This window comes from Citrobacter freundii complex sp. CFNIH9, from assembly GCF_002903305.1.
In the GTDB taxonomy this organism is placed as follows: domain Bacteria; phylum Pseudomonadota; class Gammaproteobacteria; order Enterobacterales; family Enterobacteriaceae; genus Citrobacter; species Citrobacter portucalensis.
In genome coordinates, this window is record NZ_CP026238.1 from 2586631 (window position 1) to 2642529 (window position 55899).

Consider the following 55899-nt stretch of genomic DNA (forward strand, 5'->3'; position numbering starts at 1 on the left):
CCGATCCTGTTGGATTTCTGCCAGCAGGATACCGTCCGTCATCAGCTTGACCATGGTGTTATCACTGACATGATCGCTGAAACGAACCTTATAACCGATACAGCCGCCCGGCTCAGTCTGCAGCTCTTCCGCAATACGGTTCGCCACGGTGCGCGCCGCCAGACGGCGCGGCTGGGTATGGCCTATCAGCCCTTTTACCCCGCGCCCCAGTTCCATACATATTTTGGGTAACTGGGTGGTTTTCCCCGAACCGGTCTCACCGGCGACAATCACCACCTGATGGTCGCGAATAGCCTCCAGAATATCCTGTTTTTTCTGGCTGACGGGCAGGTTTTCCGGGTAGCTAATTTCCGGACGCGCCGCTTCACGCAGCACAACTTTACCGGCTGCCAGTTCAATCTCTTTTGCCATCTCCTGGTAAATGGCCTGTTGTGCATCAGGATTTTTAACCTTCTTCACACCGTGCAGGCGGCGGGCAAAACGCTGTCTGTCACGCAGCATCAGTGAGTCCAGCTGTTGCTGCAACATGTTGAAGGTTAATTTTTGTTGTTCTGTCATAGCGTTAAAAGGCAGTGCTCTGCCGGGTTAAATCTCTTTTAGATGATGGGTATAGAGTACCACATCGGCGCTTTTCATGTGTTGTTCAATAATTTCGAACATAGGATTCGATATATTGCGCTATCACTGCGACAGGATTGTGAATAAAGTGTCAACAAGCAACGGGGCACTACCCCTTCAAACACATAAAAGGAAACACCCATGAGCAAGGTATTAGTTCTTAAATCCAGTATTCTGGCAGGGTACTCTCAGTCTGGTCAGTTGTCTGATTATTTTGTTGAACAGTGGCGTGAAAAGCACTCTGCTGATGAAATCACTGTCCGCGACCTGGCTGCAAATCCTGTACCGGTACTGGATGGCGAACTGGTGGGTGCGATGCGCCCGAGCGATACACCGCTGACGCCGCGTCAGCAAGAAGCGCTGGCGCTGTCCGATGAGCTGATTGCTGAGCTGAAAGCGCATGATGTGATTGTTATCGCCGCGCCGATGTACAACTTCAACATCCCAACGCAGCTGAAAAACTACTTTGACCTGATTGCCCGTGCAGGTGTGACTTTCCGTTATACCGAGAAAGGCCCGGAAGGTCTGGTGACAGGTAAACGCGCGGTGGTGCTGACCAGCCGTGGTGGTATCCATAAAGACACACCAACCGACCTGATCACGCCGTACCTGAACGTATTCCTGGGCTTTATCGGCATCACCGACGTGAATGTCGTCTTTGCTGAAGGTATTGCTTACGGCCCGGAAGTAGCGTCTAAAGCACAGTCTGATGCGAAAGCCGCTATCGACAGCGTGGTAGCTGCCTGATAATTCCCCCTCTCACCATCCGGTGGGAGGGTTTCTCCGACACTTACTTCTTTCCCTGCATTTGTATCTGTTTGCCGTGAATGCGATTGATATCACGCCAGATGGTTGCATAATCCCTGCATTTCGCCAGATTCTCTTCCCAACAATGAAGCAAAAACTGTTCAGGCTCCGCGACATCCCGGCTTAACAGCTTGAATACCCAACGATTCCAGACATACCACTTGAGAAGCCACATGATTTCACCCTACGACGCGACCGGTGTTGGACTATATCAGCATCCATTTTATGCCGTGTGGCAACTATTGCGATGTCGATGAATAATCCAGATGAATGCTACACAAGCAGTACCAGCCAGACAGCCCACAGAATAGCTGCCAGGCAGAGCGTATGCCGACACTGTTGCAATGCGCCGGACTGGCGCTCGGCCAACGTTAGCGTTTTCAGACGCTCACGACGCCAGATAAAGCACAGCGCATCGCCTGCCTGCACATTGTTATGTGCAGTGATTAGCGAAAAATAGCGCTCATCGAGCCATAATCGCCAGCAGCCAAAACAGACAATGGCGCACAGCAGCGCGATAATGGCACGCAGGACGCCTGGCGGTGCGACAAAGAGCACCCACACCATCGGCGGGAGGGAAAAAAGCAGGATGAAGCGCCAGCTTGCCAGCGTGTTTCGCAACAAGTCATGCCGAAGCGCCTCACCATCTGTTACGTTGTCACTTTCCGTTGCCATTGTTGCAGCATCTCCAGATGTTTATCAGTCAGCACCACCTGTGGGCGGCACGCACGGATCTGTGCCACGGCCTGCTCTACCGTGGTTGCATGGCCATGGCGCAACAGCCACGCCGCAATCACCATCGCACTACGCGATAGTCCTAAAGCACAGTGCACCAACACCGTGCCCTGTGTCTCACGCAGGGTCTCCAGACTGCTCACCGCCTGCTGAAGTTCAGTTTCATTCGGGATCACTAAATCCAGCATTGGTACGCAGTGATACGTTCGCAAGGCCGTCGCCCGTCCACGAGGAAACTCAAAGGTCACGTCAAGTACCGCATGTTGTGCTGGCTCCTGGCGCGGAAAACTACCGAGATACACGCCAGGTGCCACCGAACTTACCGCAGGCAAACGGCGGGTAAACCAACGCATCGACAGCCACATTCCTGCTCGCCACGGCAATGACAGCCAGTAAACAGCGGGAGGGAGTCGGCCATGCGAATCTTTCGCCGTCGTTGCTGCACCGAATCCAGCGTAGCCGCACCCGGCGATCAACAACGCCAGCGCAGGCCATAACAACCATGGTGTCAGCAACACTGCTGAAATGAAGCATACTGCCGCCCCTGCCAGGTATCGCCGCATCAACCTCATGCGCGCTACATCCGGTTTACACCAGCGCCAGCGGCGTTGTTCCGGAACCATCCAGTCAATCAGCATTCCTGCTGCCAGTCCGGTAATAATATCTATAAAATGGTGTTGCCAGGTGGTAAGAACAGAGATAGCAATCAGCAAAAACCAGCTATCAAAGAGCCTGCGCCAACCGCCTGACAGATAGCGACTGAAATGCCGCCACAGCAGCCAGCAGAGAATAATATGCAGTGATGGCGACTGGTTATAAGGTAGATCGAACTGCTCCAGTTGCGCAAACAGCCAACCCGCCGCCCCCGCCACCTCGGGACGCGTAAAACTAAACTGCAACGGAAACAGTAAAAAACCACCGCAGGCAATCACCGATGCCAGTACCAGCCGGAGCACCAGTCGACGCTGTTCGAAACGCGTGGTGCAAACAAACAGAGATAATCCGTAAAACAGATCCAGGCTCCAGTAAGGAAGAATGGTCCACGGAATAAAAGGAATGGCCGACTCCCAGTCAAAAACGATACTTCCAACGTTCTGATATTGTGCGTCTTGCCAGGCGGTAAACTGATTTACCTTGCCATACGTAAGGAAAAAAAACGGTGCCAGCAGCAGTAACCAACCTGCTGCCTGAACCATGACTTTACGCTGCTCAGGAGGCACGACGCACCGCCATAGAAACGGTGAAGATACCCCATTCATCAATCAGCTGTGTACACTTCTCAAAGCCCGCGTCACGAACCAGCGCATCCATTTCCCCCTGCGTACGTACGCGCATCACCCACGCTTTACCATCTTTATGGCTGGTCAGCGACCAGGCGATCGTTTTTAGCTGTGGATGCCAGGGTTGCCCGGTATAGATCAACACGCCCCCCGGCGCTATCGCCTCTGCCAACCCGGCCAAAGAGTTTTTGACCAGCGTGTTGTCAGGAAAGAGTTCGTACAAACCGGAGACAATCCCTAATGTGGGACAAGGTTCCAGCGCTGCCAATTGTTCGCGGTTGAAGGCATCCCCTTGTTCAAAGTGCGCAATGTCAGTCATGCCTCTGCTGGCGATCATTTCGCGACCTTTATTCACGTTCAGCTCACTGTAATCGCGCAATAAAATTGAACTTACCGCCGGTTCGCCTTCCAGCGCATCGAGTACATAGCGTCCATGTCCGGCAGCAATATCCACCACATGCACCGGCGTGCCCTGCTCCGCCAACTGAGCGACTGCCTGGCTAATCAGCATCTGCAAATGAACCTTACGCTGGCGGATCCCCTGCCAGCCGACATTGTTCAGGTAGTTCTTGTCAATTAAACGCCCCAGCGCACTGCTACCCTGAGGCTGGTTGCGATAGACATAATCCAGCGTACTGCCGGAATCAAAACCGGTGTCAAACCCCAGACGTACACCCGTAGATTGCGTCCCCAGAAGCTTCATGCCATAGCGCAAACCGCGGTACGCAAGATCTTCAAGAGAATACGGCGCAGGTCCGCCATTGAGCATCCGCCAGGTATCCGCACCCGGGCTCCAGCGGTCTTCGTTACCGTAATCAAAACGCTGCACCGGCGTAGCATAGAGCGTCGTAATAAAATCGCGCATTTTATCGAATGCCAGGTACCGATCTTTTTCACCCAACGTGTCGTGGTAAAAACCCGGCAGCACGTGCAATTCTTTCAGGGGATTCCTCAGGCGCTGATAAAAATCAATCTGCGGCTGGCGATGCACAACAAAATCATCCCCGGACACCAGCAACTGCACAGGTAACGTAATAGCAGCGGCATCGCTGACAATTCGCTCTGCCGTTTTGTAGAGATCCAACAGGATGTTCACCGCAATGGCACGGGTGATCTGAGTATCAAGGTTAAAGCTGGCCACGCGATCAACATCGTGCGTCAGGTATTTGCCTTTAACATAAGAATTAACGAAAAACAGGCCACGTAGCCGGTGCAGTAACGTTAGCCCCTGGCGGGCAAACGGCACATACAATTTTACTTTGAAAGCCGGTGACGCCAGCACCAGTCCACGAATATCAGGCGCATAGTCATGTGCCCAGGTTGCAGCCAGTACCGCGCCTACGCTTTGGGCTACGACGACCACATCTTCCATTGCGGCCTGGCTGTCTGCTGCGGCGAAACGTACGAATTCTTCAACATCCTGCACCGAGCGCGCCAGCGAGGGGCTATAACCACGCTGACCCGGCGAGTGCCCGTGACCACGTGCATCCCAGGCATAAAATACGGTGTCTGGCATCGCCAGTTCATCCACAATATGCTGCAGCCGCCCGGAATGTTCGTGTCCACGATGGAACAGAACAATCACTTTGGGTGTCATGCCTGGCGCAGGCGCAGGCCAGTGACGATAAAACAGCACGGTGTTATCGCTGGTCAAAAAATGTCGCTCGTCTGGCACGCGTATATTATTCATGTGGCTGCATTCCTGTGGTTTGTTGCTGTAGCAGCAACAGCTGCTGCCTGAGTTCGTCCATGAAGCGGTGTTTATCATCATGAAAACGCAATGCTCTGCCAATATTGACGTCAATAAACAACGGCAGCGGTATACGATTCCCTTTAGCCATTACGTGTTCCGTCCCACGTAGCCAGACGGGAATAATCGGCACGTCCGGCACTCGCTGGCTCAGATGCCATAACCCGGATTTCAGCGGTGACAGTTTTCCCGGCTCACCGCGCGTCCCTTCAGGGAAGAGGATTAGGATCTTGCCGTCGCGTAATGCCTGTTCACACTGCGCCAACGGATTGGTTTCTCCGCCCTTACGCGAAATGGGAATAATGTTGAGAATATTCAGCGCAAACCAGGCCATCGCCTTATTACGCAGGAAATAATCAGCAGCAGCCACCGGATGAATGGACGCCTGGCGGCGCAGCGGAAAGAGCGAAAGGAGTGCAAACACGTCCATATGGCTGTTGTGATTAGCGACAATAATCGCGGGGCCTCGAATGGGCAGACGATCCCGATGCCTGATACGCAGCCCAAGCCACAGCCATATCACTGGCCAGACAATGCAAAGCGTAAACAGCGTTCGCAAAATTGAGCTCATCATAAGTTAGTAGCAAAAGTAGCGGATGAAGTGGAAAAAAACGGGGGCGGTGAAGATCAGAGAATCCAGTCGATCAAGAATACCGCCGTGGCCTGGCAACAGTGTTCCGCTGTCCTTCACGCCGATATCACGTTTTATTGCCGACATCACCACATCGCCACAAAAACCGCTGAGACCGATAATAAAACCCGCCAGCAGCGACAGCGGTAAGTTTAATGGCGTCATCACAGGCCCAAGCAGTGCCGCCATCAGCGTAGTCGTTGCCACGCCGCCGATCAATCCCGCCAGCGTCTTGTTAGGGCTAACCTTAGGCATAACCTTCATACGCCCAATCGATTTTCCCCACAGGTACTGCGCAATATCGTTGAATTCTGTTAAACCTACCAGGAAGAGCACCAGCAATGCGCCGGTTTGTTTGCCATCATCAGGCAGTACCAGCAAAAACGCGACATGGCTGAACGCAAATACGGTGGTCATCAGGCTCCAGTGATGCTGCGAGGCAAAACGTAAGAAGCCCTGCGTATCACCCGCAATCACCATACGAACAGGTAAGAATAAGAATGCATAGACCGGGATAAAAACGACAAACATGCCGTACCAGTTGATGCCAATCAGCCAGTAGTTAATCGGAATAGCGATGAACATCCACAACAGCGGCATGCGATCGGTTTGGCGCGACGGCGCCAGCGTCAAAAATTCCTTTAGCGCCATAAAACTCACCAGCGCAAAAAAGGTTAACGCTAGCCAGTGTGGACTTAAAATAGCCAGAGAAAACAAGACGATGATTACCCACCAGGTGCGAATGCGCAACGTCAGTTCCCGCCAGTCTTTGCCCGGTCGTCGCCACACCAGTAATCCATTCACCACCGTTGCAACCAACAGCAGCGCAAAAATGACCGCGAGAGACCTCTCTAAAAGCATCATTTCACGGCCTCTTCACGCAATGCACTTTTACAGCGATTAATCACCGTCCATAGCAGTAAGAGCGTAGCAATACCCCAGAGCACATTGTTCCACTGCGCAACCTGCGGCCACAGCGCCAGCGCCAAACCCCACGCGCCAAATACCAACGCTCTGTCGCTTTTACCCAGCGGTCCGGCATAGCTGCGGACGCCATTAATCGTTTGTGCCAGGACGCCGCAAAACTCCGTCATCACCGCACATAACAGCATCACCAAAACCAGTAATACGTTACTGTCGGGGAGCAGCATAAACGGCAGGTAAAGCGCAATGTCGGAAAGAATGTCTCCGATTTCATTAAGAATGGCCCCAAGTCGCGATTGTTGGTTGCATTCCCGGGCCAACATGCCGTCCAGTGCATTGAGCGCCATCCGTATGAACAACACGATGGGCAGGAGAACAAAAAATTCAGGTTGGGGGAAAATAACCAGCACTGCACCGGTCACAAAAGAAAGCACCATCGCGGCAAGAGTAACGTGATTCGCTGTGACGCCTTTTTTATGTAACCAGAACATGAGAGGCCGCAAAAGCGCCTGAAAGGCGGGCTTTATCTGATAAAGCGTCATCATCACTCCTTGATAATTTGTTGATTTAAATATAGTGGATTAATTAATCGTTGCCGCCTATTACTTTTTATGGGAGTAACTAAATAAATCGAGCATATAAAAATACTCTATTGTTTTTTCAGCCACTTACCATTTATACCCTGGACGTATTCACCCGGTTTAGCACGAGCAACCAGCTTTTGCCCGGCCATTTTTGCCACTTCATCTGGAGGAATATTATTGCTCTCAGCCAGTTGCTGATAGCTGGCGTTGCGCGCTTTATTAATCTCACTCACCAGCGCCTGCGTTTCGGCATCGGTTTTCAATGCAACCAGATAGCCATTGAGCGTTTCCCCTACTCGCCCCTGAGTTCTGGCTTCATTCAGGGTCAATGCCCACGTATTGCTGCTGAGTAAACTCAGGACGACCAGCGCCACTGCAAACTGTTTTCTCATCATGACCTCAGAACAAATCGCTGCGCGATTTCAATAAACTTTCGACGTCTTTATCAACTTTGATATGGATCTCATGCTCGATTTTGACGTTCATATTAATGGTGATGGGCTCTTTTGGCGCAGCCACTTCGATTCTGGGAGTACACCCTACCAGCAGAGATGAAGTCAGCAGACCCAGCATGGCAGCTATCGTTTTCATTGTTGTTCCTCACATTCCTTGCCTTCCGGGCAATGGGTTTCCGGCAGCGCTGCATTTTGTTCAAGCCATGCCTGTAAATTGTCGCCAAAACGCAAACTGCGCCATAGCGTAAAGACGTTTTCCTCGTGGGTATAATTCAAATTAACCGTACCTACTTTGCCATCTACCCGACTATTGCCAGTCACGGTTGACTGCATGGTTAAGACACCGAAGTTATCCAGATTTATTTTCGTCCACGAATGGCTTATTTCCATATAACGCAGCCAGTTAATGGCCGCCCCCGCCGCCATGTTATCTTTGACGACCGCATCCGCTGTGTCCTTATCAATACGCAACGTCATCGGTCCTGGATTAGTCAACCAGCCGTCTTTAATGATCCATTTTTCGTTATCCAGCCATAATGGCAACGCGCCACTGACCGGGCCAGACATGGCGAACTGTTTGGGGTTAACTGCACTGATAAGCTCGCTGGAAGAGATATTCTGCACCCGCAATAAGGCCGGGTCGTGCTGCGGCATCCGCAGTTGCTGCATGATGATTTTGCCACCCAGCAGGTCGGCACTGACATCGCTCAACAGTAACGGGTTGTTTTCACTCCAGGGGTACGCCCCCTGCAGATCGGCGGCGATATTCTTCACCGTCACCTGATTCACCACTTCCGCAATACGCAGTGAAATAGGTCCACGCGTACCCAGTTGCCATGCGCCTTCACTGAACCGGAAAGGCAATACAAAATCGACACCGTTGATTTGGTTATCGGGCATCCAGGCGCTACCGCCTTTTAACACCCCATGACCGCCTGCTTCAAAGCCCTGCTCCGGGGCTGCCGAAAACGCGACTTGCGCATACAGATCACCTTCACGTAGCTTCATTTTCCAGTCAGGTGGAACCAGAGGTTGGAATACGGTGAGCGATTGTTTTGGCCACCATGCCTGTCCGCGCAGACGGATACCGTCCCAACGACCATTCAGCTGTACGGGCCCAATCGCCCCCGCGTGAAGCTGGCCTTTGAACTGGAAAATTGTCGGATCGCTACCTTCCACGCTGAACTTCAGCGTCGATGGTGGTAACACGCTTCCCCCGGTGAAGGTGGTGTTTCCTGCGTCCAGCGACAGCGCGCCGCTAAATGTCGGTTTGGTTGCATCCCGCACCCAAACTATCGGTTCGTCCATCACCAGACGCGGATTTTCCACCTTCATCGTGCCGTATTGCAGATGATCAAATCCGGTAGAAAGATCAAATAGCTTCAGGGTGTTGTCATGCCATTCTCCCTTACCCGCTACGTCCCAACGGGCATGCATCGGCGTAAAGCTGCCTTCCCCCCAATATCGCCACTGCCAACGACCGGCATCAGGAAGAAAATCATTTGCCAGGCCATCCAGATGCAGTTCAAAGCCCCCCATCTGGTTTTCATGCGCACGTAAAATAGCCTGCAGACGCCCATCCACACCACGTTGCGTGACTTTTACGCCTGCCAGCGGCCAGCGAATCTCGTCAATATCCAGCGAATCAATCACCCTCCCACGTGAGCGCAGCAGCGCTCCTGGCTCAAAAGCCAATTGTGGATCGTTCAGACTTCCGCTAAGTCTGGCGGGCAATTTCGCGTAGAAGATCAGATCGCCCTGTTTCGCTTCACCGGTCAACTGTAGCGGCATCTCGCTACTATCCATGCCAAGCTTACCCGGCCCCAGCGTTAATACGGCATTTCCTTTACCGGCGTCGCCATGCGTCAGAACGTTCAGACGCCCGCTCACCACCGCGTTTTCCAGTCCGGCCTGCCAGTTTTCAACTTTTATGCCCAACCGCCCGCTTAAGGGGAATCCCTGATAAGGCCAGTTCCAGCGTCCGTCGCTGATGGTCAGTTGCTGGCGTGTTATTTCCCACGGAAGGTCAAGCAGCGGATCGGCATTATCACGCGCCATGACGATCAGTTGTCCGCTGTTTTCTTGCCACTCCAGTTCGGCGTCCACAAGCGTAGGCTCTTGCGGCAGACTTAACGTCGCAACCGCATGACCGCTTACCGGTAGTCCATCGGGCACCAGTGGCATAGTAAATTCACCGACCAGTCTTACCGGCGGCTGGCCTTCAAATGCCGCAACATCCAGCTCCGTTACCGTGAGGTTTTGCCCGTGCAAACGCCCCTGAAATTTAACTTTTTCACCCTGGTAACGCAGCTGTTGAGTAGCGGGAGTGAGCGAGAGTGACAGTTTTCCCTGCCATTCCTGCCATGGAGAAAGAATAAGTTTGTCGATGTTAATCCAGGTATTGGGCAGCATTGACTGCCATTCAGCCAGCGTTTTAGGCGCTGCTGGCGACGGCTCTGCCTGCGGCAATTTGGCCAGGCAAGCTGAATCCAACTCAATGGTCCCGACATTCAGCGACCAGCGGCTGGGGTGAGACAGATCCGCCTGAGTGATGCGTGCTAGTGGGCAATCTTCAACAAGATAGCGGAGTTCAGGTATATGCAACCCATGCCGTGTCAGCCGCGGGCTCTCATCCAGCGCGATGCGTGTTCCAACGGGTAACCAGATACCCACCAACGTAGGCACCCACAGGCCAAGCGTCATCACTAGCGTCAGCGGCACGAGAATCAATAATAAGAGGAGTGCCAGAACGGCTTTATATTTACCCTTCATGGGTAGTTAATATCCTGATTTAGCAAAAATTTAAGCCGGTTTAGGCCTGTATTGTGGCATGTTTAACTGGATATGCCCACATTAAGGATAGATAACCGATTTATAGGCACGCTGTTACACGTGCCGTCGGGGATATTAAGATTCAGACTCAATGAGGCCTCAGTTGTCCATCGCTATGTTTAGGTCCGATACGACCTGCTTCTATCAGAATTTCCTCAATGAGTTCTTCGAGGCACTCCCTACCATGATGATCGCAGACCAGATGTACCTGCCGGGAAATCTCATCAGGTTTCATACCATCGCATAATGCCGCCTTGAGCATTAGAGTGGCCCATCGTTTTGCTTCAGAGTGAGTCAGCATAACCCCTCCCGATAATTGCTACCTGTATAAGCGTAGCTGTCCGGATGTGATTCGGCTGGCTTTTTACCTGCCGCGATATTCGGGTGTTGAGTTGGATAGAAAAATATCCAGTTGTTGAAATTGTGTAACCTGCCCACACTAACAACAGATACGCTGAAATTATTCATTACGCCTATGACTATCAATAACTTTTTAGATTTTGTAAAATAATTTGAATTGGATTAATGTGACGTCAAAATCACTGGAGAAAGTCTTATGAAACTCGCCATCTATAGTACAAAACAGTACGACAAGAAGTATCTGCAGCAGGTTAACGAGGCTTTTGGTTTTGAACTTGAATTCTTTGACTTTCTGTTGACGGAAAAAACAGCGAAAACCGCCCATGGCTGTGAAGCTGTGTGCATTTTCGTCAACGACGATGGCAGCCGCCCCGTTCTGGAAGAACTGAAAAAGCATGGCGTGAAATACATTGCGCTGCGTTGTGCCGGGTTCAATAACGTCGATCTCGACGCAGCAAAAGAGCTGGGTCTGCAGGTGGTGCGTGTTCCAGCTTATTCACCAGAGGCCGTCGCTGAGCATGCGATTGGCATGATGATGACGCTGAATCGCCGAATTCACCGCGCCTACCAGCGTACCCGTGATGCCAATTTCTCTCTTGAGGGGCTGACCGGTTTTACTATGTATGGCAAAACCGCTGGGGTGATCGGTACCGGTAAAATCGGTATTGCTGCACTGCGGATCCTGAAAGGTTTTGGTATGCGTCTGCTGGCGTTCGATCCTTACCCGAGCGCTGCTGCGCTGGAGCTAGGCGTTGAATATGTCGATCTTAAAACGCTGTTTGCCGAGTCAGATGTCATCTCTCTGCACTGCCCGTTAACACCGGAGAATTATCATCTGCTCAATCACGAAGCCTTTGAACAGATGAAAAACGGCGTGATGGTCATTAACACCAGTCGTGGTGCATTGATCGACTCACAAGCCGCTATCGATGCGCTGAAAAACCAGAAAATTGGTTCTCTGGGTATGGACGTGTATGAGAACGAACGCGATCTGTTCTTTGAAGATAAATCCAATGACGTCATTCAGGATGATGTATTCCGTCGTCTGTCAGCCTGTCATAACGTGTTGTTCACCGGACATCAGGCATTCCTGACAGCTGAAGCGTTGACCAGTATTTCTGAGACTACGCTACAGAATCTGGCCCAAATCTCCAAAGGCGAGACCTGTCCAAACGCCCTCTTCTAATTCCTGTGCTCCCCTGGCGTCAGGGGAGCATTTTCAGACAATCACCGATGATAAAACAGTCAGTATCATTATTATATTGAATGTATTCCCGTCACAAACGTAGAGAAATTTAATGAAGAAAGTTGTCACGTTGATTGCGCTCAGCCTGCTGATGGCGGGTTGTGTGAGCAATGGAAAAGTTTCCGTCAATCGCGAACAGTTGCAGCATCACCGCTTCGTTTTGCAAAGCGTGAATGGTAAAGCCGTCACCACCGCCAACAACCCACCTGAGTTAAGTTTTGGCGAAAACATGACGGTATCAGGAAAGATGTGTAATCAATTCCACGGTCAGGGCAAGCTGTCCGACGGTGAGTTGAAGGTAAAAGATATGGCGATGACACGTATGATGTGCGCCGATCCACAGCTTAACGCGCTCGACGGGATCGTCAGCGAAATGTTTAAGCAAGGCGCACAGGTCGATCTGACTGCTGACCAGTTAACGCTGGCGACAGCAGAACAAACGCTGACGTATAAACTCGCGGATTTAATGTAGGAAACGTGGTGGCTTAATAGCTCCCACAACTTCCGGCGGCAAGCGACTGCTCACTACAGCGTTTGCCGTTGGGTAGCGCACACATCCCGATAGCAGAACCATCCAGTTGACGAGCAACAGAGAGCGAACCGCCAATCATGGCGCAATTAGCTTCTCCTGAACTGGACATTGCTGCCTTCATGCCCGGTGCGACATGCGCGGCGGTTGCCTGCTGAACAGGTTCGCTGCTACAAGCCGATAATAATAACGCGGCACATCCTACCCAAAACGCTGCGCGCATCTTACTCCCCTCTGAATATTAACCAAACGACACAGCCATAAATAATAGGCAGCGGAAACACCGCCGTCGAGAGGCAAAATACGCATTTATGCGTACTGTTTACATTTTCTGGCAATTTTTTGCCTGCTCCTTTGATCAAACCATTCATTCTGTTTATTCCAGGGACACAAAAGCGAAAATCTGTCTTTAGCGCTTTTGCTAAAATAGAAAGATAACTACAGGATTCGCCGCTGTTACGCGTGTCCCTCTTTTTGCGCAATGTAAGGGTGTCAGTATGATCACAATTGACGGTAATGGTGCGGTTGCTTCAGTCGCATTTCGTACCAGCGAGGTTATCGCCATCTACCCGATTACGCCCAGTTCGACGATGGCTGAACAGGCAGATGCCTGGGCCGGGAACGGGCTTAAGAACGTGTGGGGGGATACCCCTCGCGTCGTAGAAATGCAGTCAGAAGGCGGTGCGATCGCAACCGTTCATGGCGCGTTGCAGACCGGTGCGCTCTCTACGTCGTTTACCTCATCGCAGGGCCTGTTGCTGATGATCCCAACGCTGTACAAACTGGCCGGTCAGTTGACCCCGTTTGTACTGCACGTTGCGGCTCGTACAATTGCCACTCACGCATTATCGATCTTTGGCGATCATTCCGACGTGATGGCGGTGCGCCAGACAGGATGTGCGATGCTGTGTGCCAGCAGCGTTCAGGAGGCACAGGACTTTGCGCTGATTTCGCAAATAGCCACCCTGAAAAGCCGGGTTCCGTTTATTCATTTCTTTGATGGTTTCCGTACATCCCATGAAATCAATAAAATTGTGCCACTGGCCGACGACACGATCCTCGGACTGATGCCGCAGGCGGAAATCGATGCTCATCGCGCTCGGGCGCTTAATCCTGAGCATCCGGTTATTCGCGGTACGTCTGCGAACCCGGACACCTATTTCCAGTCACGCGAGGCAACAAACCCGTGGTACAACGCGGTTTACGATCATGTAGAACAGGCGATGAACGATTTCGCCGCAGCGACAGGTCGCCAGTACCAGCCATTTGAATATTACGGCCATCCTCAGGCTGAGCGCGTCATTATCTTAATGGGATCGGCGATTGGAACCTGCGAAGAAGTCGTTGAAGAACTGCTGGCGCATGGCGAGAAAGTCGGCGTTCTGAAAGTGCGTCTGTTCCGTCCATTCTCTGCCAGGCATTTACTGCGCGCGTTGCCGGAAACCGTACGCAGCATCGCCGTCCTGGATCGCACCAAAGAGCCCGGCGCACAGGCCGAACCGTTGTATCTGGACGTGATGACCGCGTTAGCAGAAGCCTTCAACTGTGGCGAGCGAGAAACGCTGCCGCGCGTGATTGGCGGACGTTATGGCCTTTCTTCCAAAGAGTTTGGTCCAGACTGCGTGATGGCGGTCTTTAATGAGCTGAGCAGCGCGAAGCCGAAACCTCGCTTTACGGTCGGTATCTATGATGATGTCACCAACTTGTCGCTACAGTTACCGGAAAACACCCTGCCCGGTACGGCTAAGCTCGAAGCGCTGTTTTACGGGCTGGGCAGCGACGGTAGCGTGTCAGCCACCAAAAACAATATCAAAATTATTGGTAACTCGACGCCATGGTATGCGCAAGGTTATTTCGTCTACGACTCGAAAAAAGCAGGCGGTCTGACAGTTTCCCACCTGCGCGTTAGCGAGCAGCCTATTCGATCAGCGTATCTGGTTTCACAAGCCGATTTTGTTGGCTGTCACCAGCTGCAATTTATCGATAAGTATCAGATGGCCGAGCGCCTGAAACCAGGCGGTATCTTCCTGCTTAATACGCCATACAGTGTGGATGAAGTCTGGGGTCGTCTGCCACAGGAAGTTCAGGCGGTACTGAATCAGAAGAAAGCCCGATTCTACGTGATTAATGCGGCCAAAATCGCCCGCGAATGCGGTCTGGCAGCGCGTATTAACACCGTTATGCAAATGGCCTTCTTCCATTTGACGCAAATCTTACCCGGCGACAGCGCGTTGGCTGAATTGCAGGGGGCGATTGCGAAAAGTTACAGCAGTAAAGGACAGGACCTTGTTGAACGTAACTGGCAGGCTCTGGCCCTGGCGCGCGAATCCGTCGCCGAAGTAGCACTCCAGCCGGTTGATCCGCACAGCGCAAACCGACCACCGGTGGTTTCTGATGCCGCACCTGATTTCGTGAAAACCGTCACCGCGGCAATGCTCGCCGGTCTGGGTGATGCCCTCCCCGTATCAGCGTTGCCGCCAGACGGCACCTGGCCAATGGGCACCACGCGTTGGGAAAAACGTAATATCGCCGAAGAGATCCCCATCTGGAAGGAAGAGCTGTGTACCCAGTGTAACCACTGCGTTGCCGCTTGCCCGCACTCGGCAATCCGCGCCAAAGTGGTTTCACCTGAAGCGATGGAAAACGCCCCTGCCAGTCTGCATTCTTTGGATGTGAAATCACGCGATATGCGCGGTCAGAAGTATGTCCTGCAGGTTGCACCAGAAGATTGCACTGGCTGTAATCTGTGTGTCGAAGTTTGCCCGGCAAAAGATCGCCAAAACCCGGAAATCAAGGCCATCAATATGATGTCGCGCCTTGAGCATGTTGAAGAAGAAAAAGTTAACTATGACTTCTTCCTCAATCTGCCGGAGATCGACCGCAGCAAGCTTGAACGCATTGATATCCGTACCTCGCAGTTAATCACTCCGCTGTTTGAATATTCCGGCGCCTGTTCTGGTTGTGGTGAAACGCCGTATATCAAACTGCTTACGCAGCTGTATGGCGACCGCATGCTGATCGCTAACGCGACCGGCTGTTCATCGATTTATGGCGGTAACCTCCCTTCAACGCCGTATACGACCGATGCCAATGGTCGTGGACCTGCGTGGGCAAACTCTCTGTTCGAAGATAACGCTGAGTTTGGTCTGGGCTTCCGCCTGACGGTGGATCAACACCGTGTGCGCGTCATGCGTTTGCTGGAGCAGTTTGCGGATAATATTCCGGCTGAACTGAATGACGCCCTGCATGCTGAAGCGACGCCAGAAGTACGCCGTGAGCAAGTTGCTGCGCTGCGCCAGCATCTGAAAGATGTCGAAGGTGCACAGCAACTGTTAACCGATGCCGACGCGCTGGTCGAGAAGTCCATCTGGCTGATTGGCGGCGACGGCTGGGCTTACGATATTGGTTTTGGCGGGTTGGATCACGTCCTGAGTCTCACCGAGAACGTCAATATTCTGGTACTGGATACCCAGTGTTACTCCAACACGGGTGGACAAGCGTCGAAAGCCACGCCGCTTGGGGCGGTTACCAAGTTTGGTGAGCATGGCAAGCGCAAGGCTCGCAAAGATCTTGGCGTCAGCATGATGATGTACGGACATGTTTATGTCGCACAGATTTCTCTGGGCGCCCAGTTGAATCAGACGGTCAAAGCTATCCAGGAAGCTGAATCCTACCCCGGCCCGTCGCTGATTATCGCGTATAGCCCATGTGAGGAGCATGGCTATGACCTCGCGCTAAGCCACGATCAGATGCGTCAACTCACGGCTACCGGATTCTGGCCGCTGTACCGCTTTGACCCACGCCGAGCAGACGAAGGTAAGCTGCCGCTGGCGCTCGACTCGCGCCCACCGTCAGATGCGCTGGCCGAAACATTGCTTAACGAGCAGCGTTTCCGCCGCCTGAACGCCCAGCAGCCAGAAGTTGCAGAACAGCTGTGGAAGGATGCGACGGCTGATTTGCAAAAACGCTACGACTTCCTGGCCCAACTGGCAGGCAAAGCGGAAAAGAGCGGTACCGAATAATACGTTTTTCTCAGTATTAGCCCGGAACCTAAAAAAAAGCCCGAACAGTTGTTCGGGCTTGTCAATTTATTCGCTGGCTAATTAATAAGTGACATCAATATACCAACAAAAAATAAAACGTGACAATAAAGGCATATAACACGCGCAGAATAGCCCAACAAAATTCAATTGTATAATTTTTATTTTATATATATTTTCATTAACTCATTCATGTAAATTATCACTATTTCCGTAGAATTATTTGTTTAAGGTTTTACTTAAGACGTAACAATTCATATTTATCTCTTTACGGAACTTCTCCTTTAGCATGCTTTTACTCCCTACATGGGTAGTCACAGGTTAATAAAAAAACTAAAGGATTATTTCAATGAACAGAAAAGTACTGGCTCTCGTAATTCCTGCCCTGCTGGCTGCAGGCGCTGCTCACGCTGCAGAAGTTTATAATAAAGACGGCAACAAATTAGATCTCTATGGCAAAGTAGACGCCCTGCGCTATTTCTCTGATGATGCCAACAAAGATGGCGATCAGACTTATTTCCGTGGCGGCTTCAAAGGCGAAACTCAGATTAACGATATGCTCACCGGCTATGGTCAGTGGGAATATCAGGTTAATGCCAACACCACTGAAAGCAACCGCAGCAACAACTTTACTCGTCTGGCCTTTGCCGGTCTGAAATTCGGCGATTACGGCTCATTCGACTACGGTCGTAACTACGGCGTACTGTACGACGTGGAAGGCTGGACCGATATGCTGCCAGAATTCGGTGGCGACTCCTACACCTACTCTGATAACTTCATGACCGGCCGTGCGAACGGTGTAGCAACCTACCGTAACACCGACTTCTTCGGTCTGGTTAATGGTCTGAACTTTGCACTGCAGTATCAGGGTGCGAATGAACAAGCGGGTGATGAGCAGGAAGGCACCGGTAACGGCAGCGACCGTAACATTCAAAACTCTAACGGCGACGGCTTCGGTATCTCCTCTACCTACGATCTGGGTATGGGTGTAAGCTTCGGTGCGGCGTATACCACGTCTGACCGTACTAACGACCAGGTTAACGCGGGTAAAATCGGCGGCAACGTTGCCGGCGGTGATACAGCCGACGCATGGACTACCGGTCTGAAATACGACGCCAACAACATCTACCTGGCAACCATGTACTCCGAAACCCGTAACATGACTCCGTACGGGGACAGCGGCGTAGCCAACAAAACTCAGAACTTCGAAGTAACTGCACAGTACCAGTTCGACTTCGGTCTGCGTCCGGCAGTGTCTTTCCTGATGTCTAAAGGTAAAGATCTGAACGCTACCGACGGCGACAAAGACCTGGTTAAATATGCTGATATCGGCGCTACCTACTACTTCAACAAAAACATGTCCACCTATGTTGATTATAAAATCAACCTGCTGGACGAAGACGACAGCTTCTACACTCGTAACAACATCTCTACTGATGACGTAGTTGCATTAGGTCTGGTTTACCAGTTCTAAGTTCGTCAGCCCGCTGGCAACGGCGGGCTATCCTTATTTTCTGTGTAACTCCGTTTTATCTCATTCAAAACATTATATCTGTTGCGTTAAAACACATCTCTGATAGATGATATCTTGCATTAAGGTCTGTAGTAGAGGATACCTGCAATGAATCATCATCCTGTAAAATCATCCCGTATTGCATCCGTCGGCTATGACGAATCCTCTTGCACGCTAGAAATTCGCTTTCACCAGTTGGCTACCCTGCAATATCAGCAGGTCCCTGCCCGTATTTTTCGTGATTTCCTGATCGTGGTCTCTAAAGGCCGATTTTACGATGGGGTAATAAAAGGCAAATTTCCTGAAATCAAAATAAAGTGATGCCAAAATGTGATCGTTGTCATTGTACATAAAGTGCCATTACGCGGTAAGCTTTACGTGGATACTTAAACAGGAGGTTTTATGAACAGAACGATTCTTGTACCCATCGATATTTCAGACTCAGAATTAACTCAACGCGTTATTGCCCATGTTGAAGCAGAAGCAAAGATCGACGATGCACAGGTTCATTTTTTGACCGTCATTCCGTCATTGCCCTATTACGCTTCCCTGGGACTGGCCTACTCTGCAGAGTTACCGGCCATGGACGATCTGAAAGCCGAAGCGAAATCTCAACTGGAAGAGATTATCAAGAAGTTCAATATCCCAACGGACAGAGTGCACGTTCATGTCGCAGAAGGTGCGCCGAAAGACAAGATTCTGGAGATCGCTAAAAAATTACCGGCTGATATGGTCATTATTGCCTCACACCGACCTGACATCACCACCTACCTGCTGGGCTCTAACGCCGCGGCGGTAGTGCGTCACGCGGAGTGTTCGGTACTGGTAGTCCGCTAAGCTTTCTGGCCCGCACATCGCTGCGGGCTTTTTGTTTCTCCCTCATTTTCCCCACGATTCCTGATCGAAGCATACAAGGCCATTTCAGTATCGCTATGTCGTGACATCATTACGTCCCCTCTTGAAACCCAGGTAAAAACAGAGTATAAACACTGTATATAAACCCAGTAAAAGAGCGATAAGCAATGTTCGTGGAACTCGTTTATGACAAAAGGAATTTTGATGGTCTGCCCGGCGCAAAAGATATTATTCTCGGCGAATTGACCAAGAGGGTTCATCGGATCTTCCCCGATGCTGAAGTTCGGGTTAAACCGATGATGACACTTCCGGCGATCAACACTGACGCCAGCAAGCATGAAAAAGAACAGATAAGCCGAACGGTTCAAGAAATGTTTGAAGAGGCTGAGATGTGGTTGGTTTCAGATTAAGTACCTTGAACCGTCATATTGCTTAAGTACCATCCGCTGTGACTGGCAATCATTCAATACTCGCACTATCGGACGTTTGCCGGTCGGCCGCAGCCATGCTCTTGCATACGGCATGGTTGCGGCAGTTTGCCACACCCTGTGTTTTTCGCTCCCTGACATTGCTCGTTGATAGTTCAGAACTGAATTATCTGGCGGTAAGTTGCTCCACAATTTTCTTCAGCGCTTCAATATCTGCTTTCAACTGATTAATTGCTTCCTGTCCGGGGCCATGTACCTTTATCCAATCATGCTGTTCGCTGTTTATTCTGGTCTGGTCACGAAGAGCAAAAATCTTACTACTCTATGAGTAGCATTGGTGCCAGATGGAACGCCGCTGTAAAACGTGCTGGTATTCGTCGCCGTAATCCGTACCATACGCGACACACCTTTGCTTGCTGGCTGTTATCGGCTGGAGCGAACCCATCATTTATAGCTAATCAGATGGGGCATGAAAACGCGCAAATAGTGTACGACGTCTACAGTACATGGATTGAAGAAATGAATGACGATCGGGTTGCAATGTTGAATAGCCAACTAGCCCTGTGATTGAAGTTTGCCCATTATATGCCCCTTTTGGTTTTTGAGAACGGTAAGAATGCAAGATAATCAACAAGTTACAAAGAAAGAACAATACAACCTGAACAAACTGCAAAAACGTCTGCGTCGTAACGTGGGCGAAGCCATTGCCGATTTCAATATGATCGAAGACGGCGATCGCATTATGGTGTGCCTTTCCGGCGGGAAAGACAGCTATACCATGCTGGAGATCCTGCGTAATTTGCAGCAAAGCGCCCCGATCAGTTTTTCCTTAGTTGCGGTTAACCTCGATCAAAAACAACCCGGTTTCCCGGAGCACATTCTGCCAGAGTATCTGGAACAGCTGGGCGTTGAGTACAAGATTGTCGAAGAAAACACCTACGGGATCGTCAAAGACAAAATCCCAGAAGGCAAAACGACCTGCTCGCTCTGCTCTCGCCTGCGTCGCGGCATTCTGTACCGTACGGCAACCGAATTAGGAGCCACCAAGATTGCGCTCGGCCACCATCGCGACGACATCCTGCAAACGCTGTTTTTAAACATGTTCTACGGCGGGAAAATGAAAGGCATGCCGCCGAAGCTGATGAGTGATGACGGTAAGCACATCGTGATCCGCCCGCTGGCTTACTGCCGTGAGAAAGATATCGAGCGTTTCTCCGAAGCGAAAGGTTTCCCGATTATTCCGTGTAATCTGTGCGGCTCACAGCCTAACCTACAGCGTCAGGTCATTGCTGACATGCTGCGTGACTGGGACAAACGCTATCCAGGCCGCATTGAAACCATGTTCAGTGCGATGCAAAACGTTGTACCTTCACATCTGAGCGATATCAATCTGTTCGATTTTAAAGGCATTAAGCACGGTTCAGAGGTTGTGGACGGCGGGGATTTAGCGTTCGATCGTGAAGAGATCCCGCTGCAACCTGCGGGCTGGCAGCCAGAAGAAGATGATGCTCAACTGGATGAGTTACGCCTGAACGTGGTGGAAGTGAAGTAAGCGTCTGTCAGGCCTACAACGTGCATAAGCGCCTGTAGGCCTGATAAGCGGAGCGCCATCAGGCGCCCCAACGGGTAGTTATTTCAATAACCGGACCCGGCAAGTCTTGCCTTTGATCTTACCGTTTTGCAATTGTTTCCACGCCTTGTGCGCTATGTTCTGGCGAACGGCGACATAGACGTGTGCCGGATGAACAGCAATTTTGCCGATATCTGCGCCATCCAGACCAATATCACCGGTCAGAGCCCCCAGAACATCACCAGGACGCATTTTCGCTTTTTTACCACCATCAATGCATAACGTCGCCATCTCTGCTTCCAGCGGCAGGATTGAGCCGTTAGCTGGCGCAGTTAGCCAGTTCAGCTTCAGTTGCAGCATTTCAGAAAGAATGTTGGCACGCTGCGCTTCTTCCGGCGCACAGAAGCTAATCGCCAGACCGCTGTTGCCGGCACGCGCAGTTCGTCCGATACGATGGACGTGGACTTCCGGATCCCACGCCAGTTCGAAGTTAACTACCAGCTCAAGTGATTTGATATCCAGGCCACGTGCAGCCACATCGGTTGCGACCAGGACGCGCGCGCTACCGTTGGCAAAACGAACCAGCGTCTGATCGCGATCGCGTTGTTCCAGGTCGCCATGTAATGACAGTGCGCTTTGCCCTGCCGCATTCAGTGCATCACAAACGGCCTGACAATCTTTTTTGGTGTTACAAAAAACCACACACGATGCGGGTTGATGCTGGCTGAGTAGCTTTTGCAGCAGCGGAATTTTTCCGTGGCTGGAGGTTTCGAAAAACTGCTGTTCAATCGCCGGTAACGCATCGACCGTATCAATTTCAATCGTTAATGGATTTTGCTGTACCCGGCCACTGATAGCAGCAATGGCTTCCGGCCAGGTTGCGGAAAACAGCAAAGTCTGACGTGACGCAGGCGCAAAGCGAATGACATCATCAATCGCATCGCTAAAGCCCATATCCAGCATGCGGTCGGCTTCATCCATAACCAGCGTATTCAGGGCATCCAGAGAAACGGTGCCTTTTTGCAGGTGGTCAAGTAAACGACCCGGTGTGGCAACAATAATATGTGGTGCATGTTGCAGGGAGTCACGCTGTGCGCCAAAGGGTTGCCCACCGCACAGCGTTAAGATCTTGGTGTTTGGCAGGAAGCGCGCTAAACGACGCAGTTCACCCGCCACCTGGTCGGCAAGCTCGCGCGTTGGGCACAGCACCAGAGACTGCGTCTGAAACAGCGCGGCATCAATATGCTGTAATAGCCCAAGACCAAAAGCAGCCGTTTTGCCACTGCCGGTTTTAGCCTGCACGCGAACATCTTTACCCGCCAGGATTGCCGGTAACGCAGCAGCCTGAACAGGCGTCATTTCAAGATAGCCCAGCTCGTTAAGATTCTCGAGTTGAGCAGCAGGTAAAACATTCAGGGTTGAAAAAGCGGTCACAATTTAATCTCGCGGTAAAAACTCACATTCAGCAGGCGCGTATCCTCGCAGATCTGTGCCCGTGATGCGACAATTTAATCGGTTCTTCATCCGGCGGCGGATCCGGCATGGGCTGCGGACGAGGTATGGGATCGGGAATGGGAACCGGATCGGTCGGTAGCGAATCAGTGTTCGACGTTGCAATCAGATAGGTCATATACCCCTCCAGTCATTCAGGTTGACTCTTTTAGGGTAGACGCTGATTTCCTGCAGGCAAAAAAAAGCCGACTAATCTAAGTCGGCGTCGTACGAATCAATTGTGCTATGCAGTAATTCAAAAAAGGAAGTAAGACAATATGGAGCGCAACGCCCATCGCTTGACGTTGCATTCACCTGCGAGAGAGATATTGCCCCGAATAGGTAGATGGTTTATTGACTTCGCTCAAAAATCAGGAAGTTTTCATGCGCAAAAGCCACTAAAAAACGTTGTTGTTACAACCATTTACTACGATGCAACCATAAAGTAACACCACCAATCAGGACCACTAACAGAATACAAAAAAGTGAGAAACCAAACTGCCAACCACCGCCGGGGATACCGCCGAGGTTAACGCCGAAAAGCCCGGTTAAAAATGTGCTGGGAAGAAAAACCATTGCCATCAATGACATTGTATACGTTCGGCGAGCCAGAGACTCCTGCATCACCTGCGCAATTTCATCCGCCATAATACCGGTCCGGGCAATACAGGCGTCTATTTCATCCAGCCCTCTCCCCAGCCTGTCAGCGATATCCTGCATCCGTCTCCGATGGTCGTCGGTCATCCAGGGGAAACGTTCACTCGCCAGACGCGCATAAACATCTCTCTGAGGAGCCATATAACGTCGCATCACAATTAGCTGCTTACGCAGTAAAGCCAAAAAACCACGCGGTGGGATCTGCTGATCGAGCAGGTTATCATCCAGATCGATAATCTTGTCGTGCAGCTGCTCGATAAATTCGCTGGCATGGTCGGTTAGCGCATCACAAACATCCACCAGCCAACTGCCACAATCAGCCGGTCCCGTCCCTTCCTGGAGATCGCTGACCACATCATCCAGCGCCAGCACTTTGCGCTGACGGGTTGAGACAATCAGACGTTCATCCATATATAAACGCATCGCCACAAGTTGGTCAGGACGTTCGTCGGTACTGCCGTTAATACAGCGTAGTGTAATCAGCGTACCTTCCCCGACTCTACTGACGCGTGGGCGTGTACTTTCGCCCGCCAGCGCATCACGCACATTGTTGGGAAGAAGAGGTGTTGTCGCCAACCATTGGGCGCTTTCAGTATGAGTGTAATTAAGGTGTAGCCAGCAGGGATGCTGACTATCAATTACATCATTATCGCTCAGCGGTTTTACGCCACCTCGACCATCCAACAGCCAGGCAAACACGGCATCCGGCACATTAACATCCTTTCCCTTAATGGCTTCCACAGCGCCTCCACAAACATTCAGCCTTTTTCGTTAGTCTAGCTGTCAGAATATGTTAAGCAATATCTCATTGTCCCATTGTGCTGAAATGATTCATAAAAGTCTCTGATAACAGGAAAAGCTCTGACGAATACGACGCTTGCTTCGAGATACCCGGTTAAGCCCGCTGCCATCTCGCTGACTCAAGAGTGTTACTTAAGCGAAATTTATGTGTCCGCGACTGGAGATCAATCACCTGGTTTTTCAGGATACCCGAGGAATCAGAAAGCTCATCAACCATAATGGCATTACTTTGGGTTACATTCTCCAGTTCGGCCAGTGCATGAGTAATTCTGATAATTCCTTTCTCCTGTTCCTGTGTAGTGGTTAATATCTCGCCCATCAGTTGGTTTAATTGACCGGCACCACCGACAATATCATGCATATTTTTTTCTGCTTCACGCACAATAGCTGCACCTTGCTGAACATTTTGATGGGTTTGCGCAATCAGCTGCTTAATATTCTTAGCAGCATCCGCACTACGGTGTGCAAGCATTCTGACCTCACCGGCCACCACGGAAAAACCTTTGCCATGTTCACCGGCCCTCGCCGCTTCCACGGCAGCATTCAATGCCAGAATATTTGTCTGGAATGCGATACCATCAATTAGCGTAATAATTTCCGTCATCTGCTGTGCACATTCGGTGATTGAACGCATATTTGTCGCAACCTGCACCATTAATTCGCCACCCTGAATGGCACATTGCGTGGCAACTGTTGCCTGGACGCTGGCGATTTGCGTGTTGTCAGCATTATTTCGCGTATTAACGGCTATCTCATCCATATTAGCAGCCGTCTGCATCAATGCTCCGGATTGTTGTTCCGTTTTCACTGAAAGCTCGGCGCTGCGTTCCGCAAGCTGTTCAGAGAGCGCCATCGCCGTTTGTGAAGATGTTCTGATCTCATTAACGAGTGTTGAAATATTACTCGATAAACTATTGATGCCCGGTATTAGTCTACCCGCACAATTATTACCAAACTCAGGAATACTGATCGCCAGATTCCCAGACGTCACTTCCTCAATGCTCCTTTTTACCGTATTGATCGGCATGACCAGGTATTTCGTCATATACCACCATAAGCATAATATAGAAATAACGCTTACCACATTTGTACCAATTATAATTTCCGGCGCGGCCGAGAAAATCATCTCAACAATATTGAGAGCAACTGCCGAAATGAGCAGAAATAAAATAATAAAGGTTCTGACGCTAATATCATTTAACATTTTAGTCCTGTGCACAAAGAAATCATGTAGATATTATTTTTTATAGCACCTGCAATGCAGAATGCCATTGCTCTGCGACGAAAGCTGAACTTTCAATGAGAGCCTGCAATCCTTTTACTTAAGGCAAGAAATTGCACCTTTTATTTCTGTTAGTTCAGTGTTTTATTCCATCAAATGGCTGTAATGGCGCCAGGCATCAGGTTATTGTGATGACAAGCACATGGAGAGCATAAAACGCACAGAACTATAAATTTGGTGAATGTTTATATAAGTAATGACTCGTTATTTTCACTATTTTCCTGTTTCCTCTAATACCAGTGTAAAAACATAAGAACATTCCCGGTGTTATCATGTTAACTGGACAAAACCTGCTAGATTTATTACCACGGCTTTTTTTCGATAGGTAGTATGATGTTGAACGTGTCGTGGGACCCTGTATTGATTGGGATTTCCTTTGTTGTCGCGTTTATTGCCTCTTTTATTGCTCTCGATAGTGCGGGCAAGGTGGCAATCTCCAATCGACGTGAATCAACCTTCTGGCGCCTGTCTGGCGGGGCTACGCTAGGGATGGGGATATGGTCAATGCATTTTATCGGTATGCTGGCCATGAAAATGAGTATGCCGATCAATTACCATTTTTCGCTCACGGCATTTTCTTTCTTTATTGCGCTCATTTCTGCAACTCTCGCCATTAATATCGCCATTTCCGGTAATACGCTTTCAACAAAACGATTAGTCGTAGCCACTGGAATATTAAGCGCCGGTGTCGTCACCATGCACTACGTTGGCATGTATGCCATCATTGAGCATGTTGCCATCCTATGGAGTCATTCGCTGATACTGCTCTCAGTGATGATTGCCATCGTTGCATCTGGTGTAGGTTTGTGGCTGGCGTTTCATTTGCGCCAAAATACCCATCGAGCCCTGATCAATCGGCTTGTCGCCGCCCTTATTATGGCGCTGGCGATTGCCTCTATGCATTACACCGGGATGGGAGCGGCAACATTCACCCATTTTGGACACACGGTACACAATGGACTCAGCACACTGGAACTCTCTGTCTGGGTCTGCGCCGTCACGCTGGTTATTTTGGGTATCATGCTGGTGGTGTCGATGGTGGATTCGCAACTGCGTACCTCCCGACTGGCAGACAACTTACATCAACTTAACTGCCAGCTTGAGCATCAGGTCCACTTCGACGCACTTACTGGACTTGCCAATCGCACACAGATAGATGCCTGCTTACAGGCCTGTCTGCAGCATTCCAAACTGCATCAGCATCAATTTGCTCTGGTATTCATCGATCTCGATCGCTTCAAAGTCGTTAACGATACCTGGGGACATCACATCGGCGATCAGTTGCTGATCGCCAGTACGCAGCGAATCTACAGCTGCCTTGATGACACCATGACGCTGGCGAGGCTGGGGGGAGATGAGTTTATTCTTCTGGTTCCTGACTGTAATAAAGAGGATATCACCGCTCTGCTGACCCGGATTGCCGCTGCGATTGGTGATCCTTTCACGCTGTTTGGGTACACCATTCGGGTTTCGTTAAGTGCGGGAAGCAGTATTTATCCTGAGCATGGTTCCACGTTGCATGAGTTAAAAGTAAAGGCTGATATGGCGATGTATCATGTCAAACAGGCTGGCAGAAACGGTTGGGCTATTTATAGCCCGGAAATGGAAGCTATCGCCGATACACCGCCGACATTTTTACAGGAATTGTCACAAGCACTGGAACACGATCAATTTGAGCTTTTGTATCAACCCAAATACACCGCCGGAGATCATTCCCTGACCGGTTTTGAAGCATTATTACGCTGGCATCACCCGGAACGCGGCATGCTGTTACCTGCTGAGTTTCTGCCTGCGCTGGAAGAGACAGGCCTTATCATTCCGGTCGGGAAATGGGTTATTCAGCAGGCATGCCAGCAGTTACATCAATGGAAGTTACAAGGCCATGCGGAATGGACCCTCGCCGTTAATCTTTCCCCTTCCCAGTTTGAACAACATGACATCGTTGATGTGGTTTGCAGCGCCCTTGCACAATATCAACTATCACCTGCATATCTCACGCTGGAATTGACTGAAAGTACAGCACTTAAAAATTTAAAACGTAGCGCTGAAGTCTTAAATGCATTTTCAGCTTTAGGGATCACCGTTTCTATTGATGATTTCGGTACCGGTTATTCAAATATATTGATGTTGAAGTCTCTTCCGGCACGGGAATTAAAAATTGACAGAGTATTTGTTAAAGATATCAGCGAGAACAGCAAAAATACAAAGATTGTGTCTACTATTATTGACATAGCCCACTCCATGAATATGCAAGTAGTGGCTGAAGGAATAGAGACCCAGGAGCAGGAAATACTCCTGACCCAGATGGGATGTGGCGTGCTGCAAGGTTTCTTGTTTGCAAAACCGTTGCCTGCGCATCAGATCCATGAATTGATTCCAACGGAAAGTAACATTAAGCAGCAGCGAATCGTACAGTCTTTGTCTCCTCAACAATCAATAACATTATGAGACTGTAATATAAAAAACAGATGCCATTAAACGGGCAACACAGCAGATAAAGATAACGGGATTATCGATGAGCACAACCGAGCTGCATTCACTGGATTTATTAACCCTGCCGGTGTGGATTGTTTCGCCGCATACCGAAGAACTGGTGTTCGCTAATACCGTTGCACGGGAACTGATGCAGGCCCCCTGCTTTTCTCTACTCCGCAAGGGCATATTTTCAACTCATGCCCAAAATGATTTAACCATGTATCTCAGCGATTTGAGAAATCATCACGACATTGTAGAAATCCTTACGGTTTGCCGCGAAGGTGAAGACGTCGCGATGGCCAGCCGCCTGTCCATCCGCTCTCTGCCGGAATCAGGTGACGTTATTCTTTTCGAAGGCATTGAAACACCGACTTCACAAGGTCTGAAAGCGAGCCGTTCAGCGAATTATCAGCGAAAAAAACAGGGATTTTACGCGCGTTTTTTCCAGACTAACTCGGCCCCAATGTTGCTTATCGATCCGTCCCGTGATGGGCTTATCGTTGATGCAAATCTCAGTGCGCTAAATTTTTATGGCTATAGCCATGATACGATGTGTCAGAAACATACATGGGAAATCAATACGCTGGGCCGTCATATACTCCCGGTGATGCATGAAATCGCCCATCTTCCCGGTGGCCATAAACCTTTGCATTTTGTGCATAAACTGGCAGACGGCACATCCCGTCACGTACAAACCTACGCCGGGCCAATCGAAATCTACGGTAATAAGCTCATGCTGTGCATTATTCATGATATTACCGAGCAAAAACGGCTGGAACAGGAGCTTGAGCGTGCGGCCCTGCGTGACGCCTTAACGGGATTGCTTAACCGCCGACATTTTTATCAGGTAACCGAGCCGGAACAGACCCACGCGATGTCATTGACACAGGATTACAGCCTGCTGTTGATCGACACCGATCGCTTTAAAAGCATTAACGATCTTTTTGGTCATTTAAAAGGTGATGAGGTACTTTGCGCTCTGGCACGCACACTTGAATCCTGTGCAAGAAAGGATGATCTGATTTTTCGCTGGGGAGGTGAAGAATTTGTGCTGCTGCTGCCGCGAACCTCGTTAGATATTGCCCTCAATCTCGCAGAAGTGATACGGGCGACGGTGGCCAAAGTGACTCTCCCGGGCCTTCCCCGCTTTACCGTCAGCATTGGCGTAGCTCGGCACGAAACAAATGAAAGCATCGATGAGTTATTCAAACGCGTTGACGACGCGTTGTACAAAGCCAAGAACGAAGGCAGGAACAGAGTGCTGGCCGCCTGATGTTTACGTCGTTCAGCGACTACGTTTAGCGTGACGCTCCCAGTTGTCCTGTTTTGCCTGTGCGGTTTTACGCAATGCCACATAACATGCCCCGCTGCCGCCGTGATGCGGCAGTGCGGCGCAGTATGCTTGCACGTCGTCAAATTCCGTCAACCAGCGCGCCACGTAGCTGCGAACAATATTGGCATGGGAGTTATCGTCACGTCCCTTGCCGTGTATCACCAGCACGTTACGCAACCCTTCCTGCTGCGCCTGCAGAATAAAGCTAAAGAGCATCTGGCGACATGTTTCAACAGGTTGGCGAATAAGATTAAGGCTCGCCTGCTGCGGGTATTTTCCGTTTCGCAGCTTGTCGGTCACGCCGTTCTGTAAACCTTCGCGACGAAACTCGAGCGGCACATTCAACGGGACAATATCGAGAAATCCCGTCGAGAGAAAATTATCCAGTTGTAGCGTATCGATACGCGCCGGAGTGCGAAGATTGCGCATGGGCTGCCAGTGCACATCGGCATGGTGTTTCAGCGGTTGAACATCCCCCATTGCGTCAAGAAACAGCGATGCATCATCAAGGTTCATGTTTCATCCTCCAGCGTATTGCGACGGGCATTATCATAACCGCGCACAATTATACCGACAACTATACCGGTAACGGTTTACGGATATTTCCAATAATTAACCGGATCCTCCGCGCTGAACCGATCTACCCACGACAAGTTGATATCCGTTTTTAGGGGTATAGCTGCGACGGTCACTGGCGTGATAATGTGTAGCCTCGCCTGAATGCTGTAATGAGAGAAACGGATGCTTAACTTACTGGAAGACACCATCGACACGCCGCTGGGCCCGCTGTGGGTTATTTGTGATGAGCAATTTCGCCTGCGCGCAGTGGAATGGGATCAGCACAGCGATCGCATGGAACAATTGCTTGATATTCATTACCGTACAGAAGGTTATCAGCGCATTGCCGCCAAAAATCCTGGTGGATTGAGCGACAAACTCTCTGAGTATTTTGCCGGAAACCTCAGCATCATTGACACGCTGGAAACGGCAACCGCTGGGACGCCTTTCCAGCGTGAAGTCTGGCAAGCATTACGCACTATCCCCTGCGGGCAGGTCATGCATTATGGTCAGTTGGCCGAACAGTTGGGGCGCCCCGGCGCTGCAAGAGCCGTCGGCGCAGCTAATGGCTCCAATCCAGTAAGCATTGTGGTCCCCTGTCATCGCGTCATTGGACGTAACGGCACCATGACCGGATATGCTGGCGGTGTACAACGAAAAGAGTGGTTATTGCGCCACGAAGGTTATTTGCTACTCTAGATTCCAGGCAATTAATGCCTTATTCATCACACTTCCGCATAATGCGACCCCAAATTAAGTGTGGTTAATCAAGCAGATACAAACATTCGCTCCAGTTATGCCTGAATTATTCTCTATTGGGAGTAGCTCAGGCTTACGTGCTCACCAAAAAGATGTTAAAATTGACAAATATCAATTACGGCTTGAGCAGACCTATGATCCCGGAAAAGCGAATTATACGGCGCATTCAGTCTGGCGGTTGTGCTATCCATTGCCAGGATTGCAGCATCAGCCAGCTTTGCATCCCGTTCACACTTAACGAGCATGAGCTTGACCAGCTCGATAACATCATCGAGCGCAAAAAGCCTATCCAAAAAGGGCAGACGCTCTTTAAAGCAGGTGATGAGCTTAAATCACTCTACGCTATCCGCTCCGGAACGATAAAAAGCTATACCATTACCGAACAAGGCGATGAGCAAATTACCGGTTTCCATCTGGCGGGTGACCTGGTAGGTTTTGACGCCATTGGCAGCGGCCATCACCCGAGCTTTGCTCAGGCGTTGGAAACCTCAATGGTATGCGAAATTCCTTTCGAAACCCTTGATGACCTGTCTGGTAAGATGCCGAACCTGCGTCAGCAGATGATGCGTCTGATGAGTGGCGAAATCAAAGGCGACCAGGATATGATCCTGTTGCTGTCGAAGAAAAACGCTGAAGAGCGCCTGGCGGCCTTTATCTACAATCTGTCTCGTCGCTTCGCCCAGCGTGGGTTCTCGCCTCGTGAATTCCGCCTGACCATGACCCGTGGCGACATTGGTAACTACCTCGGTCTGACGGTTGAAACCATCAGCCGCCTGTTGGGTCGTTTCCAGAAAAGCGGCATGCTGGCGGTGAAAGGCAAATATATCACTATTGAGAACAGCGACGCGCTGGCAGTTCTTGCCGGCCACACGCGTAACGTTGCGTAATCTTTCCGCAAGCCTCTCTGTTATCCTTCTGTCAAATCGCTAAATTTTCCCGATTTATTGATCTGGCAGGAGGTTATTCCCTGTTTCAAACCACATTATTGGGTTACTCTTTTAGTTACAAACTGCGATGACAGTTGTAAGGAGACCCTGTATGGCTATGTATAAAAATATGCTGGTCGTCATCGACCCTAACCAGGACGATCAACCAGCATTACGGCGAGCTGTTTATTTGCATCAACGGATTGGTGGCAAAATTAAAGCCTTTTTGCCGATCTATGACTTTTCCTATGAAATGACTACCCTGCTGTCGCCTGATGAGCGTACGGCAATGCGTCAGGGGGTCATCAGCCAGCGAACTGCATGGATACGTGAACAAGCGAAATACTACATCGAAGCAGGGATCCCTCTGGAGATTAAAGTGGTCTGGCATAACCGACCCTTTGAAGCCATCATCCAGGAAGTCATCAGCGCCAGGCATGACCTGGTCCTCAAGATGGCGCACCAACACGACCGCCTCGAAGCCGTAATATTTACGCCAACCGACTGGCATTTATTGCGTAAATGTCCAAGTCCGGTATGGATGGTGAAAGACCAGCCATGGCCTGAAGGGGGTAAAGCACTGGTTGCCGTAAACCTCGCCAGTGAAGAGGCTTATCACAACGCGCTCAATGAAAAACTGGTCAAAGAGACGCTACAGCTTGCAGAACAGGTTAACCATACCGAAGTGCATCTGGTTGGCGCCTACCCTGTCACACCAATCAACATCGCGATTGAACTGCCTGAATTTGATCCCAGCGTTTATAACGACGCAATCCGTGGACAGCATCTGCTGGCCATGAAGGCGCTACGCCAGAAATTCAGTATTGATGAGAAAGTGACGCACGTTGAAAAAGGCTTACCTGAAGAGGTCATTCCTGATTTAGCCGAGCACTTGCAGGCGGGTATTGTGGTATTGGGGACCGTCGGACGTACCGGTATTTCTGCTGCGTTTCTTGGTAATACCGCGGAACAGGTTATCGATCATCTACGCTGTGACCTGCTGGTCATCAAGCCGGATGAATATCAGACGCCAGTTGAACTGGACGACGAAGAAGACGATTAACCACACAATGAAATGCCGGATGGCGATATCATCCGGCATTTTAAACGCCTAGTGTTGCTCCTCACCGCCGAGGAAATAGATACCAAGCGGGATAGCCAACAGAATCGTAAACACCATGCTGTAGACACAAATCATTGCAGATTGAATGGCGTACATTGAAGCGGTCCAGTCGGATAGCGGAATGTCATACTGTTCAATAACGCCACCGATCGTCGCTCGCGTCACGACCGACGCTGCGATAATAAACACCCCAAGCAGGCACAACAGAAACTTCCGTCCCTTCGCTGTTTTCAGCTTAGCCATGATCATAGTACTGTCCTTTTGCAAATGAAAAACCTTGTTACTTTGCGCTAACAATACCATGACATCAACTGACTGTCTGCTACATAAACCGCATACAGGGTTGACGTCAGCGTTATTTCGCTGAAAATAGCGCTGATTGCATTATTTATCTCTCCTTTTGATTAATGATCTGACCGCCTTAACTGAGTAAAATATCTGGGGATTAGGATGTCAGATGATATTTAGCTAACACGGAGTTGCCAGGAAGAATCATGATCGCTGAACTGTTTATGAATAATGCGTTTAATTTGACGGTAATTCTTAGCTGCTGTGCCGCGCTGGTCCTGATGAGCGTCTGGTATCATCGTGGAGAGCGTCGCTGCAAAGGATTCATATTTCATGCCGCACAATTTTTTGTCTATGCCATTATCATTGGGACGTTTGGCAGCATTGCTAATAACGTTATCGAAAGTTACAGCCTGAAATTTATCTCCCCCAGCGTGGTCGACTTTATCTGCACCTCGTTGATTGCGTTGATCCTGATCATCAAACTTTTTCTGGTGATTAATCAGTTTGAAAAGACGCAGATTAATAAAGGCAGAGATATCACCAGCGCGAGGATCCTGTCGCGTATCATCAAGATTACCATCGTGGTTGCCATCATTTTACTGTATGGCGAACACTTCGGTATGAGCTTATCCGGCCTGTTAACCTTTGGCGGTATTGGCGGTATCGCAGTGGGTATGGCGGGGAAAGATATTCTGAGCAACTTTTTCTCAGGCATTATGCTCTATTTCGACAGACCGTTTAGCATAGGCGATTGGATCCGCTCCCCGGACCGCAATATTGAAGGCACGGTAGCAGAAATTGGCTGGCGAATGACTAAAATAAACACCTTCGACCATCGTCCGTTGTATGTGCCAAACTCGATTTTCTCCTCCATCAGCGTAGAAAACCCAGGGCGCATGACCAACCGGCGAATTAAAACGGTGATCGGGTTACGATATGAGGATGCCGATAAAGTCGGTGCCGTTGTCGAGTCGGTCAGAGAAATGCTGCAAAACCATCCTGGAATAGACCAGAAACAAACTCTGTTGGTCTATTTTAATGAATTTGCCGATTCATCGTTGAATATCATGGTGTATTGCTTCACGAAAACCACCGTCTGGAAGGAATGGCTCGCGGTACAGCAAGACGTTTATTTAAAGATTATCACGATAGTCCAGGCAAACGGCGCCGACTTTGCATTCCCCAGCCAGACGCTGTATATGGATAATCCTGAAGCATCGCCATTGACACACTAACAAAAGAAAAGACGCGGAAATCCGCGTCTTTTTTGTACTTATTTCAATGAGGAAATATCAATTACAAAGCGGTATTTCACATCGCTTTTCAACATCCGCTGCCAGGCACGATTAATATCCTGAATATCGATCACTTCGACATCGGCGGTAATACCATGCTGACCGCAAAAATCCATCATCTCCTGCGTTTCAGCAATGCCGCCGATAACTGAACCCGCCACAGACCTACGCCCAAGGATCAGGGGAACCGTATTCAGAAACGGATCCAACGCACCAAGATAACCGACCAGCACCAGCGTACCGCTTAGCGCCAGGGTTGGGATATAAGGGTTCAGGTCATGAACGTAGGGCACAGTATCGATAATCAGATCAAACTGATTCGCTGTCGCTTTCATCTGTTCACTGTCAGTGGAAAGCACAACGTGACTGGCACCCAAACGTCTGGCATCAGCTTCTTTGCCCGGTGAACGCGTAAACAGCGTAACTTCCGCGCCCAGCGCATTTGCAAGTTTGATTGCCATATGCCCGAGTCCACCCAGACCGACAACCGCGACTTTACTGCCCTCGCCTACCTGCCAGTGGCGCAGAGGCGACCATGTTGTGATCCCGGCGCAAAGCAGCGGCGCCGCACCGCGTAAATCGATCCCTTCAGGGACCTTCACCACAAACTTTTCGGTAACGACAATTTTGTCAGAATAGCCGCCGAAAGTAGGCAGACCGTCATGACGGTCGATATCGTTATACGTTAGCGTGTTACCTTCTTCGCAATACTGCTCTAGCCCCTGCTCGCAGGCGCTACAGTGTTGACACGAATCAACCATGCAGCCGACCCCTGCGAGATCGCCCACTTTGAATTTTGTTACCGACTTACCAACATGCACCACGCGGCCAATGATCTCATGCCCTGGTACCATCGGATATTTAGCACCGCCCCAATCGTTGTAGGCGTTGTGAATATCCGAGTGGCATACACCGCTGTATAAAATATCGATAACCACATCATCTTCACGCGGATCGCGACGAACAAAATTATGGGGGACTAAATCTTCTTTCACCGCCAGAGCAGCATAACCCTTCACATTCATGACCATTGAGATCTCCTCAGGGATTAGGTGTTACCAGAACCAGCATAGTTCAGGGCAGCAGGTTGTACTCAGCGTCGCTAACCGGTTCCAGCCATTCGTTCGACGCGCCAGGGGCCGGGATTTCCACGGCGATATGGGCAAACCAACTATCACGCGCGGCGCCGTGCCAGTGTTTCATTCCCGCCGGAATGTGCACGACATCGCCGGTTTTCAGCTCACGTGCCGGTTTATTCCACTCCTGATACCAGCCTCTGCCACCGGTCACCAGCAATATTTGTCCACCCTCATGATGAACATGCCAGAAGTTACGACAACCCGGTTCAAATGCGACATTGCCAATTACCACGCCTTCCATGGAGAGCATGGTCAGATAGCTGTCGCCAGTGAAATACTTCGCATACGCTTCATTTTTCTCTCCACGTGGAAAGACGCTGTTACCATCAAATTGTTCGTTCATAGTGACTCCAGTGTGGATAATGTCCGCGGTGTTCATACCAGACATTCATCAAGAACCGTACGGGCATTTTCCCCAATCCCGGCTCCACAGTGCTGTTCGAGTATCGTAATAAACTCACTGAGTTGCTCAGGGAGGATCCCGATGTTAAGGCATATCGCAAAATGGCTTTTCAACTGGCTGTTAACGCCGCCCAGAACGGCCAGCGCCGAAACGGTCACCCATTCACGGTCCTGCCAGTCAAGTACATCTCGCTGAAAAATATCGCCAAACAGATGTGCTTTAAGCCAGACATCAATAGCGGGTGCAAAGTCAAACAGCGGACCGCTTACAGGCTGTCCAACCAGTTGCGTCTGAGTTAGGCTCCCAGCCTGAACACTGTTCCAGTCTGCAGGTGGCGGCGTGGCCGTTCTACCTTCGTCGTCTGAAAGCCCTTTCTCGCTTCGACTTTTCACCACCGACATAAAGCAGGACAGACCGTTCAGGCTGCGAGGGAAACCGCAGTATGCGTAGAGCTGTAGCAGGATCTCTTTTACTTCATTGAGCGTGAGTCCCGCATCCAGTCCGGCGTTGAGCGCGACGTCCAGCTTTTCCATCTGTCCTGTGGCAGTGAATGCCGCAATGGGGATGATTGCCTGTTGTCTGGCATCCAGTTGGTATTGCATATTCGACTCTCCAAAACGGTGGCAACATTGCACCACCGGGGGCTGAAAACAGTAAAATTATAGAGACTCGACGTGTCGGTGATTAGAGAGGAAAAGAAGGACAAACTTATGAGCTGTGCTCATCAATAATGAGCAGCAGGTACTCTTTATTTGCAGGTAATTGATTGAAGACTTACGCCACAATCTCGATTAAATTGCCGTCAGGATCTTTTATCACCGCTTCGTAATAACCATCGCCAGTAGTGCGCGGACCTGAGACTAATATCCCCTGTTCCTGCGCTTGCATTGCAATGGCATCAACATTTTCATTGCCGCCAACAGAAATGGCGAGGTGTACCCATCCGCAACGATTATTGTCAGGTTGCTGCCCGATAAGACCCGGTTTTGTCATTAACTCAATCGCAATTTCCTCGCCAATTTTGACAAAATAAGATTCAAACCCAGGATTGGTTTTACTGCGGTATTTCTCGTTGATCTTGCCGTCAAAAAACGAGACCCAGAAGCGAGCTTGCTGCTCGAGATCCTGTGTCCATAACGCCATATGCGCAATCTTCATAGCGAACCTCTTCCCGTTGTATCCAGAATAGTACGGCCCCTGTAAGGGATGTTGACATCGTTAATCATAATGCACGATCATGCACTCTATTGCTCGATGTTTATTTCACCTGGAGTATCTATGCTCGATTACGCCGCATTCCCGGAACAGCGCCAGGCGCTTATCTTTCAGATCCTGCAAGAAAACGGCAGAGTCATTTGTTCTGAACTTGCTAACCGATTAGGTGTTTCTGAACACACAATTCGTCGTGATTTGCATGAATTGAGCAAAGATGGCGTGTGTAAAAAAGTCTATGGTGGCGCGGTCATTACACTCCCTGAATCCGAAGACATCGACGTGCGCAAGAGTATTAATGTAGCCAAAAAGAGCAACATCGCGCAGAGATGTGCCCGACTGGTCAAATCTGGAAGCTGTATTTTTATCGACACGGGTAGCACCAATCTGGCGATGGCAGAAGCTCTGCCCGCCGAACTGGCGTTAACCGTGGTGACAAATTCACCGGAGATTGCCGCCGTTTTGCTAAAAAAACCGCTGTTTGAAGTCATTATGCTGGGTGGCGTGGTGCAGAGATCTTCAGGTGGGTGCGTGGGAGCTTCCGCCATCGCACAAGTGCAGGACATTTTATTCGATCAGGGATTTATTGGCGGCTGCGCGATGTCGCCTGAATCCGGCTTAACGGGATTTGATTATGCGGATTGTGAATTCAAAAAAGCGGTGATTAAACAATGTAATGAAACTATCGTCGCGCTAACGGCTGAAAAAATCCCAGCCGTCGCCCGATATGTCGTTACCGAAAGCAGCAATATCGATGTGATTGTTGTAGAGGACAACATCAGCAAAGAGTACGCCACAGCGTTCCAGGCGCACGACATTCGAATTTATACCGTCTAACCGCGGTAGGCTCGCTGAAAATTTACTGTGCTAAACGTCGCTCCTGGCGTCAGCGCGGTGATCGCTGACAGATAATCCAGACGGATTTTTTGCTGGTTTTCAGATTGATCCACTACCAGAAATTCTTCTTTTTCCACGGTGGTACACGTCGTCAGCGCTTTAGCATCAAAACATGTGCCATCCGTTAGTTCAATGCGCAACCAATAGTGGTACATGCAGGCGATTTCCAGATAATCATGAAGATCGCAATCTATCGGGTGATACTCTTCGGTCGTTTTCATCATGCTACCTTCCCCAACGTCTTGTATATTCGGGAAATCGCCAACGCAACTTCCCGAACTATCCAGCTATTTCAACGCTTCAATGGGAGCGCCAAAATTAATATGCAGCACATTGCCGTCAATCACCAGCGCCGGAACAGATTTCACGCCAGCCACTTCAGCCTCAGCAACCCGATCAGGTTGCTCTCCCAGATGAACCACATCGATTTCAACATCCGCAGACAAATGCTGCAAAAGTGTCTGTTCTGCGGAAACACAAACCGGGCAACCTGCATGATAGAAACGAGCTTTAGTCATGATACATCTCCTTTAAATTATAGTATCGATTCGATACTATAATTCATGCTACGCTGCTTTTACCCTTTGTCAATATAGTTTTTAATCGATACTATATGCCGAGGAGGATTTGTTATGCCCGACATGTCACTTTTCGACGTACTTGACCGGCTTTCCAGCCTGACAAGGATGTGGTTTCGCCAGCATCCTTTACTGGCGGATCTCCAGCCAGTACAACTTAGCGCGTTAATGTATCTGGCCCGTTGCAACCGTTATTCCAATACGCCGCTTGGCGTGACAGACTACCTCGGTCTCACCAAAGGTACCGTGTCACAATCGCTGAAGCTTTTGGAAAACAAAGGGTTGATTGTTCGTAAGCCGGATCACCGTGATAAACGTAGCGTCCATCTACACTTAAGTGAGTCGGCCAATAACTTACTGGAAGCCCTGCTGCCCCCCACGTTTTTAGTGGAGAGTGAATCGGCAATGGGTGAACGGGCGATCGTGCTCAGAGAGCTGCTGTTAGAACTGTTACGCGGGATCCAGAGGACCAACAATGTGCCTGGCTTTGGTCTTTGCCATAGCTGTCGGTTCCACCAAAAAATTGATGGTCAGGGATTTTGTAATCTGACGAAAGAGAGATTGAGTGAAGAAGATTCATTGCTGATTTGCCGGGAGCATCAGCCGCAGGAAACATAAAATGGTTGGTGCAAAATCACACCAGCCATTATCTCTGTTAGTGTTTGATTATAAATGAACATGGTATTTCATTGTTCTAAATGGATAAAATTACGAATACAGACAACCAATATCGTCAATTAATGTTGTTGTTTGCCGCGACGACTGTCCTTGCTGGCTATGGCTCTCACTACGATGAAGAGAAAGCGCTGGCCCGCAGTGCTCAAACTCAAGCGGCTAAAGAACAACATAACATCATCGCATAAGGCTTCAATTCTGTACTGAATGCCTGGAATTGTACTAACGCCAACGGGAGTGGTGAATCAATACTGGCTGTGCGAGGTATGATGAACGTGGTCAGGATATGCCTCTGATGATCACCCGTGCTGGCGTTAAAAACGCTATACAAGTACGACGCAGGAATGGTGGATGGTGGATGGTGTCCTATATTTAACCGACCCTAATGGTGAGTCTAAACATTTAGCCCGTTTTAAATGGGGGGCTTACGCTGATAGCTACGACATACTGGTCCTGCGAGATACAGACTTCGAGTCTGAGTTACATTGCAATCAGATTAAGGATCAATCCCTTAAATCCAAGAACATAGTGGCGAAAGTGATCCCTACCGTAGCGGAGGTCACCCCACTGGCAATTATGATTGGCTCAGACATAGTTATTCTGTGTGTAGAGGATCAGGCTTCACCGGCTGGATTTATCAACAAAGCACGTAGTGGTTGATTCCCGTGAGTCTGAAGTAGAAAAGGCCGACATATGGCGACCGCTAAACTTTGAATAGGATTTTCTCAATGAACTGCTTCGTGATAAATAATCTGTGCGCCCATACCTGAAATCAGCTTATCTACGCGAATATAATCCGTATAGAAAAAAGATGGAGCATCATCCCAGTGACAGAGTGCGATTTCACGCTTCAGATATGTGTCATAGTAGATAACATGAGCCTTACATGACCTGGTTTTTCCTCCAGATTGTGTTGGATATCTCATCTTGAATCGGTAATTGTCACTCTCATGCTTATTAGCTGATGAGATCATTATTAACTCTGGAACGTTCCAAAAGATAAAAGTCAGGTACATCATAACGGTGAGGCAAACGCCAAAAAACCTCTTAACCATACCTGCAGCGAACTTATTCTTTAGGTACACACGCCAAGCAGTGAACATTCCTATTAGGAAGGAAGTCCCAACAATTACTGACTTATAAAGCCCCTCATCAAAAAGGTACGTGTCGTGAGTGATTTTGTCTGCCCATGCACACCAAATAACCCAAATGACTGCACAGCAGAATGAAATCAGCTCTATCTTTGTTGGCAACCTTATTATCATTAATATTTTTCTCATCTTCCTTGCGAATACGCCCATAGAGTAATCTTCACCTGATTATCCCAGTCCAGCTGCGGTACTGCTGGTAGTGGCATCCAATGACCCTCTTCCCGTCGCTCTGTTTCAAAGAAGCCATCATCCACTACGATTATACGAGAGGTGCTGGCGCTGAAATCCGCGCCAGCTCTGGTTTTAGATGAGGTTAACGAAGGTTATCAGGAGAGTGTATTCAACTAGTGCTTAACGATATACATTGTGCGGCTATAGGCCACATCTTCAGGGTTAGTAATCGGATACCCTTTCAGCCACGGTTTAATTAAACGCCCGTTGGTATACTGATAAATCGGTGCAATAGGTGCCTGTTCCATCAGAATTTTCTCCGCGGCGTTATAATCGGCATTGCGCGCTTTCTCTGTATTCTCCAGAGTTGCCTGGGTCAACACTTTGTCGTAAGCCGGATCATTAAAGCGGGAGATATTGCCCGTATGGGTCGATGTTAATAGCGACAAGAACGTAGAAGGCTCATTGTAGTCACCCACCCATGAGGCGCGGATCACATCAAAATTACCGGTATTACGGCTGTCGATATACGTTTTCCATTCCTGGTTCTGCAGTTTGACGTCAACACCGAGGTTCTTCTTCCACATAGAAGCCACTGCGATAGCAATCTTCTGATGATTTTCTGAGGTGTTGTACAGCAGCGTCAGTTTAAGCGGTTTCTGTGGGCCATAGCCCGCCGCACGCAGCAGCGTTTTTGCCTGCGCATTTAATTCTTCCTGACTCATTTGCTCAAACGGTGAAGGTTCCGGCACAAATCCTGCCGTTACATCCGGCGTAAAATGCCATGCCGGTTTCTCACCTGTACCCAATACCTTCTCCGCCATCAGACGACGATCGATAGTCATGCTGAGTGCCAGCCGCACGCGTGAATCGGCGGTCGGTCCCTTCTGGGTATTGAAAGCATAATAATAAGTACCAAGCTGCGGCGGGGTGTAAACCTGACCCGGGATATCCTTCAACAGTTTCTGATACATATTTTTCGGGAAGGATTCCGTGATATCAATATCACCAGCAAGATAGCGCTTGGTGGCAGCTGATTCCTGGTTGATCGGCAGGAAGGTGACTTTTTGCAGCACCGTTTTGGCGTTGTCCCAATAATGTGTGTTTGGTACCACTTCCAGTTTTTCGTTCACGACGCGATCTTTGAGCACATAGGCGCCGTTACCAATAAGATTGCCTGGTTTGGTCCACTCTTTGCCGCTCTCAACGTTAGCTTTTTGTACCGGATAGAATGCAAAACTCGCTGTCAGGTTGGCAAACCAGGGCAGCGGTTTATCCAGTTGAACTTTCAATGTCCGTGCATCGACAGCACTAACGCCAAGTTTATCAGGCGTGGCTTTGCCATCGATAATAGCCTGAGCATTATTAATTCCCGCCAGCGCCGCAAACCAGGCAAACGGCGACAGCGTTTTTGGATCAACCAGACGCTGCCAGCTATAGACAAAATCCTGCGCCGTTACCGGCGTACCATCCGCCCATTGCGCATTGTCACGCAGCGTAAACGTCCAGATGCGGTTATCGTTACTCTTCCACTGGGTAGCGACGCCAGGCACGATCTCACCCTTCTCATTCTGGTTGACCAGCCCTTCAAATAGATCACGAATAACCTGTATTTCAGGCAGCCCTACGGCTTTTGCCGGATCAAGCGACGCCGGTTCGTCTTTTATATGACGTACCAGTTCTTGTTTCTCTGCCAGTACCGTTCCGCTGGGAACATCAGCAGCCCAGGATAAAGAAATGCTGCTAACCAACAACGCACAACAGGTTACTGAAACAGAATGCTGCATAAGATACCCTCAATTCCGGCTACTAAGTGAATGTGTAATTATTTGTATCGCCAGCAGGAAATGCAATTAACTTCCGACAAGAAAGTGATATTACACCTGAAAAGATAAGTGTGTGAAAACGATTTGATTATCCATACATTTTGCACAACACTGCGAGTAACAATCCAAGCATTCAGAGATGACTATGACCGTTACCCGTCCCCGTGCCGAGCGCGGCGCATTCCCACCTGGAACCGAACATTACGGACGTTCATTGTTAGGCGCACCGCTAATCTGGTTTCCTGCACTGGCAGCCGATCGTGAAAGCGGTCTGATACTGGCGGGAACGCACGGCGACGAAAACTCCTCGGTCGTTACCCTTTCCTGCGCATTGCGTACGCTTAACCCTTCTCTGCGTCGCCACCATGTAGTGCTGGCCGTAAACCCTGATGGTTGCCAGCTTGGACTGCGCGCAAATGCGAACGGCGTCGATCTGAACCGTAACTTTCCCGCCGCAAACTGGAAAGCGGGCGAAACGGTGTACCGCTGGAACAGTAGCGCAGAAGAGCGTGATGTGGTGTTGTTGACCGGCGAAAGTCCGGGTTCAGAACCAGAAACCCAGGCGTTGTGTCAGCTTATTCACCGAATTCATCCCGCCTGGGTAGTCTCTTTTCACGATCCACTGGCCTGTATTGAAGATCCCAGAAGCAGCGAGCTGGGTTCGTGGCTGGCACAGTCGTTTGAATTGCCTCTGGTCACCAGCGTAGGTTATGAAACGCCCGGCTCTTTTGGGAGCTGGTGCGCAGACCTGAATTTACACTGCATAACCGCCGAATTTCCGCCCATTTCATCGGATGAAGCGAGCGAAAAATACCTGCTGGCCATGTCCAATCTGCTGCGCTGGCACCCTAGAGATGGAGCTGCCCGGTCGTAAAATGCAGGGCTGGCTCCGCATCGCTGGCCAGCCAGGTAGGGCCATCAAGATCGGCAAAGTTAACCTGCGGCGTAAGCGGTAACGCCGCACCGATAGCCCGGGAGGTACACAGCATGCAGCCCAGCATCAGCGCAAATCCCTGCTCGCGGGCTTCCGTTGCCAGCGCCAGTGCTTCCGTCAGACCGCCTGTTTTGTCCAGTTTGATATTGACCATTTCATAGCGTCCGTGCAGCGCTTTCAGGCTGCTGCGAGTGTGGCAACTTTCATCTGCGCAGATGGGCAGCGGATGCACAAAATTCTCCAGAGCAGCATCATCCTGAGCCGGCAGCGGCTGCTCCAGCATTGCCACCCCTAAATCAGCCAACAGCTGACAGCGTGCCGCAAGGCCTTCTGCCCGCCAGGATTCATTGGCGTCGACAATAATCGTAGCGTCAGGAACAGCCGCACGAATGGCAACCATCCGCTCACTAATCAAGCGAGCATCCAGTTTAACTTTCAGCAGTTTTGCGCCATTTCCCCACAGCGCAGCCGCGCTCGCGGCCATTTGTTCCGGCGAGCCAATCACCACTGTTTGCGCCGTCGTCACCACTTCCGCCAGTTCACTTCCCACCAATTCCGCCAGCGACTTCTGCTGTTGACGCGCACTTAGATCCCACAACGCGCAGTCTACGGCATTTCGCGCAGCCCCTGCTGGCAGCAGCTTTTGCAGCTCATCACGCCTAAGTCCGTTTTCCAGCTGTGGCGCAATGCTCATAATTTGCGCCAGAACAGAGGCATCGCTTTCACCGTAGCGCGGGTACGGTGTGCACTCGCCAATACCTGTGACGCCATTTTCTGTCAATTCGACGACAACCACATGCGCTTCGGTCCTGCTCCCACGGGCGATGACAAAGGGAGTGTGCAGCGGCCAGGCTTCCTCATATACCTTAACTGTTCTCATTTGTTTTCCTTAATGCAGTCCCTGAAGCGGATATCCGCAAATAGCGTTTGCCGTGTTAACTGTTGATGGCATAAACTAGCCTCGACGTTAACTATATGTAAACAGGAAGATAACCATGTCACAAACCGTTCATTTCCAGGGCAACCCGGTTGCAGTTGCCGGCTCCATTCCTCAGGCTGGAAGCAAAGCTCAGGCTTTTACCCTTGTGGCTAAAGACCTGTCTGACGTTACGCTGGGCCAGTTTGCAGGCAAGCGCAAAGTGCTGAATATTTTCCCTAGCATCGATACTGGCGTTTGCGCGGCATCGGTACGTAAGTTTAACCAACTAGCGACAGAAATCGACAATACCGTCGTACTGTGTATTTCGGCCGACCTGCCATTCGCCCACTCTCGTTTTTGCGGCGCGGAAGGTCTGAGCAACGTTATCACGCTGTCCACCCTGCGCAACGCAGAATTCCTGAAAAACTACGGTGTTGAAATCGCTGAAGGCCCGTTGAAAGGTCTGGCCGCACGTGCCGTAGTTGTTATCGATGAAAATGACAACGTCGTCTTCAGCCAACTGGTCAATGAAATCACCAACGAACCAGACTACACCGCGGCGCTGGACGTACTGAAAGCGTAAGCTGCGTTTGCATACAAAAATGCCTCCGGATGGAGGCATTTTCATTTACGGCATTACTCTTCGCTTTTTTTCTGTTGGCTCAGGCCGTACTCGCGCAATTTATTAGCAATCGCGGTATGCGAAACGCCGAGGCGCTTGGCCAGCTTGCGCGTGCTGGGATAATTCATATACAGCTGCGTCAGCACGGAGCGTTCAAAGCGGCTGGTAATTTCATCCAGCGACCCTTCCATCACCTCTTCTCCGACCGCAACCGTTGCCGCATCATAATCCGGCAGTAAAATATCCTGCGGCCGCAGCTCATAGCCTTCAAGCTGGGTCAACGCCCGGTAGATAGCGTTTTTAAGCTGACGCACGTTGCCCGGCCAACCGTAACGGGTTAACACCGTGCTGAGATCGGCGGACAGCTTCGGACGCGGCACGCCCTGCTCATCGGCAAAACGCGCTACGAACAGTTCGGTGAGCGGCATAATATCTTGTGGGCAATCGCGCAGCGGCGGCAGGTTTAACGTCAGTACATTCAGACGATAATAGAGGTCTTCACGGAAAAGTCCTTTCTGCACCAGCTCCACAAGGTTCTTTTGCGTCGCGCAAATCACACGGACATCAACATGAACTTCGTGATCTTCTCCCACGCGACGGAACGTACCGTCATTGAGAAAACGCAGCAATTTGGTCTGCATACGCGGCGACATTTCGCCAATTTCATCTAACAGAACCGAACCGCCATTCGCCTGCTCAAAGAACCCTTTTTTACCTTCCGGCGCATGGCCAAACAGCTCGCTTTCAACCGCATCTTCAGGGATTGACGCGCAGTTCAGCGCCAGATACGGTTTCGACGCACGTGGGCTTGCCAGATGGCAGGCGTGAGCAAAGAGATCTTTGCCGGTGCCGGTATTACCAGTAATCAGCAGCGGCGCGCTCAGCGTCGCCAGCTTGCGCGCCTGTTCCACCACGTGTTTCATTTTGGCGCTGACGGCAATAATCTGGCTAAACGCGCTGAGATCCTGCGTAGTCATATTTTGCAGCTGACGTCCCATTCGAATGGTGGAGCGCAACATCACCACCGCGCCGGTCAGCATCTGCTCCTGATTTTCGCCCTGCAAATGGACAGGCGTAATTTCCATCAGGAAATTCTGCCCGTTAATCACGACATGTTCGCTATGGGAATCCTGCGGATTGCTTTCCAGCCAGCGCTGGAAGTTAAACCCATTGATTAACTGGGCTGCGGTATGGTTGCGCATCCGCTCCTGGGTGTGCGCAAAAAGTTGACAGCTCGCAGGGTTCGCCATCTCAACTTTGCTTTTCATATCAAGAGAAAGGACCGGCTCTGGCAACGCTTCAAGCAGCGCACTTAGCGCCAGATGTTCACGTTCAGAAGGCATCCAGGGCACGGTGCGCACATCCGTAACACCTGAAATACGGCGAATTTCAGCCATCAGGCTGCTGAAGTTGGTGAACTCCAGCTCCGCAAAATTAAGGTAAATCCGCCCGATGGGGTCAATCTCGATACCGCGTAAATCAATGCTTCTCAGCACCAGTAAATCGAGCAATTCGCGGGTCAGACCAAGACGGTCTTCACAAAAGACTTCCAAACGCATAGGAACCTTCATCAGGACAAGGGATTATGTAGTAAATGATAAGACAGTATTTGGTTCGCAGGAAGAACTCTGTCAACAAATATTGACAGCGCGCTGGAAAATTGGGCGCCGGGGCGTAAAGTTATACGATCGGCGCCCGTTTTTTAGCTAACTTTCGCGCGGAGATTTGTTCTTTTGTAGGGTCTCTTTCACCTGACCAATCAGTTGACGGCGAAAATCGCCCAGTCGTGGCTTATCATCATCGATCCACGGCAGCGGTCGGCAAAGCTCCATAGCTTTAATGCCCAGACGCGCCGTTAATAACCCCGCGCCAATGCCCTGTGCGGCACGCGTTGATAAGCGGGCGGCTAAATCCTGCGACATCCAGTCCATCCCTACTTCCCGCACCAGCTCACTGGCCCCGGCAAAAGCGATATTCAACAACACCAGGCGGAACAGGCGCAGACGGCTGTAATAACCAAGTTCTATGCCATACAGCGATGCAATGCGATTAATCAGCCGCAGATTTCGCCAGGCGATAAACGCCATATCCACCAGCGCCAACGGACTGACGGCAATCATCAGCGTGGACTCTGCCGCTGAACGGCTAATCTCACGCCGGGCTTGCGCATCCAGTACCGGCTGCACAAGATGGGCATACAGACTGACCACTTCGCGATCGTTCTGCGTTTCATGAATTGAGGCATACCAACGCTGTAGCGCCGGATGCGACTGATCGATACCCGCCTGCTGCGCCAGTTTTTCACAAAATGCACGACCTTTTCCGGTTCCATGGCTGTGGAGCAAGTCTCGCGCTTCATCACGTTCGTGCGCGCGCTGACGCAATCGCCACAATCTGCGCCACTCGGTCGCCACCGATCCGACACCTGCGCCGATAATCAATGCGCCTGCGGCACATCCTCCCAGCGCGACCCAGTCCTGAGTCTGCCAGGCGTTCATGGTCCACTGCACACCCTGAGCAACAACGCTTACGCCAAACAGCGCCAACCCGCCCATCACCATCTTGCGCCACAGACTGCGTTTGGGGCGTAAGGCCGCATCAATGACGGCCTCCGCCTGACCTTCGTCTTCCAGGGGTTCATCCACTTTCGCCGGAGAAAAAGTCTGCGCCTCCGTTTCGTTGAACATTTGCTGCGCTTTAAACGCCGTGTTTTGTTCCACGTCCAGCGGACCTGAGAAATCGATACGCGGTTTTAACGGCTCGCTCATCGCAATTTATCTCCTATTAAAAACTCCAGCGCGGCATCAAGGCGGATATGCGGTAAGGGTTTATCGACATCCATAACCTGCGGGCGAAACGCCTCAAACTGAAAGCCCTGGCTGTCCCAGAACGCCTGTCCTGGCAGTCGCGCGGGCACTTCCCCCGGATAAACGGTTAGCGGTTCGCCATCGCTCAGACGATTACCACGCAGCGCCGGGATCTTTTCACCTTTCACGTCGATCAAGCCGCTGGTGGTTGCCTGCACCGATGCCAGCCCCAGACAATCCATGCTGATGCCTTCGAACGCCGCGTTTTGCCATGCGTCCTGGATCAGCTGCTGCAATAACGACACCATATTGGCGTGCTGATCGACCGTGACGTGGTCGGCTTTGGTGGCGGCAAACAGCAGCTTGTCGATCACCGGAGAAAATAGCCGACGAAACAGCGTACGCTGCCCGTAATGGAAGCTTTGCATCAACTGGGTAAGCGCCAGACGCATGTCGTTGAACGCCTGTGGCCCGCTGTTGAGCGGCTGCAGGCAATCGACCAGCACAATCTGGCGGTCAAAGCGCAGGAAGTGATTCTTATAAAACCCTTTGACGACCTTTTCGCAGTAATAATTGAATCTTTCGCGCAACATGCCCGCGTTGGTGTGTTTGTCAGCCTGCGCCAGCTTTGATTCCCCCCAGGCATCGACATCCGGCCACGGGAAGAATTGCAGCGCAGGCGCGCCCGCCATATCCCCGGGCAGGACAAAACGGCCCGGTTGAATAAAATGCAGGCCCTGCTGTTTACACTGATGCAGATACTCCGTCCAGGCGGCAGCAATTTCCGCCAGACGGTTTTCATCAGCAGGCGCCAACGGATCCAGCCCCTGGCATAACTGCCGCCATTTTGCCGACCATTCGCCCCGCTGCCCCTGCAATAATCCGGTCATTTGCCGCGACCAGCTCAGATAATCCTGGGCAAGCATCGGTAAATCGAGCAGCCACTCCCCCGGATAATCGACGATCTCCAGGTACAGCGTGGAGGTGTCTTTAAAGTGGCGCAGTAAAGAGTCATTGGATTTATAGCGCAGCGCCAGACGTATTTCACTCACGCCGCGCGTAGGGGTCGGCCAGGTTGGCGGAGAGCCGTACAGTTGCGCCAGTCCCTCATCATAGGTAAAGCGCGGAATGCCAAAATCGCGTTGAGGAACCCGTTTTACGCCGAGCAAACGCTCTTCGCGCACGCAGCTGAGCAACGGCAGACGCGCACCGGCATGAATATTGAGTAACTGGTTTACCATCGCAGTGATAAACGCCGTCTTACCGCTGCGGCTAAGTCCGGTGACAGCCAGGCGTAAATGCCGGTCTACGCCGCGATTAACCAGCGAATTGAGTTCATTTTTAAGTCGCTTCATCGCCATCCCGTTTTGCTGAAGGAACCGAAGAAATTATAACAAACAGGAAGTAAAGATAGGGGGCAATTCTTACTTATCAACTACCTGGGCGGTACCTGGCGGCATTATTCTTACCGCCAGGAGCAGAAGAACTGCGTACGGCTTATTTATTCTCTACTTTAGGAAGCGAGATCTGGTTGATGCCACCTTCATTCGTCACCTGCGTATAGCCCATTTCAGTCAACATATCCTTCGCTTGTCCCGATTGACGACCGGAGTTGCAGTACACCTTCACAGTGTCGTTCTTATCAGGAACTTCAGCTGCAATACGTGCCTTCATTTCTTTTAACGGAATATTGACGGCCCCCTGAATATGCTGCTGTTGGTACTGTTCAGGAACGCGAACATCGATCCAGTGTTCGGCTGCGTAAACCGGCATGCCGATGACCAGAGCCAACGCTAATATACCTTTTTTCAACATAATATCTTCCTGACTGATAGTTGGATTTACCTCTACACTATACGCCAGTTCTTAAGAAAATATTGCTGACCGACTTCCTGATATAAAACCTGGGTATTAATGCCCTGCGAAATAGATTTTTTAGTTCACCCTCAATACCCGTGGTAACGACCCAAAAGAATTCTGACAGCCCCCAAATTATATTTGTAAGCTGCCGCAAATTAACTGAGGGAATGTTGATTAATTGTTGCTTGCTTTTGCTGATTCAAATATCAGGGTTGATTACCTGAATAGCGTTTCGACAATTTTGCCGCAGCCCGACTCAACACCGGTTCCAGAACCAACGCCAGCAGCATTTTTAGCGGGCGTCGGGCGACGGACTTCACCGCCCACCCTGCTACACCCGCCGGGCCGTAGCGCAGCGCGGTCAGAAGCACCAGCTTACCTGCTATTTTAAAGCCCGGCTTAACCCTTTGCCCGGCACGTTGCCAGCGATTGTTCATTTCTGTCCTCACAATTGACGGAAGCGACTACGTAAGGAAAAAGTATCGGACGTCACATAACGTTCCATTTCACGTAAACGCTTTTCACTAGCAGCCAGCTCGCGATCGACGGCATCCAACAGCTCACCGCTTGATGGCTGCTGCTCGCCGGAAACCACATTGTCCGGCATCGGGTCCAACACAAAGGTCAGCACGATGTAGGCAACGAAGGTGAAAAAGGCCAGGCCAAAAAAGACTGACAACACCACCAGGATCCGTACCAGCTTCACAGGCACATCGAGATAATGCGCAATCCCAGCGCAAACCCCCTTCACCATGCCCTGCTGCGGAATACGCCACAGTTTTTTGTTCAGGTTAACGCCTCCCATTAGCGGTCCCTCCAGTTTGGATGTTCAGCATCGAGGATGTCTTCCAGCGCCTGAATGCGCTCGCGCATCCGCTGTGCGTCATCGTTGAGTTCAACCAGGCGTTGCTGTTCACTTTGCGACAGTTCGCCACGACTGGAACGGTTGCTGTAGTGCAGCCAGAGCCAAATCGGTAAAACGAACAACACAAAGATGGTTAACGGGATAGCCAGAAATAGCGCGCTCATGAGTACTCCTTACAGGTGATGAGCGGCGGCGCGTTCGGGCGCCGCCAGATGTTATTATTGCTTGTCTTGCTGCATTTTGGCTTTAAGTTGCGCCAGCTGCTCGCTGATTTCATCATCTGCTTTCAGGTCAGCAAATTGCTGATCCAGAGACTTCTGTTTACCGAAGTTATGGCTTTCAGCCTCGGCTTCCATCTGATCGATACGACGCTCGAAAGATTCAAAGCGCGCCATCGCTTCATCGAGTTTACCGCTGTCCAGTTGACGACGAACATCACGCGAAGAACTCGCTGCCTGATGACGCAGCATCAACGCCTGCTGACGAGCACGGGTTTCACTGAGTTTATTTTCCAGCTCACCGATCTCTTTTTTCATACGCGCAAGCGTATCGTCAACCAGCGTCACCTCATGCTCCAGAGAGGCAATTAAATCGGTCAGTTTCTGCTTTTCAATTAACGCAGAACGCGCCAAATCTTCTTTCTCTTTACGCAGCGCAAGTTCTGCTTTTTCTTGCCACTCTGCCTGTTGGGCACTGGCCTGTTCGATACGGCGAGATAATTGTTTCTTTTCTGCCAGCGCACGCGCTGAGTTAGAACGTACCTCAACCAGCGTGTCTTCCATTTCCTGGATCATCAACCGCACCAGTTTCTGCGGATCTTCAGCCTTTTCCAGCAACGCATTAATGTTGGCGTTCACGATGTCGGCAAAACGAGAAAAAATACCCATAATGTAATCCTCACTTACTGTTCTGATATCGGGCTATGCCCTGCTGATTTCGTTATGCACTTGGCGTGCCAACTTTTTATATAATTGATTTTATTGTAATTATATAATTTTACCTGCCAGGCTAATTAGCGTAAATTGGTGAATAACACTAACAAATGGTGAATTTCATCATGGCTGGATACAAAGATAATCTTCTGGGTGAAGCGAACAGCTTTATTGAAGTGCTGGAGCAGGTTTCTCATCTCGCGCCGCTGGATAAACCTGTACTGGTTATAGGTGAGCGCGGGACCGGGAAAGAACTTATTGCCAACCGCCTGCACTACCTCTCCACCCGCTGGCAAGGCCCGTTTATTTCGCTTAACTGCGCGGCTCTAAACGAAAATTTGCTTGATTCCGAACTGTTTGGTCACGAAGCGGGTGCCTTTACCGGCGCGCAAAAACGCCATCCGGGACGTTTCGAACGCGCCGACGGCGGTACGCTGTTTCTCGATGAACTGGCAACTGCCCCGATGTTGGTACAGGAAAAATTACTGCGGGTTATTGAATATGGCGAGCTGGAGCGCGTTGGTGGCAGCCAGCCGTTGCAAGTTAACGTACGACTTGTTTGTGCGACCAATGCCGACTTACCTCGCATGGTCAGCGAAGGCACTTTCCGCGCGGACCTGCTGGATCGCCTGGCCTTTGACGTGGTGCAACTCCCACCGTTACGCGAGCGTCAAAGTGACATTATGTTAATGGCCGAACATTTTGCCATTCAGATGTGCCGCGAGATCGGATTACCTCTGTTTCCGGGTTTTAGTGCCGAGGCCAGAGAAACGCTCCTCCACTACCGTTGGCCGGGCAATATTCGTGAACTGAAAAACGTCGTGGAGCGATCCGTTTACCGGCATGGAACCAGTGATTACCCGCTGGATGAGATAATCATTGACCCCTTCCTCCGCCACACTACTCAGCCGCAGGCGCCGGAAACTAAACCGATGTCTGTAGGTTTACCGCTGGATCTACGTGAATTCCAGCAGCAGCAAGAGAAAGACTTTCTACAAACCAGCTTACAGCAGGCAAAATTTAACCAGAAAAAAGCCGCTGAATTACTGGGGCTGACTTACCATCAGCTTCGCGCTTTGCTGAAAAAACACCAGATTTAACGCACATTTGCAGATGTCATATTGGCGGATTTGACGCATAACCTCATCAGGGTTTACCATGACGCCATTACTGTATAAAAAAACAGGTACAAATATGGCTCTGGCACTCGTTGGCGAAAAAATTGACAGAAACCGCTTCACCGGTGAGAAAATTGAAAATAGTACATTTTTTAACTGTGATTTTTCAGGTGCCGACCTGAGCGGCACTGAATTTATCGGCTGTCAGTTCTATGATCGTGAAAGCCAGAAAGGGTGCAATTTTAGTCGTGCGATGCTGAAAGATGCCATTTTTAAAAGCTGTGATTTATCCATGGCGGATTTTCGCAATGCCAGTGCGCTTGGCATTGAAATTCGCCACTGTCGTGCGCAAGGCGCAGATTTCCGCGGCGCAAGCTTTATGAATATGATCACTACTCGCACCTGGTTTTGCAGCGCATATATCACTAACACAAATCTAAGCTACGCCAATTTTTCGAAAGTCGTGCTGGAAAAATGTGAGCTGTGGGAAAACCGTTGGATGGGTGCCCAAGTACTGGGCGCGACGTTCAGTGGTTCAGATCTTTCCGGCGGCGAGTTTTCGACTTTCGACTGGCGAGCAGCAAACTTCACACATTGCGATCTGACCAATTCGGAGTTGGGTGACTTAGATATTCGGCGCGTTGATTTACAAGGCGTTAAGTTGGACAACTACCAGGCATCGTTGCTCATGGAACGTCTTGGCATCGCGATTATTGGCTAGTCTTCAGGGAGCGGTGAATATTCCGCCCCCTGCACTGCTTTTTACCCCTCAGGCATCGCTGAAGAGTGGTGTGTGGAAATTTTCCACTCTTTACCGTCCCATGCATAAGTGAATGTGTAGCGGGCTGAAACCGTTGATTTGTCCGCGAAGGTAAATGTGTAGGTACCGGTGTCTATCGCCTTATTACACCCCAGGCGAATGGTACGCATGTCAATTTTCCCGGTCGGCTTTTTCGCAAGAAAATGCTCGAAATAATCAACACGTTCAGCGTCCGTTAAACGCGCTTTATTGGATACAGTAGGCAGCAATACCGCATCGCTAAGATAATTTTCAGATACCGTCTGCGCGTTACCTGTTTTCAATGACTCGTTCCACTTATCAAATAGCGCTTCGATTTGCGCTTTATTCACCTTCACACAGTCTGGAGTCGACGCTGCAAAAACGGCTCCAGGCAATAGGGCAAGTGAAACAACAAGACTCAGTAATTTATTCATACAATTCATTCCATTAGAAGTTAAATGGCAACAGAAAACCGTTCATAACCAGGATCAAAGCCAAAATGCATTTAATAACCAATGGAAATCATCACCATAAATGGGTGAGAAGATTAAGATGCCATGAAGAAAAAATGGAATTAACATATTGAAATAATTATAGATACTTTAGCTATTACAACCCACATAACGTGTACTGCTTCCTGAATGATTATAGTTCAGCATTGATAGTGACACTCTAAATGCTCGCTCCACACTTCGTTATCGATGCCATACTCCATCTTCCGAGCACACACTGATATCAATCAGTAAACAACGACAGGTACGCCCCCACGTTTATAGCAAGTCAGATGGGCCATGAAAATGCTAAGATAGTTAACAGAGTAGATTCAAAGTGGATAGCAGGTATGAATTTTGACCATGTCGCGGTGTTGAACTCGCGCTTATCGAGCCTGTTACTCCCAAAAACAAACGGTAATGGCAAATGTCATTAAGTATTAGTAAGATAGCCTCTTTATATAATCCATTAAAATTATGCGCCTGGTTTTATCATCTCTGATCGTGATGGCTGGATTTCTGAGTGGTCAGGCTGCTGCTGCGCCTGAGCAAGCTCCGCACGCTGATATCCGTGACAGTGGGTTTGTCTATTGCGTCAGCGGGCAAGTCAATACGTTCAACCCACAAAAAACGAGCAGCGGTCTCATCGTCGATACGTTAGCGGCCCAATTGTATGACCGACTGCTTGATGTAGATCCCTACACCTATCGGCTGGTGCCTGAGCTTGCTGAAAGCTGGGAGGTGCTGGATAACGGCGCAACCTACCGCTTCCATCTGCGTCGTGACGTTCAGTTTCAGAAGACGGCCTGGTTCACCCCCACCCGCAAACTGAATGCAGACGATGTGGTGTTTACCTTCGAGCGCATCTTTGATCGCCACCATCCGTGGCACAATGTGAACGGCAGCAGTTTCCCCTACTTCGACAGCCTGCAGTTTGCCGATAACGTCCAAAGCGTGCGCAAACTGGACAACAACACCGTTGAATTCCGCTTAACGCAACCGGATGCCTCCTTTATGTGGCACCTTGCCACACACTATGCCTCCGTAATGTCGGCGGAATATGCCGCTAATCTGGCAAAACAGGATCGCCAGGAGTTGCTCGACAGACAACCCGTCGGCACAGGCCCGTACCAGCTTTCGGAGAATCGTGCCGGCCAATATATTCGGTTGCAGCGACATGAAAAATTCTGGCGTGGTACCCCCCTGATGCCGCAGGTCGTAGTGGATCTCGGTTCTGGTGGAACCGGACGCTTATCGAAATTACTCACTGGCGAATGTGACGTCCTTGCCTGGCCTGCCGCCAGCCAGCTCAGCATATTGCGTGATGACCCTCGCCTGCGTTTGACGCTGCGCCCGGGGATGAACATTGCCTATCTGGCGTTCAACACCAATAAACCGCCGTTGAATAACCCTGCCGTGCGACATGCGCTGGCGCTAGCGATCAACAACCAGCGCTTAATGCAGTCTATCTACTACGGGACGGCAGAAACCGCGGCATCTATTTTGCCTCGCGCCTCGTGGGCTTATGATAACGAAGCTAAAATTACAGAATACAACCCGGCAAAATCGCGCGAGCAGCTAAAAGCGCTGGGGCTGGAGAATCTGACGTTACAACTTTGGGTCCCTACCAGCTCTCAGGCCTGGAACCCCAGTCCGCTGAAAACCGCCGAGCTGATTCAGGCAGATATGGCTCAGGTGGGTGTGAAAGTGAAGATCATCCCGGTAGAAGGTCGTTTTCAGGAGGCGAGATTAATGGATATGAACCATGATCTGACGTTATCCGGCTGGGCGACGGACAGTAACGATCCTGACAGTTTTTTCCGGCCGTTGCTCAGCTGTGCCGCCATCAATTCACAGACCAACTTTGCCCACTGGTGTAATCCGCAGTTTGACAGCATTCTGCGCAAGGCTCTCTCTTCGCAGCAGCTTTCATCGCGAATTGATGCCTATGACGAAGCGCAAAATATTCTTGCCCAAGAGTTACCGATCCTGCCACTTGCCTCTTCACTGCGTCTGCAGGCTTATCGATACGACATCAAAGGGTTGGTGCTCAGTCCATTCGGTAATGCCTCTTTTGCCGGCGTGTCCAGGGAAAAGAAAGATGAGGTGAAAAAACCATGATTATCTTCACCTTGCGTCGATTTTTATTGCTACTGGTAACCCTGTTCTTCCTGACCTTTATTGGCTTCAGCCTGAGCTACTTCACACCTCATGCGCCGTTACAGGGTGCATCGCTGTGGAACGCTTGGGTATTCTGGTTCAATGGTCTCATTCACTGGGATTTCGGCGTATCCAGTATCAACGGTCAGTTGATCTCAGAGCAGCTGAAAGAGGTGTTCCCGGCCACAATGGAGCTGTGCATTCTTGCCT

At 50.3% G+C, this 55899-nt stretch carries 60 protein-coding genes and 1 pseudogene (2 of these 61 cut by a window edge); 25 read left to right on the top strand and 36 right to left on the bottom strand.

Going from position 1 to position 55899, the window contains the following annotated elements; genetic code table 11:
• On the bottom strand, positions 1-558 hold the start of the coding sequence (gene hrpA, locus C2U43_RS13080; protein ID WP_103285270.1) for an ATP-dependent RNA helicase HrpA. The gene continues 3345 nt to the left of window position 1, outside the view; 558 of the gene's 3903 nt are visible here — the first part of the coding sequence; its start codon is at positions 556-558; its stop codon lies beyond the left edge, outside the window.
• Positions 559-759: 201 nt separating this feature from the next.
• Here hrpA and azoR point away from each other — a divergent pair, with 201 nt between their 5' ends.
• Positions 760-1365, top strand: coding sequence for an FMN-dependent NADH-azoreductase (gene azoR / locus C2U43_RS13085; RefSeq protein WP_003020341.1), 606 nt, complete (start codon positions 760-762; stop codon positions 1363-1365).
• A 43-nt stretch (positions 1366-1408) separates the two neighbouring features.
• Here azoR and C2U43_RS13090 read toward each other — a convergent pair whose 3' ends face one another.
• The 10 genes from C2U43_RS13090 to C2U43_RS13135 all read right to left on the bottom strand — a co-directional run bounded on the left by C2U43_RS13090 (position 1409) and on the right by C2U43_RS13135 (position 10556).
• On the bottom strand, positions 1409-1600 hold the full coding sequence (locus C2U43_RS13090) for a hypothetical protein (RefSeq protein WP_008784880.1): 192 nt from the start codon (positions 1598-1600) through the stop codon (positions 1409-1411).
• A 98-nt stretch (positions 1601-1698) separates the two neighbouring features.
• The gene (locus tag C2U43_RS13095) at positions 1699-2100 is read right to left on the bottom strand and encodes a hypothetical protein (RefSeq protein ID WP_103285271.1); all 402 of its coding nucleotides are present in this window, start codon (positions 2098-2100) and stop codon (positions 1699-1701) included.
• Positions 2076-3380 (bottom strand): phosphatase PAP2/dual specificity phosphatase family protein, encoded by a 1305-nt coding sequence (locus tag C2U43_RS13100; RefSeq protein WP_233899537.1) that lies wholly within the window; start codon positions 3378-3380, stop codon positions 2076-2078. The genes C2U43_RS13095 and C2U43_RS13100 overlap by 25 nt, the downstream gene beginning before the upstream one ends.
• Entirely contained in the window at positions 3370-5130 is a 1761-nt protein-coding gene (locus tag C2U43_RS13105) for a bifunctional alpha/beta hydrolase/class I SAM-dependent methyltransferase (RefSeq protein WP_103285272.1), read from the bottom strand. The genes C2U43_RS13100 and C2U43_RS13105 overlap by 11 nt, the downstream gene beginning before the upstream one ends.
• Positions 5123-5764, bottom strand: a complete 642-nt coding sequence (locus tag C2U43_RS13110; RefSeq protein WP_103285273.1) for a lysophospholipid acyltransferase family protein — start codon at positions 5762-5764, stop codon at positions 5123-5125. The genes C2U43_RS13105 and C2U43_RS13110 overlap by 8 nt, the downstream gene beginning before the upstream one ends.
• 3 nt (positions 5765-5767) lie before the next feature.
• Positions 5768-6685, bottom strand: coding sequence for a phosphatidate cytidylyltransferase (locus C2U43_RS13115; protein WP_103285274.1), 918 nt, complete (start codon positions 6683-6685; stop codon positions 5768-5770).
• Entirely contained in the window at positions 6682-7287 is a 606-nt protein-coding gene (locus tag C2U43_RS13120; RefSeq protein ID WP_103285275.1) for a CDP-alcohol phosphatidyltransferase family protein, read from the bottom strand. Before C2U43_RS13120 ends, C2U43_RS13115 begins: the two co-directional genes overlap by 4 nt.
• Positions 7288-7394: 107 nt before the next feature.
• On the bottom strand, positions 7395-7721 hold the full coding sequence (locus C2U43_RS13125; RefSeq protein ID WP_103285276.1) for a YdbL family protein: 327 nt from the start codon (positions 7719-7721) through the stop codon (positions 7395-7397).
• A 7-nt stretch (positions 7722-7728) separates the two neighbouring features.
• Positions 7729-7920 (bottom strand): YnbE family lipoprotein, encoded by a 192-nt coding sequence (locus C2U43_RS13130; RefSeq protein WP_008784882.1) that lies wholly within the window; start codon positions 7918-7920, stop codon positions 7729-7731.
• The gene (locus C2U43_RS13135; RefSeq protein WP_103285277.1) at positions 7917-10556 is read right to left on the bottom strand and encodes a YdbH family protein; all 2640 of its coding nucleotides are present in this window, start codon (positions 10554-10556) and stop codon (positions 7917-7919) included. The genes C2U43_RS13130 and C2U43_RS13135 overlap by 4 nt, the downstream gene beginning before the upstream one ends.
• A gap of 616 nt (positions 10557-11172) precedes the next feature.
• On the opposite strand from C2U43_RS13135, the gene C2U43_RS13145 reads away from it, so the two are divergent.
• Both C2U43_RS13145 and hslJ read left to right on the top strand, forming a co-directional pair.
• Positions 11173-12162 (top strand): 2-hydroxyacid dehydrogenase, encoded by a 990-nt coding sequence (locus C2U43_RS13145; RefSeq protein WP_003833196.1) that lies wholly within the window; start codon positions 11173-11175, stop codon positions 12160-12162.
• A gap of 112 nt (positions 12163-12274) precedes the next feature.
• The gene (gene hslJ, locus C2U43_RS13150) at positions 12275-12694 is read left to right on the top strand and encodes a heat shock protein HslJ (RefSeq protein WP_103285278.1); all 420 of its coding nucleotides are present in this window, start codon (positions 12275-12277) and stop codon (positions 12692-12694) included.
• A 13-nt stretch (positions 12695-12707) separates the two neighbouring features.
• Here hslJ and C2U43_RS13155 read toward each other — a convergent pair whose 3' ends face one another.
• Positions 12708-12974: a putative hemolysin gene (locus C2U43_RS13155; protein WP_003833199.1), complete on the bottom strand. Its 267-nt coding sequence runs from the start codon at positions 12972-12974 to the stop codon at positions 12708-12710.
• A 274-nt stretch (positions 12975-13248) separates the two neighbouring features.
• Here C2U43_RS13155 and nifJ point away from each other — a divergent pair, with 274 nt between their 5' ends.
• The 7 genes and pseudogenes from nifJ to ttcA all read left to right on the top strand — a co-directional run bounded on the left by nifJ (position 13249) and on the right by ttcA (position 21139).
• A complete protein-coding gene (gene nifJ / locus C2U43_RS13165) occupies positions 13249-16773 on the top strand; it encodes a pyruvate:ferredoxin (flavodoxin) oxidoreductase (RefSeq protein WP_103285279.1) in 3525 nt (1174 codons plus the stop codon).
• 367 nt (positions 16774-17140) lie between these two features.
• Entirely contained in the window at positions 17141-18265 is a 1125-nt protein-coding gene (gene ompC, locus C2U43_RS13170; protein ID WP_048235297.1) for a porin OmpC, read from the top strand.
• A 147-nt stretch (positions 18266-18412) separates the two neighbouring features.
• Positions 18413-18625 carry a KTSC domain-containing protein gene (locus C2U43_RS13175; RefSeq protein ID WP_003833205.1) on the top strand — a complete coding sequence of 71 codons (213 nt, stop codon included), beginning with the start codon at positions 18413-18415 and terminating at the stop codon, positions 18623-18625.
• Between the two features lie 81 nt (positions 18626-18706).
• Positions 18707-19141 carry a universal stress protein UspF gene (gene uspF, locus C2U43_RS13180; protein WP_003833207.1) on the top strand — a complete coding sequence of 145 codons (435 nt, stop codon included), beginning with the start codon at positions 18707-18709 and terminating at the stop codon, positions 19139-19141.
• A 185-nt stretch (positions 19142-19326) separates the two neighbouring features.
• Complete coding sequence (locus C2U43_RS13185; RefSeq protein ID WP_100272395.1) at positions 19327-19569, top strand: DinI family protein; 243 nt, start codon at positions 19327-19329, stop codon at positions 19567-19569.
• 306 nt (positions 19570-19875) lie between these two features.
• Positions 19876-20154, top strand: a pseudogene (locus C2U43_RS13190) (tyrosine-type recombinase/integrase); the annotation flags it as partial.
• A gap of 49 nt (positions 20155-20203) precedes the next feature.
• The gene (gene ttcA / locus C2U43_RS13195; protein WP_032943567.1) at positions 20204-21139 is read left to right on the top strand and encodes a tRNA 2-thiocytidine(32) synthetase TtcA; all 936 of its coding nucleotides are present in this window, start codon (positions 20204-20206) and stop codon (positions 21137-21139) included.
• Between the two features lie 78 nt (positions 21140-21217).
• Here the strand turns inward: ttcA and dbpA are convergent, their stop codons facing one another.
• The 4 genes from dbpA to C2U43_RS13215 form a co-directional block, all read right to left on the bottom strand.
• On the bottom strand, positions 21218-22591 hold the full coding sequence (gene dbpA / locus C2U43_RS13200) for an ATP-dependent RNA helicase DbpA (protein WP_008784890.1): 1374 nt from the start codon (positions 22589-22591) through the stop codon (positions 21218-21220).
• A gap of 28 nt (positions 22592-22619) precedes the next feature.
• Positions 22620-22787, bottom strand: a complete 168-nt coding sequence (gene ynaL, locus C2U43_RS30065) for a proline-rich small protein YnaL (protein ID WP_103285281.1) — start codon at positions 22785-22787, stop codon at positions 22620-22622.
• Positions 22788-23062: 275 nt separating this feature from the next.
• Positions 23063-24046: a zinc transporter ZntB gene (zntB, locus tag C2U43_RS13210; RefSeq protein ID WP_103285282.1), complete on the bottom strand. Its 984-nt coding sequence runs from the start codon at positions 24044-24046 to the stop codon at positions 23063-23065.
• A 154-nt stretch (positions 24047-24200) separates the two neighbouring features.
• Positions 24201-25310 (bottom strand): methyl-accepting chemotaxis protein, encoded by a 1110-nt coding sequence (locus C2U43_RS13215; RefSeq protein ID WP_103285283.1) that lies wholly within the window; start codon positions 25308-25310, stop codon positions 24201-24203.
• A gap of 411 nt (positions 25311-25721) precedes the next feature.
• Between C2U43_RS13215 and C2U43_RS13220 the strand changes: the two genes are divergently transcribed.
• Entirely contained in the window at positions 25722-27836 is a 2115-nt protein-coding gene (locus C2U43_RS13220) for a putative bifunctional diguanylate cyclase/phosphodiesterase (RefSeq protein WP_103285284.1), read from the top strand.
• A 67-nt stretch (positions 27837-27903) separates the two neighbouring features.
• Positions 27904-29136, top strand: coding sequence for a GGDEF domain-containing protein (locus C2U43_RS13225; protein WP_008784893.1), 1233 nt, complete (start codon positions 27904-27906; stop codon positions 29134-29136).
• A gap of 12 nt (positions 29137-29148) precedes the next feature.
• On the opposite strand, the gene smrA is transcribed toward C2U43_RS13225, so the two are convergent.
• Entirely contained in the window at positions 29149-29712 is a 564-nt protein-coding gene (smrA, locus tag C2U43_RS13230; protein WP_008784894.1) for a DNA endonuclease SmrA, read from the bottom strand.
• 225 nt (positions 29713-29937) lie between these two features.
• On the opposite strand from smrA, the gene ogt reads away from it, so the two are divergent.
• From ogt to uspE, 3 genes are all read left to right on the top strand, one after another.
• On the top strand, positions 29938-30453 hold the full coding sequence (gene ogt / locus C2U43_RS13235; RefSeq protein ID WP_057067381.1) for a methylated-DNA--[protein]-cysteine S-methyltransferase: 516 nt from the start codon (positions 29938-29940) through the stop codon (positions 30451-30453).
• A 194-nt stretch (positions 30454-30647) separates the two neighbouring features.
• Positions 30648-31400: a fumarate/nitrate reduction transcriptional regulator Fnr gene (gene fnr, locus C2U43_RS13240; protein ID WP_003020397.1), complete on the top strand. Its 753-nt coding sequence runs from the start codon at positions 30648-30650 to the stop codon at positions 31398-31400.
• Between the two features lie 151 nt (positions 31401-31551).
• On the top strand, positions 31552-32502 hold the full coding sequence (gene uspE / locus C2U43_RS13245; protein WP_003833229.1) for a universal stress protein UspE: 951 nt from the start codon (positions 31552-31554) through the stop codon (positions 32500-32502).
• A 48-nt stretch (positions 32503-32550) separates the two neighbouring features.
• On the opposite strand, the gene C2U43_RS13250 is transcribed toward uspE, so the two are convergent.
• The gene (locus C2U43_RS13250) at positions 32551-32811 is read right to left on the bottom strand and encodes a DUF2534 family protein (protein ID WP_003020403.1); all 261 of its coding nucleotides are present in this window, start codon (positions 32809-32811) and stop codon (positions 32551-32553) included.
• A gap of 245 nt (positions 32812-33056) precedes the next feature.
• Between C2U43_RS13250 and C2U43_RS13255 the strand changes: the two genes are divergently transcribed.
• Positions 33057-34088 carry a mechanosensitive ion channel family protein gene (locus C2U43_RS13255; protein WP_103285285.1) on the top strand — a complete coding sequence of 344 codons (1032 nt, stop codon included), beginning with the start codon at positions 33057-33059 and terminating at the stop codon, positions 34086-34088.
• A gap of 38 nt (positions 34089-34126) precedes the next feature.
• Here C2U43_RS13255 and C2U43_RS13260 read toward each other — a convergent pair whose 3' ends face one another.
• The 4 genes from C2U43_RS13260 to C2U43_RS13275 all read right to left on the bottom strand — a co-directional run bounded on the left by C2U43_RS13260 (position 34127) and on the right by C2U43_RS13275 (position 36848).
• Positions 34127-35179, bottom strand: a complete 1053-nt coding sequence (locus tag C2U43_RS13260; RefSeq protein ID WP_032943579.1) for an NAD(P)-dependent alcohol dehydrogenase — start codon at positions 35177-35179, stop codon at positions 34127-34129.
• A gap of 43 nt (positions 35180-35222) precedes the next feature.
• Positions 35223-35630, bottom strand: coding sequence for a cupin domain-containing protein (locus tag C2U43_RS13265; RefSeq protein ID WP_020996378.1), 408 nt, complete (start codon positions 35628-35630; stop codon positions 35223-35225).
• Between the two features lie 32 nt (positions 35631-35662).
• Positions 35663-36292 carry a carboxymuconolactone decarboxylase family protein gene (locus C2U43_RS13270; RefSeq protein WP_020996377.1) on the bottom strand — a complete coding sequence of 210 codons (630 nt, stop codon included), beginning with the start codon at positions 36290-36292 and terminating at the stop codon, positions 35663-35665.
• A 172-nt stretch (positions 36293-36464) separates the two neighbouring features.
• Positions 36465-36848 carry a VOC family protein gene (locus C2U43_RS13275; RefSeq protein WP_008784902.1) on the bottom strand — a complete coding sequence of 128 codons (384 nt, stop codon included), beginning with the start codon at positions 36846-36848 and terminating at the stop codon, positions 36465-36467.
• 120 nt (positions 36849-36968) lie between these two features.
• Between C2U43_RS13275 and C2U43_RS13280 the strand changes: the two genes are divergently transcribed.
• Positions 36969-37739: a DeoR/GlpR family DNA-binding transcription regulator gene (locus C2U43_RS13280; protein WP_008784903.1), complete on the top strand. Its 771-nt coding sequence runs from the start codon at positions 36969-36971 to the stop codon at positions 37737-37739.
• Here C2U43_RS13280 and C2U43_RS13285 read toward each other — a convergent pair.
• Together C2U43_RS13285 and C2U43_RS13290 are read right to left on the bottom strand one after the other, a co-directional pair.
• Positions 37736-38020 carry a Rho-binding antiterminator gene (locus tag C2U43_RS13285; RefSeq protein ID WP_060682141.1) on the bottom strand — a complete coding sequence of 95 codons (285 nt, stop codon included), beginning with the start codon at positions 38018-38020 and terminating at the stop codon, positions 37736-37738. The two genes, C2U43_RS13280 and C2U43_RS13285, sit on opposite strands and share 4 nt — an antisense overlap.
• Before the next feature lie 66 nt (positions 38021-38086).
• Positions 38087-38317: a glutaredoxin family protein gene (locus C2U43_RS13290; RefSeq protein ID WP_008784905.1), complete on the bottom strand. Its 231-nt coding sequence runs from the start codon at positions 38315-38317 to the stop codon at positions 38087-38089.
• Positions 38318-38431: 114 nt separating this feature from the next.
• Between C2U43_RS13290 and C2U43_RS13295 the strand changes: the two genes are divergently transcribed.
• Both C2U43_RS13295 and C2U43_RS29380 read left to right on the top strand, forming a co-directional pair.
• Positions 38432-38995, top strand: a complete 564-nt coding sequence (locus C2U43_RS13295) for a MarR family winged helix-turn-helix transcriptional regulator (protein WP_103285286.1) — start codon at positions 38432-38434, stop codon at positions 38993-38995.
• Between the two features lie 80 nt (positions 38996-39075).
• Positions 39076-39240, top strand: a complete 165-nt coding sequence (locus tag C2U43_RS29380) for a hypothetical protein (RefSeq protein ID WP_158654536.1) — start codon at positions 39076-39078, stop codon at positions 39238-39240.
• Between the two features lie 537 nt (positions 39241-39777).
• Here C2U43_RS29380 and C2U43_RS13300 read toward each other — a convergent pair.
• Entirely contained in the window at positions 39778-40353 is a 576-nt protein-coding gene (locus tag C2U43_RS13300) for a hypothetical protein (RefSeq protein WP_103285287.1), read from the bottom strand.
• A gap of 194 nt (positions 40354-40547) precedes the next feature.
• Positions 40548-42161, bottom strand: a complete 1614-nt coding sequence (gene mppA / locus C2U43_RS13305; protein WP_008784907.1) for a murein tripeptide ABC transporter substrate-binding protein MppA — start codon at positions 42159-42161, stop codon at positions 40548-40550.
• Between the two features lie 184 nt (positions 42162-42345).
• Here mppA and mpaA point away from each other — a divergent pair, with 184 nt between their 5' ends.
• The gene (gene mpaA / locus C2U43_RS13310; RefSeq protein ID WP_060682138.1) at positions 42346-43074 is read left to right on the top strand and encodes a murein tripeptide amidase MpaA; all 729 of its coding nucleotides are present in this window, start codon (positions 42346-42348) and stop codon (positions 43072-43074) included.
• Here mpaA and ycjG read toward each other — a convergent pair.
• Entirely contained in the window at positions 43049-44014 is a 966-nt protein-coding gene (gene ycjG, locus C2U43_RS13315) for an L-Ala-D/L-Glu epimerase (RefSeq protein ID WP_103285288.1), read from the bottom strand. The genes mpaA and ycjG overlap by 26 nt on opposite strands.
• A 115-nt stretch (positions 44015-44129) precedes the next feature.
• Between ycjG and tpx the strand changes: the two genes are divergently transcribed.
• Positions 44130-44636 (top strand): thiol peroxidase, encoded by a 507-nt coding sequence (tpx, locus tag C2U43_RS13320; protein ID WP_003020437.1) that lies wholly within the window; start codon positions 44130-44132, stop codon positions 44634-44636.
• 53 nt (positions 44637-44689) lie between these two features.
• Here the strand turns inward: tpx and tyrR are convergent, their stop codons facing one another.
• From tyrR to pspA, 8 genes are all read right to left on the bottom strand, one after another.
• Positions 44690-46234, bottom strand: a complete 1545-nt coding sequence (tyrR, locus tag C2U43_RS13325; protein ID WP_008784910.1) for a transcriptional regulator TyrR — start codon at positions 46232-46234, stop codon at positions 44690-44692.
• Positions 46235-46381: 147 nt separating this feature from the next.
• The gene (locus C2U43_RS13330; protein ID WP_032943592.1) at positions 46382-47443 is read right to left on the bottom strand and encodes a YcjF family protein; all 1062 of its coding nucleotides are present in this window, start codon (positions 47441-47443) and stop codon (positions 46382-46384) included.
• A complete protein-coding gene (locus tag C2U43_RS13335; protein ID WP_003833262.1) occupies positions 47440-48837 on the bottom strand; it encodes a YcjX family protein in 1398 nt (465 codons plus the stop codon). Before C2U43_RS13335 ends, C2U43_RS13330 begins: the two co-directional genes overlap by 4 nt.
• Positions 48838-48979: 142 nt before the next feature.
• The gene (gene pspE / locus C2U43_RS13340; protein ID WP_103285289.1) at positions 48980-49297 is read right to left on the bottom strand and encodes a thiosulfate sulfurtransferase PspE; all 318 of its coding nucleotides are present in this window, start codon (positions 49295-49297) and stop codon (positions 48980-48982) included.
• Between the two features lie 251 nt (positions 49298-49548).
• Complete coding sequence (gene pspD / locus C2U43_RS13345; protein ID WP_003833267.1) at positions 49549-49779, bottom strand: phage shock protein PspD; 231 nt, start codon at positions 49777-49779, stop codon at positions 49549-49551.
• A gap of 8 nt (positions 49780-49787) precedes the next feature.
• Entirely contained in the window at positions 49788-50147 is a 360-nt protein-coding gene (pspC, locus tag C2U43_RS13350; RefSeq protein ID WP_003020497.1) for an envelope stress response membrane protein PspC, read from the bottom strand.
• Positions 50147-50371 carry an envelope stress response membrane protein PspB gene (gene pspB / locus C2U43_RS13355; protein WP_003020509.1) on the bottom strand — a complete coding sequence of 75 codons (225 nt, stop codon included), beginning with the start codon at positions 50369-50371 and terminating at the stop codon, positions 50147-50149. The genes pspC and pspB overlap by 1 nt, the downstream gene beginning before the upstream one ends.
• A gap of 54 nt (positions 50372-50425) precedes the next feature.
• Positions 50426-51094, bottom strand: coding sequence for a phage shock protein PspA (gene pspA / locus C2U43_RS13360; RefSeq protein ID WP_003020532.1), 669 nt, complete (start codon positions 51092-51094; stop codon positions 50426-50428).
• Between the two features lie 155 nt (positions 51095-51249).
• Between pspA and pspF the strand changes: the two genes are divergently transcribed.
• Positions 51250-52239 (top strand): phage shock protein operon transcriptional activator, encoded by a 990-nt coding sequence (pspF, locus tag C2U43_RS13365; RefSeq protein ID WP_162623429.1) that lies wholly within the window; start codon positions 51250-51252, stop codon positions 52237-52239.
• 94 nt (positions 52240-52333) lie between these two features.
• Positions 52334-52978 carry a quinolone resistance pentapeptide repeat protein QnrB13 gene (locus C2U43_RS13370; RefSeq protein ID WP_063865782.1) on the top strand — a complete coding sequence of 215 codons (645 nt, stop codon included), beginning with the start codon at positions 52334-52336 and terminating at the stop codon, positions 52976-52978.
• Positions 52979-53019: 41 nt separating this feature from the next.
• On the opposite strand, the gene C2U43_RS13375 is transcribed toward C2U43_RS13370, so the two are convergent.
• Positions 53020-53472 carry an SgcJ/EcaC family oxidoreductase gene (locus tag C2U43_RS13375; protein WP_003833285.1) on the bottom strand — a complete coding sequence of 151 codons (453 nt, stop codon included), beginning with the start codon at positions 53470-53472 and terminating at the stop codon, positions 53020-53022.
• A 534-nt stretch (positions 53473-54006) separates the two neighbouring features.
• Between C2U43_RS13375 and sapA the strand changes: the two genes are divergently transcribed.
• Positions 54007-55650, top strand: coding sequence for an ABC transporter substrate-binding protein SapA (gene sapA, locus C2U43_RS13380; RefSeq protein ID WP_003833288.1), 1644 nt, complete (start codon positions 54007-54009; stop codon positions 55648-55650).
• Positions 55647-55899: the start of a peptide ABC transporter permease SapB gene (gene sapB / locus C2U43_RS13385; RefSeq protein ID WP_003020545.1), read on the top strand. Its footprint extends 713 nt past the window's final position; 253 of the gene's 966 nt are visible here — the first part of the coding sequence; the start codon lies at positions 55647-55649; the stop codon falls past the right edge of the window. The genes sapA and sapB overlap by 4 nt, the downstream gene beginning before the upstream one ends.

What these genes read in the sequence shown, in the direction of transcription:
- C2U43_RS13270 (WP_020996377.1), bottom strand. Translation starts at nt 36,292, where the DNA reads ATGCAATACCAACTGGATGCCAGACAACAGGCAATCATCCCCATTGCG.
- C2U43_RS13280 (WP_008784903.1), top strand. Translation starts at nt 36,969, where the DNA reads ATGCTCGATTACGCCGCATTCCCGGAACAGCGCCAGGCGCTTATCTTT.
- nifJ (WP_103285279.1), top strand. Translation starts at nt 13,249, where the DNA reads ATGATCACAATTGACGGTAATGGTGCGGTTGCTTCAGTCGCATTTCGT.
- C2U43_RS13285 (WP_060682141.1), bottom strand. Translation starts at nt 38,020, where the DNA reads ATGAAAACGACCGAAGAGTATCACCCGATAGATTGCGATCTTCATGAT.
- C2U43_RS13260 (WP_032943579.1), bottom strand. Translation starts at nt 35,179, where the DNA reads ATGGTCATGAATGTGAAGGGTTATGCTGCTCTGGCGGTGAAAGAAGAT.
- pspE (WP_103285289.1), bottom strand. Translation starts at nt 49,297, where the DNA reads ATGTTGAAAAAAGGTATATTAGCGTTGGCTCTGGTCATCGGCATGCCG.
- C2U43_RS13125 (WP_103285276.1), bottom strand. Translation starts at nt 7,721, where the DNA reads ATGAGAAAACAGTTTGCAGTGGCGCTGGTCGTCCTGAGTTTACTCAGC.
- ycjG (WP_103285288.1), bottom strand. Translation starts at nt 44,014, where the DNA reads ATGAGAACAGTTAAGGTATATGAGGAAGCCTGGCCGCTGCACACTCCC.
- pspD (WP_003833267.1), bottom strand. Translation starts at nt 49,779, where the DNA reads ATGAACAATCGCTGGCAACGTGCCGGGCAAAGGGTTAAGCCGGGCTTT.
- mpaA (WP_060682138.1), top strand. Translation starts at nt 42,346, where the DNA reads ATGACCGTTACCCGTCCCCGTGCCGAGCGCGGCGCATTCCCACCTGGA.
- C2U43_RS13295 (WP_103285286.1), top strand. Translation starts at nt 38,432, where the DNA reads ATGCCCGACATGTCACTTTTCGACGTACTTGACCGGCTTTCCAGCCTG.
- C2U43_RS29380 (WP_158654536.1), top strand. Translation starts at nt 39,076, where the DNA reads ATGGATAAAATTACGAATACAGACAACCAATATCGTCAATTAATGTTG.
- C2U43_RS13090 (WP_008784880.1), bottom strand. Translation starts at nt 1,600, where the DNA reads ATGTGGCTTCTCAAGTGGTATGTCTGGAATCGTTGGGTATTCAAGCTG.
- ogt (WP_057067381.1), top strand. Translation starts at nt 29,938, where the DNA reads ATGCTTAACTTACTGGAAGACACCATCGACACGCCGCTGGGCCCGCTG.
- C2U43_RS13250 (WP_003020403.1), bottom strand. Translation starts at nt 32,811, where the DNA reads ATGATCATGGCTAAGCTGAAAACAGCGAAGGGACGGAAGTTTCTGTTG.
- ttcA (WP_032943567.1), top strand. Translation starts at nt 20,204, where the DNA reads ATGCAAGATAATCAACAAGTTACAAAGAAAGAACAATACAACCTGAAC.
- C2U43_RS13105 (WP_103285272.1), bottom strand. Translation starts at nt 5,130, where the DNA reads ATGAATAATATACGCGTGCCAGACGAGCGACATTTTTTGACCAGCGAT.
- pspF (WP_162623429.1), top strand. Translation starts at nt 51,250, where the DNA reads ATGGTGAATTTCATCATGGCTGGATACAAAGATAATCTTCTGGGTGAA.
- C2U43_RS13275 (WP_008784902.1), bottom strand. Translation starts at nt 36,848, where the DNA reads ATGAAGATTGCGCATATGGCGTTATGGACACAGGATCTCGAGCAGCAA.
- sapA (WP_003833288.1), top strand. Translation starts at nt 54,007, where the DNA reads ATGCGCCTGGTTTTATCATCTCTGATCGTGATGGCTGGATTTCTGAGT.
- tpx (WP_003020437.1), top strand. Translation starts at nt 44,130, where the DNA reads ATGTCACAAACCGTTCATTTCCAGGGCAACCCGGTTGCAGTTGCCGGC.
- C2U43_RS13220 (WP_103285284.1), top strand. Translation starts at nt 25,722, where the DNA reads ATGTTGAACGTGTCGTGGGACCCTGTATTGATTGGGATTTCCTTTGTT.
- azoR (WP_003020341.1), top strand. Translation starts at nt 760, where the DNA reads ATGAGCAAGGTATTAGTTCTTAAATCCAGTATTCTGGCAGGGTACTCT.
- C2U43_RS13265 (WP_020996378.1), bottom strand. Translation starts at nt 35,630, where the DNA reads ATGAACGAACAATTTGATGGTAACAGCGTCTTTCCACGTGGAGAGAAA.
- pspB (WP_003020509.1), bottom strand. Translation starts at nt 50,371, where the DNA reads ATGAGCGCGCTATTTCTGGCTATCCCGTTAACCATCTTTGTGTTGTTC.
- tyrR (WP_008784910.1), bottom strand. Translation starts at nt 46,234, where the DNA reads ATGCGTTTGGAAGTCTTTTGTGAAGACCGTCTTGGTCTGACCCGCGAA.
- fnr (WP_003020397.1), top strand. Translation starts at nt 30,648, where the DNA reads ATGATCCCGGAAAAGCGAATTATACGGCGCATTCAGTCTGGCGGTTGT.
- pspA (WP_003020532.1), bottom strand. Translation starts at nt 51,094, where the DNA reads ATGGGTATTTTTTCTCGTTTTGCCGACATCGTGAACGCCAACATTAAT.
- ynaL (WP_103285281.1), bottom strand. Translation starts at nt 22,787, where the DNA reads ATGACCTATCTGATTGCAACGTCGAACACTGATTCGCTACCGACCGAT.
- C2U43_RS13120 (WP_103285275.1), bottom strand. Translation starts at nt 7,287, where the DNA reads ATGACGCTTTATCAGATAAAGCCCGCCTTTCAGGCGCTTTTGCGGCCT.
- C2U43_RS13155 (WP_003833199.1), bottom strand. Translation starts at nt 12,974, where the DNA reads ATGCGCGCAGCGTTTTGGGTAGGATGTGCCGCGTTATTATTATCGGCT.
- C2U43_RS13110 (WP_103285273.1), bottom strand. Translation starts at nt 5,764, where the DNA reads ATGATGAGCTCAATTTTGCGAACGCTGTTTACGCTTTGCATTGTCTGG.
- uspE (WP_003833229.1), top strand. Translation starts at nt 31,552, where the DNA reads ATGGCTATGTATAAAAATATGCTGGTCGTCATCGACCCTAACCAGGAC.
- ompC (WP_048235297.1), top strand. Translation starts at nt 17,141, where the DNA reads ATGAACAGAAAAGTACTGGCTCTCGTAATTCCTGCCCTGCTGGCTGCA.
- C2U43_RS13130 (WP_008784882.1), bottom strand. Translation starts at nt 7,920, where the DNA reads ATGAAAACGATAGCTGCCATGCTGGGTCTGCTGACTTCATCTCTGCTG.
- C2U43_RS13115 (WP_103285274.1), bottom strand. Translation starts at nt 6,685, where the DNA reads ATGATGCTTTTAGAGAGGTCTCTCGCGGTCATTTTTGCGCTGCTGTTG.
- C2U43_RS13215 (WP_103285283.1), bottom strand. Translation starts at nt 25,310, where the DNA reads ATGTTAAATGATATTAGCGTCAGAACCTTTATTATTTTATTTCTGCTC.
- hslJ (WP_103285278.1), top strand. Translation starts at nt 12,275, where the DNA reads ATGAAGAAAGTTGTCACGTTGATTGCGCTCAGCCTGCTGATGGCGGGT.
- pspC (WP_003020497.1), bottom strand. Translation starts at nt 50,147, where the DNA reads ATGGGAGGCGTTAACCTGAACAAAAAACTGTGGCGTATTCCGCAGCAG.
- C2U43_RS13330 (WP_032943592.1), bottom strand. Translation starts at nt 47,443, where the DNA reads ATGAGCGAGCCGTTAAAACCGCGTATCGATTTCTCAGGTCCGCTGGAC.
- C2U43_RS13300 (WP_103285287.1), bottom strand. Translation starts at nt 40,353, where the DNA reads ATGGGCGTATTCGCAAGGAAGATGAGAAAAATATTAATGATAATAAGG.
- C2U43_RS13370 (WP_063865782.1), top strand. Translation starts at nt 52,334, where the DNA reads ATGGCTCTGGCACTCGTTGGCGAAAAAATTGACAGAAACCGCTTCACC.
- C2U43_RS13145 (WP_003833196.1), top strand. Translation starts at nt 11,173, where the DNA reads ATGAAACTCGCCATCTATAGTACAAAACAGTACGACAAGAAGTATCTG.
- C2U43_RS13375 (WP_003833285.1), bottom strand. Translation starts at nt 53,472, where the DNA reads ATGAATAAATTACTGAGTCTTGTTGTTTCACTTGCCCTATTGCCTGGA.
- C2U43_RS13095 (WP_103285271.1), bottom strand. Translation starts at nt 2,100, where the DNA reads ATGGCAACGGAAAGTGACAACGTAACAGATGGTGAGGCGCTTCGGCAT.
- C2U43_RS13290 (WP_008784905.1), bottom strand. Translation starts at nt 38,317, where the DNA reads ATGACTAAAGCTCGTTTCTATCATGCAGGTTGCCCGGTTTGTGTTTCC.
- smrA (WP_008784894.1), bottom strand. Translation starts at nt 29,712, where the DNA reads ATGAACCTTGATGATGCATCGCTGTTTCTTGACGCAATGGGGGATGTT.
- uspF (WP_003833207.1), top strand. Translation starts at nt 18,707, where the DNA reads ATGAACAGAACGATTCTTGTACCCATCGATATTTCAGACTCAGAATTA.
- C2U43_RS13225 (WP_008784893.1), top strand. Translation starts at nt 27,904, where the DNA reads ATGAGCACAACCGAGCTGCATTCACTGGATTTATTAACCCTGCCGGTG.
- C2U43_RS13255 (WP_103285285.1), top strand. Translation starts at nt 33,057, where the DNA reads ATGATCGCTGAACTGTTTATGAATAATGCGTTTAATTTGACGGTAATT.
- C2U43_RS13135 (WP_103285277.1), bottom strand. Translation starts at nt 10,556, where the DNA reads ATGAAGGGTAAATATAAAGCCGTTCTGGCACTCCTCTTATTATTGATT.
- mppA (WP_008784907.1), bottom strand. Translation starts at nt 42,161, where the DNA reads ATGCAGCATTCTGTTTCAGTAACCTGTTGTGCGTTGTTGGTTAGCAGC.
- C2U43_RS13335 (WP_003833262.1), bottom strand. Translation starts at nt 48,837, where the DNA reads ATGAAGCGACTTAAAAATGAACTCAATTCGCTGGTTAATCGCGGCGTA.
- C2U43_RS13185 (WP_100272395.1), top strand. Translation starts at nt 19,327, where the DNA reads ATGTTCGTGGAACTCGTTTATGACAAAAGGAATTTTGATGGTCTGCCC.
- C2U43_RS13175 (WP_003833205.1), top strand. Translation starts at nt 18,413, where the DNA reads ATGAATCATCATCCTGTAAAATCATCCCGTATTGCATCCGTCGGCTAT.